The following is a 56,781-nucleotide window of genomic DNA, read 5'->3' on the forward strand; positions in this document are numbered from 1 at the left end:
CTCAACCCGTTGCGCGACCGGCTGTGCGTCGTCCAGCTCTCGGACGGCAAGGGCGACGCCCATGTGGTGCAGATCCTGCGCGACGGCCCGCCGCCAGAGAACCTCATCCGCCTGCTCGCCAACCCGGACGTGCTGAAGATCTTCCACTTCGCCAGATTCGATCTGGCCGTGCTGGAGCGCTATCTCGGCGTGATGACCACGCCGGTCTATTGCACCAAGATCGCCTCGAAGCTGACCCGCACCTACACCGACCGACACGGCCTGAAGGACCTGACGCGCGAACTGCTGGGCGTTGACCTCTCCAAGCAGCAGCAATCGTCGGACTGGGCGGCGGAGACCCTGAGCGACGCCCAGGTCGCCTATGCCGCCTCCGACGTGTTGCACCTGCACGCCCTGAAGGCAAAGCTGGACGCCATGCTGGCCCGGGAAAACCGCACGGAGCTGGCCAAGGCCTGCTTTGAATTTTTGCCGACCCGGGCGCGCCTCGATCTGGCGGGCTGGCCCGAGGCCGATATATTCGCCCACACGTAAGACAACGCGCCGATCGCGCGTCGGCAGCGGATATCGCGCGCCCGGCGGCGGACATATAACGACGCCAGGAAGCGGTTGAAATCCTGCGTATCAACCGGACCGCCAGTCGACGCGGCGGCGCCAGCAGGGTCCGCCGCCTTCGCTCCGGCGCATTTGGTCCATTTTGGGAACCCATTGTCGCCGAAAGCCTGCGGCAGGGTGCGGCTCCCAGAATCCGGAAACCATTTCGGCTTATGGATTGATGCAAACGACCTGAAGCGGGCCAGGATCCCGAGCGGCAAGAGCTGTAGCAGGACGACCTGACCTGAACTGGCGATGCGGCTCGCATTTGCGACGCCTCCCGCCCATATGACGGAATTGGCGCGGCGCGCGTCCAGGGCCATTCAGGTCCGCATGCGTCAGGCCGGAGATACGGGCGCCCGCCGCCAGCCGGCGCGGGCGTGGGAAAATTGAAGATGAGCAATACGATGAGGGCGGGCCACCCCGCCATGGGGCATGGTTTGCTGGATGGCGAACGTCTGGGCGCCTACCGCGCCGCCCTGCGCCATTCCCGCCTCGTCCGCGCCCTGCGCCTGATCATTCCGGCGGGCGCGACGGCGGCTGTCATCGCCCTCATCGCCTGGAGCCTGTTCCGGCCGCTCGGCAATATCGCCGGCCTGGAAATGGGTCCGGTGGCGCTCACCGGCACCAAGGTGACCATGGAAAAGCCAAAGCTGACCGGCTTCCGCAAGGATGGCAAACCTTATGAGGTGACCTCGCTCGCCGCCTCCCAGGACGTGCGCAAGCCTGGCATCGTCGAGCTGGAGCAGATCAACGCCCGCCTCGGCGCCGTCGGCGACAACGCCACGCACATGGTCTCCGCGCGCGGCATCTACGACATGAAATCTGAAAAGCTGGAGCTGTCTGGCGGCATCGACGTGCGCACCGACAATGGCGACAAGGCCAGGCTCCAGGCTGCCCACGTCAATCTGAAGGGCGGCGAGCTTGAAACCAAGCAGCCCGTGCAGATCACCACCGCCAATGGCGGCTCCGTTAACGCAAATTCCATGCGCGTCACCGACAGTGGCAAGGTAATCGTGTTCGAAGGCCGCGTGCAGACTGTGTTATATCCGCAGCAGGACGGCCAGCAGGGCGCGTCCGCTACAACCCCCGGCCAGGCTGCCGCTACGGGCGCCGCCGGGAAACCGGATACAGGTGACCTGCAATGATGCGCCGCTTTGCTCCTGACAATTGTCCGCCAGCCGGGGCTCCCGCCGCGAGCCGCCGCCGCCTGCCGCCGGACATGGTCTGGCGCGGCGCGCTGGCCGCGTGCATCGGGATGGCCGCCGCCCTGCTGCCCGCCGCTCAGGCCGGGGCGCAGCCGAAAAAGCCGCAAGCCGCCGCTCCCGCCCAGAACCAGGGCTTCGCCGGCTTTGGCGGCGCCAACAGCAAGGAGCCGATCAAGATCGATTCCGACCGGCTCGACGTGTTCGACAAGGAAAAGAAAGCGATCTTCGCCGGCAACGTCGTGGCGGTGCAGGGTGAAACCACCATGCGCTGCAAAACCCTGACGGTCTTTTATGAGCAGGGCGTCGGAGCCCAGGGCGGCGCCAAGTCGGCGCCGGCAGCCCAGGCCGGCGGCGACAACAATGGCGTGCGCCGTCTGGAATGCGCCGGCCCGATGACCGTCATCTCCAAGGACCAGATCGCCACCGCCGACAACGCCACCTATGACAAGGGCGAGCAAAAGGTCTACCTGATCGGCAACGCCAAGCTGAGCCAGGGCGAGAACGTCACCACCGGCGACCGGCTGATCTATGACCTGAGCACCAGCCGCGCTTCCGTCGAGCACAAGCCCGGCCAGCGCGTCCGCGCCCTGCTGGTGCCAGGCAATGACGACAAGCAGCAACCCGGCAAACCGGCCAAACCGCAGCCCGGCAAGCAACACTGACCCATTATTGGCGATGATATATTTTTGGCGAAGCGGACGCCTGACGACGCCCGCTTTGTGAACAACAGGTTTGACAGGATGTATGACAGCACGGACGCTCCGACCGCCGGGTCTGGCAAACAGCACTGGACGCACGCCGATCACGCGGCGCGTCTGGCCTCGGCCTCCGGCGGCGTGCTGTCTGTCGACGGCCTGCAGAAGAGCTACGGCGGCCGCACCGTCGTGAAAGGCGCCAGCCTGTACGTGCGCAATGGCGAGGCGGTGGGCCTGCTCGGCCCCAACGGCGCCGGCAAGACCACCATCTTCTACATGATCACCGGCCTGGTGCGGGCGGATCAGGGCGTCATCGGCCTTGACGGCTACGACATCACCCGCCTGCCCATGTACCGCCGCGCCCGCCTCGGCATTGGCTATCTGCCTCAGGAGGCTTCGATTTTCCGCGGCCTGTCGGTGGAGGACAATATCCGCGCCGTGCTGGAAGTCACCCAGCCGGACAAAAAACTGCGTGAGCGCGAGCTGGACCAGCTGCTGGATGAATTCCAGATCGCCCGCCTGCGCAAGGCGCCGTCGATCGCCCTCTCAGGCGGCGAGCGTCGCCGCTGTGAGATCGCCCGCGCCCTCGCCGGCCGGCCATCGTTCATGCTGCTCGACGAGCCCTTCGCCGGCATCGACCCGATCGCCGTCGGCGACATTCAGGAACTGGTCAGCCAGTTGACCCGTCGCGGCATCGGCGTGCTGATCACCGACCATAACGTGCGCGAAACCCTCGGCATGGTCGACCGCGCCTACATCATCCACTCCGGCCAGGTGTTGATGGAAGGCCGCGCCGAAGACGTCATCGCCAATCCGGACGTGCGGCGGCTGTATCTGGGCGAAGACTTCCGGCTCTGAGAGCCATGCCCGCGCGGTGAGCGCCACCCGCGCCAGGGCGCGCGGCGGCAAGATGCGGCGAGACAGCCGGGCGAGACAGCCGGACAAGACAGCCAGGCCCGCAAGCCGGCGCATCGACAGGCGCACCGCGCTAATGTAAGCAAGAACCGCGCCAACTTCCCGGCGCCGGACCGGCGATCCTGCCGGCCAGTCCGGGCAGCGTCCACGCGGTAGACCGGATGTCGATCTCGCACAGGCTCGAAATGCGCCAGGCCCAGAGCCTGGTGATGACGCCGCAGCTCCTGCAGGCGATCAGGCTGCTGCAAATGTCCAGCCTCGAGCTCTCGGCCTGGATCAGCGACGAACTGGAGCGCAACCCCTTTCTCGAAGCGGAAAATCCCGACAGCCCGACGCGCCAGGCGGAGGACAGCCGCCGCGCCGGCATCGACAACGCTCCGGCGGCAGCCACCGACGCGGCCGGCGAACAGGCCGGCGAGCGCCCCTGGGATTCCGCCGAACTGGAAACCAGCAGCGCCGCCCTCGAAAGCAGCCTCGACGCTGACTTTGGCAATACATTCGATCCTGACGGGCCTTCGTTGCCTTCACCGGGCGCCGGCGGCCTCTCCGTCAGCCATGACGGGGCTGACGACATGGACCCGCTGGCCAGGCTCGCCGCCGCCCCGGACCTGCGCGCGCACCTGCGCGACCAGCTTGGCGCGACGCGCGCCAGTGTGGGGTTGCGCCTGGTCGCCGGCGTGCTGATCGACGCCATCACCGACGCCGGCTATCTCGACCCCGACATGGCGGCGGATCTCGACGGCCTCGCCAGCCGCCTCGGCGTCGCCCGGTCACAGGTCGACGCGGCGCTGGCGCTGGTCCAGGGCTTTGACCCGCCCGGCGTCGGGGCCCGCGACCTCGCCGAATGCCTGGCGATCCAGTTGCGCGAGAAGGACCGCTTCGACCCCGCCATGGCCGCGCTGGTGGCGCGGCTCGATCTGGCGGCGAAGCGCGATTTCGCCGCCCTGCGCCGCCTCTGCGGCGTCGATGACGCGGATCTGGCCGACATGCTGCAGGAACTGCGGGCGCTGGAGCCCCGACCCGGCCGGCCATTCGAAACCTCGCCAATGACGCCCCTCGTCGCCGACGCGCTGGTGCGACGCGGCGCCAAAGGCGGCTGGATCGTCGAGCTGAACAGCGACGCCCTGCCGCGCGTGCTGGTCAACCGCGCCTATTACGCCCGCGTGGCGCGCGCCGCCCGGGGCGAGGCGGAAAAGGCCTTCGTCAGCGACGCCTGGCAGAACGCCAGCTGGCTGAACCGCAGCCTCGACCAGCGCGCCCGCACCATCCTTGCCGTCGCCACCGAGATCGTCCGCCAGCAGGAAGGCTTCTTCGCCCAGGGCGTCGCCCATTTGCGGCCCATGACGCTGAAATCCGTCGCCGACGCCATCGGCATGCATGAATCGACGGTGTCGCGCGTCACCGCCAACAAATCGCTGGGCTGCGAGCGCGGCGTCTTCGAAATGAAGTACTTTTTCTCGGCCGCCATCGCCGCGGCCGGCGCCGGGGAGGCGCACGCCGCCGAAGCCGTGCGCCACCGCCTGAAGCAGCTGATCGACGCCGAGAAAGCCGACGCTATCCTTTCGGATGACGCGCTTGTCCGCATGCTGCGCGCCGATGGCGTCGACATTGCCCGGCGCACCGTCGCCAAATACCGCGAATCCCTGCGCATTCCCTCGTCTGTCGAGCGGCGGCGGCGCAAGGGCGCGGCCGGCTGAGGCCGCGGGAAAATCCGCCGCCCGACGCTCCGCCCCCATTTGTATCCGTTGACTTGGCCCGGTCGCGTTCCTACGATTCAGATACCGGAGAGACCATCGCAGCTCGCCGCTTCGGCGGCGCAGGGCGGCCGTGTCGCCCTGCCGCACGGGAGGTTGATATGACGCTACGCGTATCTGGCAAGAACATGGACATCGGCAGCGCGCTTCGCGGGCAGATTGAGGTCCGCGTCAACGCAGCGGTGGAGAAATATTTTGGCGGCAATGCCTCCGGACACGTAACCCTGACCCGCGATGGCGGCGGTTACCGCACGGATTGTGGCCTGCATCTGGATTCAGGCATCACGCTGGAAGCCTCTGGCAACGCCCACGATCCTGTGGTCAGTTTCGATCAGGCGGCCGACCGGATGGAGAAGCGCCTGCGGCGCTATAACGCCCGCCTGAAATCACGCCAGGCCGCCAACGACGCCTGGGCCAGTCCGGTATTGAATGGCGGGGCCGGGGCCGATGACGGCGACTTTGTGTCGGCGACCGTGTTCGCCGAGCCGGGCGATGAGGCCGACCACGAAGATTTTCACCCCGTGGTGGTCGCGGAAATGACCAAGACGCTGCCGTTGCTGCCGGTCAGCTCGGCGGTCTCCCAGCTCGACATTACGGGCGCCCCCATTCTTCTGTTCCGCCACGCTGGCACTTCCAGACTGAACATCGTATATCGGCGCAATGACGGGACGATCGGCTGGATCGATCCTCCCGCGTCTGAAAGGGCGTGAATGCCGGCGCGGCGCGGACCATCAGGTCAGCGCCGCGACTGATTCATTGCCCGGGAAGCAGGGTGGGCGGAAGGGTCCGTCGCCCGGCGCTTCGTTTTTTGATGGATGTCGCCGGACGGCTGCCCCGCAGCCCGCCCGTCGCCGCATGCGAGACAACATGCCCCTGACAGATCTTCTGACACCCGAGGCTGTGATCCCGGCCCTCAAGTGCAACAGCAAGAAGCAGGCGCTTCAGGAACTGGCGGCCCACGCAGCCACCCTGATTCCCGATCTGACCGAACGGGAAATCTATGACACGCTCGTGCAGCGTGAACGCCTTGGCTCCACGGGGATTGGCGATGGCATCGCCATTCCCCATGGCAAACCCGAAAAACTGAACCGCGTGGTCGGCCTGTTCGCCCGCGCCGAGCGTCCTTTTGACTTCGACGCGCTCGACGGCCAGCCGGTCGACCTGATGTTTTTGCTGCTTGCCCCTGAGAACGCCGGCGCCGATCACCTGAAAGCGCTCGCCCGGGTGGCGCGCGTGCTGCGCGAGCCAGCCATGCTGGAGCGCATCCGCGCCACGCGCGATCCGGACGCACTGTACGCGCTGCTGACCGAGGCCAACGCCCAGCCCGCAAAGGCCGCGGAGCCGGCAAAGGCCGCGCTGGCCTGACCAGGGCCGCTGGCCAGCCCGGCCGGTTCGCGTGTCCGCTCCCGCGTGCCCGCGTCAGCAGTCTGGAAATATACTAATTCGCTTTATCAAACGCCGCGCAGCGCTTATGCATGCAGCAGAGGCCCAGGAGCCGGCTCCGCCCGGATGGATTTGGCGTCGCCCTGTCCACCCGGTTGGCAAAACCGTCTCTCGCAAGATCCCCTGCAAGTTCGTTTGCATGATCCTTGCCTGAGTTGCACCGCGCTCGGGGCCGCCTGTTGGCAACCAGGCGTCATGTCCGGCGGCGAAACGGTTTCGCGCCATGGACGGGCGCGTAAACAAAGGGATGGGCGTTGTCGCCGTCCGGCCTCCGGACGCAGGCGCCCTGGCGTTGATTCATGTCTGATGCGTCCGGCCTCGCCGCCACCTCACCCCTGTTTCCCCTCGGCCCCGATAGCACGCCTTACCGCAAGGTCACGGACGCTGGCGTCAGCGTCGAGAAAATCGGCGAGCGTGAATTCCTGAACGTCGCGCCGGAGGCGATCACCGCTCTGGCCGAAGCCGCTTTCATGGACATCAATCACCTGCTGCGTCCGGGCCACCTGCAGCAGCTGGCGAAAATCCTGCAGGATCCGGAAGCCACGGGCAACGACCGTTTTGTCGCTTACGACCTGCTGAAGAACGCCAACATCGCCGCCGGCGGCGTGCTGCCCATGTGCCAGGACACCGGCACCGCCATCGTCATGGGCAAGAAGGGCCGCATGGTCTGGACTGACGGCCAGGACGAGGAAGCCATCGGCCAGGGCATCAAGGGCGCCTATCTGAAGCGCAACCTGCGCTACTCCCAGCTGGCGCCGCTGTCGATGTTCGAGGAGAAGAACACCGGCTCCAATCTGCCGGCGCAGATCGACATCTACGCGGAAGGCGAGGACGCCTACAAATTCCTGTTCGTCGCCAAGGGCGGCGGCTCGGCCAACAAGACCTTCCTGTTCCAGGGCACCCCGGCGCTGCTCACCCATGACCGCATGATCGCTTTCCTCAAGGAAAAGATCCTGACGCTCGGCACCGCCGCCTGCCCGCCCTATCACCTTGCCATCGTCATCGGCGGCATGAGCGCCGAGCAGAACCTGAAGACGGTGAAGCTCGCCTCCACCCGCTACCTCGACGAGCTTCCCACCTCCGGCTCGGCGGATGGCCACGCCTTCCGCGATGTCGCCATGGAAGAGGAAATTCACAAGCTCACCCAGAGCCTTGGCGTCGGCGCCCAGTTCGGCGGCAAATATTTCTGCCACGACGTGCGCGTCATCCGCCTGCCGCGCCACGGCGCCTCGCTGCCAATCGGCCTCGGCGTTTCCTGCTCGGCCGATCGCCAGGCCAAGGGCAAGATCACCCGCGACGGCGTGTTCCTTGAGCAGCTTGAAACCAACCCCGCCCGCTTCATGCCGGAAGTGGACGAGGCGACGCTGGGCGGCGACGTCGTGAAAATCGACCTCAACCAGCCGATGAGCGAGATCCTCGCCACCCTGAGCAAATATCCGATCCGCACGCGCCTCTCGCTCAGCGGCCCGATGATCGTCGCCCGCGACCTGGCCCACGCCAAGATTCGCGAACGTCTGGAGCGCGGCGATCCGATGCCGGAGTATCTGCGCAACCATCCGGTGTATTACGCCGGCCCGGCCAAGACCCCCGCCGGTTACGCCTCCGGCTCGTTCGGCCCCACCACCGCCGGCCGCATGGACGCCTACGTCGACCAGTTCCAGGCCGCTGGCGGCTCCATGGTGATGCTGGCCAAGGGCAATCGCTCCACCCAGGTGCGCGAGGCCTGCCAGAAGCATGGCGGCTTCTACCTGGGCTCCATCGGCGGCCCCGCCGCCCGCCTTGCCCAGGACTGCATTCGCAAGGTCGAGGTGGTGGAATATCCCGAGCTGGGGATGGAGGCGATCTGGCGTATCGAAGTGGAAGACTTCCCGGCCTTCATCGTTGTCGACGACAAGGGCAACGACTTCTTCCGCGAACTGAACCTGAGCTGAGGCATGACGCGCGCATTTTCCGCCCTGACTATCGCCGCCCTGGCCGCCGCCGCTTCGGTGTGCCTGTCTCACGCTGCGTCCGCGGCGCCCGTGAGCCAGACCTGCCAGCGCGACGCCCTGGTCATGTTGTCGGAAGTGCGCGAGGCCCGCGCTGAACTCGCTGAGGCAGCCACCGCTTCCGACAGGGAGCGCTGCGCCGCCTGGCGAAATCAGGCCGCGACGTTGCGCAAGGCCAGCGCTTTCTACAAGCGCTGCCAGAGCGGTGCAGAGCGCGACCGTAACGTCGCCAACGCCAACGCCGGCGTCGCCCAGTACGACGGCGCCGTCCGCACCCAGTGCGGCGGCAAATAACCCGTCGCAGCGCGGCGACGGCGACGGCGACGGCCCTGGCAGGCTGCGCCCGCAAACACGCCAGGCCGACAAGAGCGCCAGGCGGCAAGAGCGCCAGGCGGCAAGACCAGCGGCAGTCAGGTTTGACCACCACGGATATCTCCCGGACATTCTCGCGCCGATATGTCCTCTGCCGATATCTTTCGCGCCCGGATTGGCGAGCCCGGATTTGGCGGGCCCGGCTTTCGCCGAGCGATGCCCGCGAAAGCCGGCTCCCACTTTCCGGCGACTTGCTTTACAAGCCCATAAGCAGTTTCAGCGAAGCGGACGCCGCTTCGCGATGCGCAGCGCCCGCACCGCCGGCGCCGCGCATTTTCGGCGTGCATATTCGGCGTGCATATTCGGTGAGGAGCGGAAGCCGCTTTTCGCGAAAAAATGCGTAACGCCAAAGAGATAAAACATTTTCCGATTCATTTTGACCGGAAAGTGCCCTGGTCCGTCGCCTGAAAGCAGGAAATCCCGTGAGCGCTCATTCAACGCCGGTTCCCTCCGCCTCCCGTCCGTCCGGTCCGCTGCAAGGGGTCGTGCGCGTGCCCGGCGACAAGTCCATGTCGCACCGGGCGCTGATTTTTGGCCTGTTGAGCGTGGGGGAAACCCGCGTCACCGGGCTGCTGGAAGGCGATGACGTGCTGGCGACCGCCGCCGCAGCCCGCGCCCTCGGCGCGGAAGTCGCCCGCACCGGCGAAGGCGCATGGACGGTGCGCGGCGTTGGCGTCGGCGGCCTGGTTTCCCCGGCCGAGACGCTGGATTTCGGCAATGCCGGCACCGGCTCGCGCCTGATGATGGGCGTGGTCGCCGGCCACCCGATCACCGCCACCTTCGACGGCGACGCCTCCCTGCGCAAGCGCCCCATGCGCCGGATCATCGATCCGCTGCTGAAAATGGGCGCCCGCATCGTCTCCGAAGCGGAGGGCGGACGCTGCCCGCTGACCCTGGAAGGCGCCCGCGAAACGGCGCCGGTGGTTTATGAAACGCCGGTGGCCTCGGCCCAGATCAAATCGGCGGTGCTGCTCGCCGGCCTCAATGCGCCAGGCAAGACCACGGTGATCGAACGCGAAGCCTCGCGAGATCACACCGAGCGCATGCTGCGCCACTTCGGCGCCACCGTGGAGGTGGAGCCCTGGGGCGAGCACGGCCGCAAGATCACCCTGACCGGCCAGCCAGAGCTCACCGGCTCAGACATCGCCATTCCCGCTGACCCCTCCTCCGCCGCCTTCCCGCTGGTGGCGGCGCTGATCGTTCCGGGTTCGGACATCACGCTGGAGGGCGTGATGATGAATCCGCTGCGCACCGGCCTGTTCACCACCCTGCGCGAGATGGGCGCCGACATCGAAGTCCTGAGCCAGACCAGCGAGGGCGGCGAAGACGTCGCCACCCTGCGGGTGCGGGCTGGAGCCCTCAAGGGCGTCGACGTGCCGGCCGAACGGGCGCCGTCGATGATCGACGAATATCCGGTGCTCGCCGTGGCGGCGGCCTTCGCTGAAGGCGAAACCCGCATGCGCGGCCTCTCAGAACTGCGCGTCAAGGAATCCGACCGTCTCGCCGCCATCGCCGATGGCCTGAGCGCGGCGGGCGTCGTCAACCGCATCGAGGGCGACGACCTGATCGTCACCGGCGGCGCCGGCCAGGCGCGCGGCGGCGGCGTCGCCGCCACCCACCTCGACCATCGCATCGCCATGTCGTTCCTCGTGCTGGGCCTTGCCGCCCGCGAGGGCATGGAGATCGACGACGCGGCCATGATCGCCACCAGCTTCCCGGCGTTCACGCCGCTGATGCGGTCGCTCGGCGCCGACATCGCCATGGACGGGGGCTGAAATGGGCGCGCCCAGCAGCCGCATCATCGTACCCGAAATGGCCCCAATTATCGCCATTGACGGGCCCGCCGCCTCCGGCAAGGGCACGCTGGCGCGCCGCCTCGCCGCCCACTACGGCCTGCCGTGGATGGACACCGGCCTGCTGTACCGGGCCGTCGCCATGGGCGTGCTGGCCCGGGGCGCGGCGCTCGATGACGAACCGGCGGCGGTGGCCGTCGCCCAGGCGCTGCCGGCGGATTTCGCCGACGATCCGGCGCTGCGCACCGGCGATGCCGGCGCCGCCGCCTCGCGCGTCGCCGCCTTGCCCGGCGTGCGCGCCGCCTTGCTTGACGCGCAGCGCGCCTTCGCCGCCACCCCTGGCGGCGCGGTGCTGGACGGGCGCGATATCGGCACGGTGATCTGCCCGGAAGCTCCCGCCAAGCTGTTCGTCACCGCCTCGGCCGAAGCGCGGGCGGACCGGCGCTATCGCGAACTGGCGGCGCGCGATCCCGCCACATCCTACGACCGGATCCTGGCCGATATCCGCAAACGCGACGCCGACGACGCCGCCCGCACCGTGGCGCCGCTGGTTCCGGCCGAAGACGCGATCCTGCTCGACACCACGCGCCTTGGCGTGGAGGAAGCCTTCGCTGCCGCCCGCGCCATTGTGGAACAGCGGCTGGGCCGGGCGGAATAGAACATCAAGCTTGCGTCTGCCTGACGCGCTACGGGAGCAGCCTGTTTCATCGGCTGCGCCTTCTCGCTTTGGCTTGGAGCATTTTCGCTCAAAACACCGCGAGCCGCCTGCCGCGCGAACGCCCAGGACACGATCCCTCGCCTGGAAAAGCGCCCGGTGGCGAACGCCGCGCGCCAGATGCAGGGCCGGGTCCGGGAAAGCCGGTCTTGTGCGCCGCGCCCGGGCCGCCTGGGCGCCTCGGGGCAGCGGGTTGCCTCCGGCGCCGCGCTGTTTCATCCTGCCGTAACGTCATTCCGCCAAAACATTTCCAGCTGCCGGCCGACAAAGCGTTTCGCCTGCCTCGCATGACGGTTAAATATGGGCTCGTGAACGATTCGCCCGGCCCCCTCATCTGACCAGACCGGAGTCTGCGCCTATGCCAGCGCTATTGCGCTCGTACCTTTTCTGGATTGCCGTGGCCGTTATCCTCGTTCTGGCTTACATGGCGACGCCGTTCATGGCGGCGGCCCATCTTGCCGAGGCTGTGCGCAACCGCGATGCGCCCGCAATCCTGGCGCGGGTCGACAAGGGCGCGCTTGGCCGCTCCCTGACGCGTCAGGTGCTCCGCGCCTATCTGGCCATCCATGGCAAGGAACAGGCGGCGAGCCCGTTCGCCCAGCAGATCGCCACCGGCCTTGCCGCCAATGCGCTGTACCCGGTGCTGCACCAGATGACGACGCCCGACGCCCTGTCCGAATTGCTGGAGCGCGGCTGGCCTGAGGAAGGCGGCAAGCCGAAACCTGTGGCCCGCCTCGGCATCGACGGCGTCAGCGGCGCACTGGCCAAGATCAACGACGCCTCATTCACCGGCCTCACCCATTTCCGCATGAATGTGGACGTCGACGGCGACCCGAAGCGCCGTCTGGGCTGGCGCTTCCGCATCAGCGGTTTTCGCTGGAAGCTTTACGCCATCGACCTGTCGCCGGAGATTCTGCGCGACATCGTCGCCCGGCTTCCCGTCGCCGAGCGTATGAAGATTGAAGACAAGGGCGGGGAGCGGCGCGTCTTCTGACGCGCGCCTCCAGGGTTCATGCGCCCGGCGGACGGCCGGCGCGCCGGGTCGGCGGCGCGTTGGCGGGATCTTCCGGCCAGAAATGTTTGGGATAGCGCCCGCGCATGTCGGCGCGCACGTCAGCCCATGAGCCGCGCCAGAAGCCCGGCAGGTCGCGGGTGATCTGGATCGGCCGCTGCGCCGGCGACAGCAGGTGCAACGCCAGCGGCGCGCCGCCGCCAGCCAGGGCCGGATGCGTTCCCAGCCCGAACAGTTCCTGCACCTTCACCGCCAGCGCCGGGCCGTTTTCGTCGCTATAGTCGATCGGAACGCTGGTCCCCGCAGGCGTCTCGAAATGCGTTGGCGCGCCACTGTCCAGTTCGCGCTGCAAATCCCACGGCAGCAGCGCCCGCAGGGCGTTGCTCACGTCGTCAGCGCCGAGTTGCCCGAGGCTGGTGCGCCCGGCAAGGAACGGCTCCAGCCAGGCGCCGTCCAGCAGGGCGGCGTCCGACAGGTCCGGCCAGCGCGCATCCCGCCCGCCGGCGGCGCGGCGCATGAACAGCACGCGGTCGCGCCATTGCCGCAGCGCCTTCGACCAGGGCAAAACGTCGAGGCCGACTTCCGCCAGCCCACGGGCCAGCACGCCGGCGCAATCATCCTCCGGCCCTGGCGCGGCGGTGGCCTCCGCCAGCACCAGGGCGCCAAGCCGGCGTTGCGTCCGCACCCGCACCGAAGCCGTTTCACGGTCGAACGTCACCAGCCGCCGCTCCCCGATGCGGCCGCCGCCCAGTTGCAGCACCTCTTCCGGCTCCAGCGCCGCCGCCAGCATGACGCGGGCGGAGGCCGCCGCGCCCATGGCGTCAGCCACGCACAGCCAGCCGGCGCGGGTCAGGGCGCCGCCGCCCTCCAGCCGCACGCCGCGTCCGTTGACCATATGGAAGAGTCCATCACGGCCGCGCGCCCTGGCGATGCGGTCTGGCCAGGCCAGCGCCAGCAACGCGCCGACGGAAGGCTCCGCCCCGTCCGGCATGCTGAGCAGCGCCTTCAGGGCGGCGTGGGCCGCCGGATCGCGCAGCGCCCGCCCGGCCTGCTTCACCCAGCCATCGGCCATGCGGCGCAAGGCCGATGCCCGGGGGGCGCGATCACGGCTGAAGCGCTCCAGCCGCTCGGCCAGATCAATGCTGTCGCCACCGGCGCCGCGTTCGCCGATCAGCGCGGCCAGGACGGCGGCTGCTTGGCCATGGCCCGTTGCCGTCGCCGCCAGCACCATGCGGGCCAGCCGCGGCGACAGAGGCAGTTCCGCCAGCGCCCGGCCCAGCGGCGTGGCGCGGCCATCAACGTCGAGGGCTCCCATGTCCTTGAGGAACGCGGCCGCCTCGTTCAGCGCCGGGCGCGGCGGCGGGTCCGAAAACGCCAGGGTCGCCGGATCAGCCACCCCCCACATGGCGCAGTCGAGCAGCAGCGGCGCCAGATCGGCATTGAGGATTTCCGGCCTGGCGAACGGCTCCAGCGCCGCATCGGCCGCTTCCGCCCACAGGCGATAGCACGCGCCTGGCGCCGTGCGGCCGGCGCGGCCGCGGCGCTGGTCGGCCTCGGCCCGGGAGGCGCGCACGGTTTCCAGCCGGGTCATGCCCACCGCAGGCTCGTAACGCGGAACCCGCGACAGGCCGCTGTCGATAACAACGCGCACGCCGTCGATGGTGATCGAGGTTTCAGCGACGGAGGTGGCCAGCACCACCTTGCGACGTCCCTGCGGCGCCGGGGCCACCGCCCGGTCCTGCGCCGCAGGCGGCAGCGCGCCATAGAGCGGCGTGACATCCACCAGATCGCCGCCGGCAAACCCGGCCAGCCGCTCCGCCAGCACGCGCTGGGCGCGCATGATCTCGCCCTGCCCGGGCAGAAACACCAGGATCGAGCCAGCATGCGCGCGCAGCGCCCGCATCACCGCATCAGCAATGTCCTGCTCCAGCGGCGCGTCGCCGCGCCGGCCCAGCCAGTGCGTTTCAACCGGATAGCTGCGACCCGGACTTTCCAGAACCGGCGCCGGCGCGCCGGCGCCGCCGAGCAGGCGCGCGACCTTGCCGCCATCGAGCGTCGCCGACATCACCACGAGACGCAGATCATCGCGCAGGGCGCCCTGCACGTCGAGCGCCAGGGCCAGGCCGAAATCGGCGTCGAGCGAGCGTTCGTGAAACTCGTCGAACAGCACGCAGCCGACGCCAGCCAGTTCCGGATCGTCGAGCACCATGCGCGCGAACACGCCTTCGGTCACCACCTCAATGCGGGTGCGCGGCCCGACGCGCGATTCCATCCGCACCCGCAAACCAACCGTCTCGCCCACCTGCTCGCCCAGGGTGGCGGCCATGCGCGCCGCGGCGGCGCGGGCCGCGAGGCGGCGCGGCTCCAGCACGATGAGCTTGCGGCCCCCCAGCCACGGCGCATCGCGCAGCGCCAGCGGCAACCGCGTGGTTTTGCCGGCGCCGGGCGGCGCGATCACCACGGCGGACGGGCCGGCGGCCAGCGCGGCCCGCAACGGCGCGACGATCTCTTCAACGGGCAGGACGTCGGGGGGCGGGACCTCGGGCGCAAGGGACAAGTTCAGCATCCTGAATGGGTTAATGGCCACGCGAACAACGGCTTCTCAAATATCCATTTAAATGGCGTCGTTTTTGGAACAATCGGGTCAAGCAGTCGTTCTACATCCAGAGAATGGCGTCGACGCCCTCCTCACAGGTCAGGCAAGCTGATCTGACGATCAGCTGACTGGCGGCGCCTTGGCGCGCGCGGCTCCGCCAGACGCAACAACTCAAAACATCCTTACAAGCAAATTTCATGCTGCGGTTCGCCAGTGCGGGCAAGGCCCGCGCGTGGCTCCAGCCGGGGAAAACACGATGACAGAAAACACCGGAAAATCCCGCCGGGGTTTCGCCTCCATGGATCGCGAACGGCAACGGGAAATCGCCAGCAAGGGCGGGCGCAGCGTGCCCGAGGAGAAGCGCAGCTTCTCACGGGATCGCGGCCTCGCCGCCGCCGCCGGGCGCAAGGGCGGACAGAACGTCAGCCCCGAAGACCGCAGCTTCTCCCAGAACCGGGAGCTGGCGTCCCATGCCGGACGCAAGGGCGGGCAATCCTCACAACCCTTGCGCAACGCCAGCAGGAGCGCCGCGCCAGATGACACTGTGAAGAGCCCTGTCATCCCTGGACAGCCGAGCATGTCGCCAGGGGCATAATACCTGAAACGTCCGAGCAGAAATGCCCCATGTCCGCCGGACATGGGTCTTTTCATGTCTCCCGGCCATTCTCACCATTCCGCAGCCATCGCACAACCGGCCGGGGCGGGACCGCCCTGACCGGATGTGATGGCGTCCAGGCTTTACCGCGCGGCTGATTTTGGCCGCGCCGCCGCGCCGCCGCGCATGCTCGCCGGCTCCGCCTGCCCCGGTCGCGGCGCAACGCCGATGATCGGGCCAACCGGGTACAGCCAGTCGCGGCGTCCCACATCCGGCGCGTAGATGCTGGAAATCGAGCCATCGAGGTACAGGGCGTCGGGCGTCTTCAGGGCATCGCGGAACAGGCGGGCAAACGAGCCAAAGCTCACTGGCTGGTCCGAGATGGCGAACACCACCGTCTTGCCGCCCCGCACGCCGACGCCATTGCGGATCTTCAGCGATTGCCCCTCATCGGCGAAACGCGGATGCAGCTTGCCGTCGATCACCAGCATCGGCCCTGACTGGGTGGCGTAGAGCGCCTGCGGCTTCTGGCGAAGATAGCGCTCGGTGGTCAGCACGCCGGCGCCGGTCCTGGTCACGTAAAACACGCCATTCGGCTTCATGTGGAAATTGCCGGAGCCGCGCCTGGTATTGGCGGCGCGCACCTGCTTGCCGCCCTCAACGAACAGGCCGACCGGCCCGCGATCATCGCCATACATGCCGCCATTGATCGCCATCACCAGCTCCTTGCCGGCGGGGCTGTCGACGAGGCGGCTCAGGCGACCATAAGGCTGTCCATCCGCGCCGCGCAGATACATCCGGACCTGATGGTCGCGCAGGGGAACCTCGCAGACCACATGACCAACGCCCTCAAAAACCAGCTTGCGGCACAAGCCCTCGGCCTGGGCGACGCCCGTGGCGGCAAGCCCCCCCGCGGCCGCAACGGCCACCGCCAGGCCTGCGCGAACAAAACTGCCGGATGCAACGCCGCCTGGCGCGCCGCCGTTGGGAAGCCGGCGCCGGAACGCCGCGCGCATCCGGCGAAAAACACTGATCTCACAAAGCATGGAACATCCGTCGCCGGGAAGGTGGGGCACAAGGCGGGAAAACGGGGCAAGAACCGTCGCATCCGCGCCGGCCCCGCTCCCGGCCGCTTGTGTCGCAACTTGTCGGCAGCATGATGGCGCGATGGGCGTCAGGTTTTCATCTGGTCCAGCATGCGGCACAAATCGGCGCGAATGGTGCGGCGCGCCAGCGCCTGCATCGGCCGGGTTGCGGCGGGATCGGCGAAACGCGCCGCCATGGATCGCCCTGGCGTCACCGTCACGCCGTCTTCGCCGCCGCGCGGCTCCACCCGCGAGGCCGGATCCTGAAGAGCGCGGGCGATGTGCTCCGCGCCGCCAAGACAGATGAAATCGTCATCCCGGCGCAAGGGGGCCGTCGTCTGCTCCAGCGCCAGCGCTTCGTCGACAATCCGGTCGCGACGGCCTTCCGGCAGCGCCGCCGCCCAGGAGAAAGCTTCCGCCGCCAGCTCGAACAATTGCTCGCTGCGCGCTGACGGAGCCGAGGCGTCAGCGCAACGCGGCCCGTCAATGGTCAGGACAGCCATGGTGTAAATGGCGACGAGCGACGCCTGCTCGCGCAGTCGCGCCCGGTCGCGCGGCGCGCTCCGGGTGGCCGAGCGCATCAGCTCGCGACTGTAGACAAAACCAAGATAGGCGCTGCCGCCATCGCGCAGGCGCCGGTCCTGCCAGCCCCGCGCCAGCCGGCCCCGTCCCGCGTCGTGTTCACGCTCCAGGGCGTCGCCCAACGCCGCATATTGCTTGTGATCGAGCAGATCGTCGAACCGGTCAACGACCTTCTGGCTGGCGGGCGTTGCGCCGCGCGGAACCGTCTGCGCCGTCGCGCCGCCGCTGGCGCAGCCCAGCATCATGGCCATCGCCAGGGCCACCCGGACCGCCAGCCCTCCGCCGCGGTCACCAGCGAAACTCATCGCGCGCCAGCTCATTCACGGCTCTCCTGGGTTCATGACGCAGAGTCTGGCGCAAGGTCCGCCGGCGCCGGCATGCGCGAAAGCCTGCCTGCAAATCGCATATATGTGGGATGCGCGGACAAATTTCAGCGTCACCATGATCACATTGCACCCTGGCCCCAGCTGGCCGCCCAGCCGCATCCCGCCCCGTCGCGCGCCCTGGCGACAGCCAGGCCATGAAACGCAGAACATATGGCGCTCCGAATGATTCCCGCGGCAACGGGTTCAGTGCGCCTCTTCCCAATTGCCGGCGGCGCGCGCGTCCACGCGCAGCGGCACGGCCAGCGACAGCAGCGGCAACGGCGCCTCCTCCATCACCTTGCGCGCCAGGGCGATGGTCTGGTCTGCCTCCGCTTCCGGAACCTCGAAAATCAGTTCGTCATGCACCTGCAACAGCATGCGGCCGGTCAGACCCGCATCAACCAGCGCCGCGTCCATGCGCGTCATGGCGCGGCGGATGATGTCGGCGGCGCTGCCCTGGATCGGCGCATTGATGGCCTGGCGCTCCACCGCCGCGCGTTGCGACGGATTGGACGAGGCAATATCCGGATAGTGGCAGACGCGCCCGAACAGGGTGGTGACGTAGCCCTGCTCCCGGCAGGCTTTTTTGGTCTCATCCATATAATCGCGGATACCAGGGAAGCGCTCGAAATAGCGCTTGATATAGGCCCCTGCCTCCTCGCGCGGAATGCCGAGCTGCGCCGCGAGGCCAAAGGCGGAAATGCCATAGATGATGCCGAAATTGATCGCCTTGGCGCGGCGGCGGATCATCGGGTCCATGCCTTCGACAGGTACGCCGAACATCTCCGAGGCGGTCATGGCGTGAATATCGACGCCCTCGGCGAAGGCCCGCCGCAACTGGGGAATGTCGGCGATGTGCGCAAGAATGCGCAATTCGATCTGCGAATAGTCGGCCGAAATCAGCTTGCAGCCCGGCTCGGCAACGAAAGCCTGGCGGATTTTCCGGCCTTCCTCGGTGCGCACCGGAATATTCTGCAAATTGGGCTCGGACGACGACAGCCGCCCGGTCGTGGTGGCCGCCAGCGAATAGGATGTGTGCACCCGGCCCGTCTGCGCATTGACGTAGCCCGGCAACGCATCGGCGTAGGTGGACTTCAGCTTGGCCAGCTGGCGCCATTCAAGAATGCGGCGCGGCAGCTCGTGGCCCTCGTCGGCCAGCTCCTCAAGGAAACGGGCGCCGGTGGCCCATTGCCCGGTCGGCGTCTTGCGGGCGCCGGGCAACTGCATGCGGCCGAACAGGATGTCGCCGAGCTGTTTGGGCGAGCCAAGATTGAACTTCTCGCCGGCCAGTTCGTGGACCTCATCCTCAAGCCGCGCCAGCGACTGGGCGAACTCGCCGGAGAGGCGCGACAGCATCTGCCGGTCAATGGCGACGCCACGCTCCTCCATGGCCGCAAGCACGGCGACCAGCGGGCGCTCCAGGGTTTCGTAGACCTGGGTCTTGCTTTCGGCGACGAGGCGCGGCTTCAGCACCCGCCACAGGCGCAGGGTGACGTCCGCGTCCTCGGCGGCGTATTCCGACGCCCGGTCGATGGGCACCAGATCGAAGGTCACCGCGTTGCGGCCGGAGCCGGCGACATCCTTGTAAGCGATGCAGGTGTGCCCGAGCAGGCTCTGGGCCAGCGCGTCCATGCCGTGGCCGCCGGGTCCAACGCGGCCAGCGTCGAGCACATAGGACATCAGCATGGTGTCGTCGTAGCCGCTGACGCGGATGCCGTAACGGGCGAACACCAGCATGTCGAATTTGAAATTCTGCCCGACCTTGAGGACGTTGGCGTCCTCCAGCAGCGGCTTCAGCAGGGCGATGGCCTCGGCCTGCGCGATCTGCTGCGGCAGCAGGCCCTCGCTGAACAGATCGGCGCCGCCGCGATGCAGCAGCGGGATGTAGCAGGCCCTGCCGGGCGCCGTCGCCATGGACACGCCAACCAGATCGGCGGCCATGGCGTCGAGGCTGTTGGTTTCGGTGTCGACAGCGACAATCCCGACCTCGCGGGCGGCGGCGATCCAGCGTTGCAGGGCCGCAACGTCCGTCACGGTCTCATAGCCGCTGCGGTCCACCGGGGCGCCAGCGCCTTCCAGCCGCCGCGCGGCGGCAAGCGCCGCGGGCATTGAACCGGCCGCAGGCATTGAACTGGCCGCAGGCGCTGAGCCCGCCACGGCCATGGAAGCAGCCGCGGACATTGCCGGAGCGGCCGCAGGGGTGGCGCCGGCCGCAGGCCCGGACGCCGCCGGCGCGCCGGCATCTGATGGCGGATCGCCCGCCACGCCGGCCGGCCCGTACACGCCCGCCACCAGCTCCGGGTCAGGATCAATGGCCGCCGCGTCCACATCGAACAGCTCGGAGGCGCGCTTCACCAGCTGGGTGAACTCCATGGCCTTGAGGAAGGCGACCAGCCGTTTCGGATCGAAATCGACAATACGGTGCGCGTCCAGCGGCGTCGGCACCGGCGTGTGCGTATCCAGCGTCACCAGCTTCAGCGACAGCCGCGCCACGTCGGCGTTGTCGAGCAGCGACTGGCGGCGCTTGGGCTGCTTGATATCCGGCGCCGCCGCCAGCAGCGTTTCCAGATCGCCATATTCGTTGATGAGCTGGGCGGCCGTCTTGACGCCGATGCCGGGCACGCCTGGCACATTGTCGGAGGCGTCGCCCACCAGGGCCTGCACGTCCGGCACCTGCTCCGGCGCGACGCCAAATTTCTCGATGACCCCTTCGCGATCCAGCCGCCGCTCCGGCCGGTAGCCTGGCTTGCCGCGCACGCCCGATTCGAAATCGTAGAAGGTGACGCCGTCGCCAACGAGCTGCATCAGGTCCTTGTCGGCGGAAACGATCAGCGTCTGGGCGCCGGCTTCGGAGGCCTGGCGGGCGTAAGTGGCGATAATGTCGTCGGCTTCCCAGCGCGGCATTTCCACCGGCGTCATGCCAAAGGCCCGCACCGCCTCACGCATCAACGGGAACTGCGGAATCAGCTCAGCCGGCGGGTCGGGCCGGTGCGCCTTGTACGCGGGGTAAAGCTCGCGCCGGAACGAATCCTCCGACTGGTCGAAGACGATGGCCAATACCGTCGGCTTCACGCCCAGGGCGCCGTCGCGCACGAACTGCAGCAGCTTGGCGCAGAACAGCCGCACCGCCCCCGTCGGCAAACCGTCGGATGGGCGGGCGTTGTAACGCCGGTCCTGGTTCATCGACTGGAAATAGGCGCGGAACACAAAGGACGAGCCATCGACCAGCAGAACCTGGTCGTCCGGCGTCAGGGCGGGGGCCGACCCCTCGGGAGCGGAAGCGTTCATGGCGGCAGTGATAGCAATTTAATTGCCGGGCAGCCATGCCCACAGGCAGTCGATTTTTAACCGACGCCAGCGCGACATGACGGCAATAACCGCCATATATCAAAGCGCTATTGGCAAACCTGCGGCCTGGCGCGCCGCCCCTGGCCGCAAGTTCGTCCCCTGCTAACCGCCCTGTTCGCTGGCGCGGGCCGCGTCCAGCAGCAGCGCGATCTCGGTCGCCGCATCAATGAACGGCTGCCGGCTGCGGAAGACATGGGACTGGACAATCGCCCCCTCCAGCGCCGCAATCGCCAGCATGGCGAGGCGCCGGCTGCGCGCCGGATCAATGCCGCCAGCGACCATGACCTCCTCGAGAACCGCGCTCCAGCCATGGAATGCGTCAGCGCCCGCCTCACGAATGCTGGGGTTGCTGGCCGCCGTTTCCAGCAGCGTGGCGGCGATGGGCGAGCCATCGTGAAAATCCGACTCCGCGATCCAGGCGCCGACCATGCCGAAATAGGTCGTCAGCAGCCGGGCGGGGTCCGGGTCGCGGGCGGCCAGATCGCGCAGGGTGGCGGCGACGCGCGATCCGGCGCGCCGGACGGCTTCCGCGCCGATGCCAACCTTGCCGTCCGGAAAATAATGATAGAGCGAGCCCTTCGGCGCGCCGCTATGGGCAAGGATCTGGTTGAGGCCAGTGCCTGCATAGCCCTGCTTGCGAAAAAGCGTGACGGCGCTGTCCAGAAGCGCTTCCCGATGTTTGCGAGGCCCTGCCATGCATCCTCTATAAGCCAGCCGGCGCGCCGCGAGAATGGGGCCGCGACGCCGGTTTCAGGCGGCTGTCAAAATGCGGTGGCGCCGTACGTCGTAATTATATAGACTGGTCTACATATAAATTGAGGAAAACGCCATGCACTCCAGCAACCCGCCAGATGGCTTTGTTCCGCATTTTCGCGATAGCGGCCTCACGGATCCATGGAAGCCGCTTTTCAGTCGCTTTGACGGCGACGCCGTGATCATCGGCCTGCGCGCGGGGCCGGCCCACGCCAATTCGCGCGGCCTGGTGCACGGCGGGCTCATCATGGCGCTCGCCGACAACGCCATGGGGTTGAGTTGTGGCCGCGCCGGCGGCGCATCCGGCCTCGTGACCGTAGCGCTCACCACGGAATTTCTCGGCATCGCCCGCCTCGGCCAGTGGGTCGAGATCCGGCCGCGCGTGCTGAAAGCTGGTCGCTCGCTGTGCTTTGCCGCCGCCGACATCGTGGCCGACGGCGTTGCCTGCGCCCATGCCAGCGCCACATTCAAAACCGCCACCTGCAAAACCGCCGTCTGACCGGCGCCCCCTCCACACGAGACGCCCCTCACCACTTATGTAGCGCCGGCACGCGCAGGCGCTCCGTTCAGGCCCGTGCGTCACCCTTGCGCCGGCGCGTCGCCACGAACACCACGAGCGCGGCGCCGACGCCGTACAGCCCCCATTTGAATGGCAGGACATCCGCCGTCTCGGACCGGATCGGTCGCACAGCGACCGCGCCGGGGCGTGACTGAACGCCGGCCTGGCCGCTGGCCTTCGCGGCCGCGATCTGCTGCGGCGACACCACCCATTCGGCGCCGCGATACTTGTCCCAGGCCATGAAGCCTCCGCCGACCACGACGCCAGCAACAAGCGCCAGAATGATGCGCGGAACGAAATTCATGCCTCTGCCCTCCTGAATATGACGCAACGGAAACGGGATACGCCACGTTTCCCCGCCCTGTCACGCCTTCGGGAGCCAGCCGCGTCTCACTTGAAATCAGGGGTTGCAGCATGCAAATCGACAGGTGGGCGGAAGCACCGCCGCGATGCGCCGCCACGCCGTCAGGAGTCGCGGACCATTCGGGAGCCTGACGATGACCATGCTGTTCCAGAATCCGCGCCCGAAACATCAGCCCCCCGAGGCCGCGACCGTTATGGCGGCGACCATCATGGCGGCGTCTGGAGCCCTCACGCGCCCAGCGGCGGGGAGCCGGCTGGCGCGCCGCTGGGGTCGCGCCACGCTCGCGGCCTGCTCCGCCCTGACCGCCGCCGTATTCGCGTTCGAGGCTGCCGAAGCAGCGTCCCGGAGCAATGCGCCACAGGCCCGCCAGGCGGCGCCGCGCGGTCAGGCCGCGCCACGCGGAGAAGTCTTCCTGAACGGCCGCTGGGTCAGTTCGTCCTGGTGTGACGCCACGGTGCCGGGGCCCGATGGCGGCCCGGGCGGCCCGGGTCGCAGCCTGTGCAACGCAAGTACGCCGCGCCGCTGAAACCCCGGCTTCCGGCGGACGGCGCTTCGACGCTCTGGCCGACGCGGCCTCCTGGCCCACCCGCCTGCCGCCGCGATGGCCCCGGCCTCTGCCCCTGACCCTCACCCTGTTTGGCGCTGGTCACGCCGGAACTGCCGTTGCGCCGCGCCTTGCAAGCCGGCGCGACGCATGGAACTGTGCGGCCATGCTGCGGGCAAGGTCCCCCGAAGACATGCGCAAGGTCATGTTTCAGGACATGTTCCAGGTCATGCGCCATGACTGTCATGTCCGCCCCCAGGGGACGCCCCGGTAAAAAGGGAGAGAAACGATGCCAGTCAATCGCCAGGTCACCATGGCCGTGCGCCCGGTCGGCGAACCCAAGCTGACCGATTTCGGAATAGTCGACACGGAAGCGCCCCAGCCCGGCCCCGGTCAGGTTCTGGTGAAAACCCTGTGGCTGTCCCTGGACCCCTACATGCGCGGTCGCATGAGCGAGGCCAAATCCTACGCCCGCTCCCTGCAACCGGGCGACGTCATTGTCGGCGGCACCGTGGGCCAGGTGGAAGCGTCCAGCAATAACGCCTTCAAGGCCGGCGACATCGTCCTCGGCTACGCCGGCTGGCAGGGCTATTACGTCACCGATGGCTCGGATCTGCGCAAGATCGACCCGGCCGCAGCGCCCATCCAGAGCCACCTCGGCGCGCTCGGCATGCCGGGCATGACCGCCTACACCGGCCTGCTCAACATCGGCCAGCCGAAGGCCGGCGAAACCGTCGTCGTCGCCGCCGCGACCGGCGCTGTCGGCGCGCTGGTCGGGCAGATCGCCAAACTCAGGGGCGCCCGTGCGGTCGGCATCGCCGGCGGCCCGGAGAAGTGCAAGCTGCTGACTGAGGAGCTTGGCTTCGACGCCGCCGTTGATCACCGCGACCCGGATATGAAAGCGAAGCTGAAGGCCGCCTGCCCGGACGGCATCGACGTCTATTTCGAGAATGTCGGCGGCGCGGTGTGGGACGCGGTGTTTCCGCTGCTCAACGACTTCGCCCGCATTCCCCTGTGCGGCCTCATCGCCCATTACAATGACACCGCCGCGCCCGAGGGGCCGGATCGCCTGCCTGGGCTGATGCGCCAGGCGCTGACAAAGCGGCTTACCATCCGCGGCTTCATTGTCTCGGATTTCGTCGCTGACGCTCCGGCGTTCCAGCGCGACATGACCCAGTGGCTCCGCGACGGCAAGATCCGCTACCGGGAAGACATTGTCGAAGGCCTCGACAAGGCGCCCGAGGCGTTCATCGGCCTGCTGCGCGGCAAGAACGTCGGCAAGTTGCTGGTCAAGGTGGCCTGAAGAGCGGGCCATTGGGGGGGCGCACGAAACGCCCCCCTGAAAACGCCCCCCAGAAACGCCCAGGCGGGGCTTGCGCATTTTTCCGGCGGGGCGCGCCGCCAGCGGCGGAAAAACGCGCCCGCCGGGCCTTGAAGCGTTGCGTCCCCGTACGGTCACGCCATGGAGTGCACGAACTCCCGCACGCCCGAGGCAATGAACTGCACGGCGATGCAGGCCAGCAGAAAACCCATGATCTTGGTGACGGCCTGGATGCCATGCTCGCCAAGAAAGCGCGCCAGCCAGTCGGAGCCAGCCAGCACGATCCAGGATATGACGCCGGTGATGACGATGCCGACCAGAACCACGGCGTAACCCAGAAGCTGGTGATCCGCCGGGATTTGCGAGCCATAGCCCATGACGATGGCGATGCAGCCCGGCCCCGACAGGCCCGGCATGGCGATCGGCGAAAATGAAATATCCACTTCCGCCCGCTTGATGGCGTCCGGCCCGCCCTTCACCGTGTCCGCCTCCGCATCGCCAGAGAACAGCATGCGGAACGCCAGCACCAGCACGATGAGGCCGCCGGCGATGCGGATGCCGGCGAGCGAGATGCCGAACAGGGCGATAATGCCGTTGCCGAGCAGGAAAAACGCCACGAGGATGGCGATGGCGTACAGCGCGGATTTGCGGGCCTGCTGCTGCCTGAACTGCGCCGTGTCCTGACGGGTCAGGCTCAGGAACAGCGGCGCCATGCTGAGGGGGTTCATGATCGGCAGCAGGCCGATCACCACCAGCAACACGTGCTTGGCGGCCGTTACGACGAGATCCATGGCTCTCCCATTCTGGCGAAGCGCTATCGGCTGCGCCTGTCCTGATTACGAAAGATGCGGGGCGCCATGCGCACTGGCCCGAAATCACCACGCGCTGGCCCGCAGGGCAAGAACAGAACCGTATCGGGCGCTGCCTTTTCCATTCATTGCGCCGTCGGCGCTTTCCGGCGGTCAGCCAGCGACCTCCCGCGCCGCGACCTCCGGCCCCGGCAACTGGCGCGCCCGCGCTTCGGCCTTGCGCTCCATGCGCCACACCGCGAGCGACAGGAGCGCCACGGGCACGCCCACCAACGCCGTGCAGATGAAAAACCAGGGATAGCCGAACTTGTCCACCAGCAGTCCGGAGGCGCCGCCAACAAATTTGCCCGGCAGCGCATAAAGCGAACTGAGCAACGCATATTGCGTGGCGGCCATGGCGGGCGAGGTCAGGCCGGACATATAGGCGATCAACACCGAACCGGCGAAGCCGCTGGCGAAATTGTCGAGGCTGATCGACAGCGTGAGCAGCGACAGGTCATGCCCCCGCACCGCCAGCCACGCGAACATCAGATTTGAGGCCGCTGCAGCCACGCCGCCGAACACCAGGCAGGGCATGACGCTGAAACGGGCCGCCGCCACGCCGCCGGCAAATGCGCCGGCGAGGCCGACCCAGACGCCGAACACCTTCGACACGCTGGCGATCTCGGATTTGGAGAACCCCATGTCGATATAGAGCGGATTGGCCATGACCCCGGCGACGAAATCCGGCAGCCGGTACAAAGCGATCAGCGCCAGGATCAGCGCCAGGGCCGCCCCCTTGCGCCGCACCAGATCGCTGAACGGCTCGACGACCGCCCCGGCCACCGTCGCCCGCCAGCCGCGGGCGCGGGCTGGGGCCGCCTCCTCCCCAAGGCGCGGCGCCGCCAGCACGCCGGCCATGCCCACCAGCATCAGCACCGCCATGGCGAGATAGGCGCTGCGCCAGTTGACGAAATCGGCGATATACAGCGCCCCGGCGCCGGCGCAGAGCAGCGCCAGCCGGTAGCCAAGCTGGTAGATGGCCGCCAGCATGGCCTGCCCGTCCTGCGGCGCGGCGTTGATGCGCCAGCCGTCCACGGCCACATCCTGGGTGGCGCTGGCGAAAGCAATCAGCAGGGCGAAGCCGATCAGCCCTGGCAGGAACCCCCCCGGATCCGACATGGCGACGCCAACCAGACCGGCCGCCACGCCGCATTGCGCCAGCATCATCCAGGCGCGCCGCCGCCCCAGCCAGCGGGCGAGCAGCGGCGGATCAAGCCGGTCCACCGCCGGAGCCCAGACGAATTTGAAAGAATAGGCCAGCGCCACCCAGCTGAGCAGACCGATTTCCGTGCGCGACACGCCAGCCTCGCGCAGCCATGCCGACAGCGTGCCAAACACGAGCAGGAACGGCAGCCCGGAGCTGAAACCAAACACCAGCATCAGGGCGTGGCGCCGGTCGGTCAGGGAGCGGAAAATGGCGGCGTAGCGTTCACGAATCGCAGGCATGCCGGAGTATGGCGCCACAGGGGGGCTGATGACGATGCGGCGCCATGCAGACAGTTCCGGGCATCGCGCGCCAGCAATGCCGGCTTGCACAATGCGCCAGCTTCCATAAGGAAAGGTCCGGCCAGTTCGCCTGGCCCCGCCGACACCGGGCCCTGTGACCCGCGCCTGGCGTTTCTGAAGCGCCGTTCGTGAATTTTGCCGTGAGTTTTGCCGGGAGCCTCGTGATGAATACCCCCGCCTCCCCGTCCGCAATCACCGGCGTCGCCGCCGTTATTGGCGCCGGCCCCGCTGGCCTGATGGCGGCGGAGCGTCTGGCTGGCGCCGGCCTCGCCGTCACCATCTATGAGCGCATGCCCAGCCCGGCGCGCAAATTTCTGATGGCCGGGCGCGGCGGGCTCAACCTCACCCATTCGGAGCCGCGCGACGCCTTCCTGCGTCGCTACGGCGCCGCGGCCCCATGGCTGACCGGGATTATCGACGCCTTCCCGCCCGACGCCCTGCGCGCTTTCTCGGCTGAACTGGGCGAACCGACCTTCACCGGCTCCAGCGGCCGGGTGTTTCCGGAAAGCTTCAAGGCCTCGCCGCTGTTGCGCGCCTGGCTGCGCCGCCTTGACCAGGCCGGCGTCGCCCTGCGCACCCGCTGCGTCTGGCGCGGCTGGAACGACGACGGCGCCCTGGCGTTCGACGGCCCGGACGGCGCGTTTTCCATCACGCCAGATGTCGTGGTTCTGGCCACCGGCGGCGCCAGCTGGCCGCGCCTTGGCGCCGACGGCGGCTGGACCGGGCCGCTGGCTGACGCCGGCGTCGCCGTCACGCCGCTGACGCCCTCGAATAGCGGCGCGCTGATCGCCTGGTCCGGCTATCTCCGGGACAAGTTCGCCGGCCAGCCGCTGAAACGCATCGCCCTCACCTGCGACGGCGTGACGGCGCGCGGCGAGGCCGTCATCACCCGCGGCGGCATGGAGGGCGGCGTGGTCTACGCCCTCTCCGGCGCCATCCGCGCCGCCCTGGCTCGCGACGGCGTGGCGCGGCTGACCCTGAACCTGCGCCCCGACCTTGAGCAGAAGGAACTGGCGGCGCGCCTCGCCGGTCCGCGCGGCCGCAAATCCGGCGCCACCTGGCTGCGCAAGGCGGCGGGCCTCGCCCCGGCGGCGGTGGCGCTGCTGCGCGAAATTGACCTCGCCGAGGGCGTCGATAGCCTGGCCAATGACGCCGGAGGCCTTGCCCGCCGCATTCGCGCCCTGCCGCTCAACGTCGCCGGCGTGGCGCCGCTGGAACGGGCCATCTCCACCAGCGGCGGCGTGGCTCTGGCGGAAGTCGACGCCCGCATGATGCTGGTGAAAAAGCCTGGCGTGTTCGTCGCCGGCGAGATGCTCGATTGGGACGCCCCCACCGGCGGCTATTTGCTGCAAGCCTGCTTCGCCCTCGGCGCGGCGGCGGCGGAAGGCGCCAAAAGCTATCTCCAGACCAGAGACTGACGCCAGATCATCTGACTTCCAGGCGGCGCGGCCCTGGCATCGCCTGCAAAGCGGCGGGATGCGTCTCAATTGCCGTTTGCCCGGGGGCGTCCGGATCTGACGCCAGGCTGCTCAGGAATATCTTTCGCCCCAGCCGCCCGGCCGGGCAAGATTTTGCAATTATTGCAGCGGCGGCGCCAGCAACCTGCGGCGCCCTTTGGTCCGGCATCGGTTTCGCCCATATAGCCGGCGCCGGCCATCCACATCCCCGCATTGCCAGACGCGCCGGACACGGCTAACAATTACCCCGCCCGCTGTTTGTGGCGGGCGATGATCTCAGGGCGGGGTGCAATTCCCCACCGGCGGTAAGCGGTTTGTCCGGGCAGCTCCTCTGGAAGCGGGCCAGGTCGCCGCAAGCCCGCGAGCGCCCTGCCTGGATCGCCGGCTACCGCCGCGCGCCGCCATGCAGGGGTCAGCAGACCCGGTGCGATTCCGGGGCCGACGGTTACAGTCCGGATGGAAGAGATCGGTTGCAGGGGCGGCCAGCCAGGCGAAGCCAAATTCGCGCAAGGCCAACGCCCGTCATGCGTCCGTATGCCCTGATTCATGCCATGGCAAACAACAGGGACGCCAATCATGAATCAACACGTGTCTTCGGCCAATATCTCCGGCGCCGCCAGCGCCCAGCGCCCCACCCGCATCGCTTTCATCCAGGCCTCCTGGCACCGCGAGATCGTCGACCAGAGCCGCGACGCTTTCCGCGCGGCGATTGCCGAAAGCGGCCGCGACGTCAGCGTCGATTTCTACGAACTGCCCGGCGCCTATGAAATTCCGCTGCTGGCCAAAAAGCTGGCGGAACAGGGCGGCCATGACGCCATCGTCGCCGCCGGCCTGGTGGTCAATGGCGGCATCTACCGCCACGAATTCGTCGCCGACGCGGTCATCTCTGGCCTGATGCGCGTGCAGCTCGACACCGGCGTGCCGGTGCTCTCGGCGGTGCTGACGCCGCTCAACTTCCATGAGCACTCTGAGCACGTCACCTATTTCTACAACCATTTCAAGGTGAAGGGCCGCGAGGCAGCCGCCGCCGCCCTCGCCGTCACCGCCGCAACCTACGGCGTCCCGGTGTCGACCGCGAGCGCCAACGCCGGCTGATCGCCGCTCCCAACTGAAGGACGCCGCCCAGGAGGCGGCCCAAAAAGACGGGCGGCTCCGAAATCCGGGGCCGCCCGTGGTGTTTGCAGAGGTTCAACCGGGCAGATGCGCCGCCAGGTCGTCAAAGGCGCGGGACGGCTGAAGCGCAAAAGTCGGGCCCGTCGCCGTAACCGCAACGCGTCATGGCCGCACGTGCTGCGGCCATGACGGGCGGGAGGACGGGCCAGTGGGGCAGACGCCCGCCGGGCAAAACGGCGCCACGTCTGGCGTTCAGGTCGGGGCGCCCGTTATCCCGCCTTCGCCCCGGCATCGGCGTCCGCCCAGGCGCAGACATGATAATGGCCATCGCCATAGGCCGTGTCGAATACCTTGAGGCGGCGGAAATAATGGCCGATGACGCACTCCTCGGTCATGCCCATGCCGCCATGCAGCTGGATGCCCTGGGCGCCCACATGGAAGCCGGCGCGGCCGATGCGGGCCTTGCTGGCTGAAACCAGCGCCCGCCGCTCATCCGCATTGGCCAGGTCAAGCGCGCCGAGGCCGCGCGCCAGGCTGGCCCGGGCCAGCTCAAGCTCGACGAACATGTCGGCGAGGCGGTGTTGCAACGCCTGGAAATCGGCCAGAGCGGCGCCAAACTGGCGGCGCGTGCGCAGGTAGTCGCGCGTCGTCCACAGCGCCTGTTCCATGGCGCCAACCGCATCGGCGCAACTGGCCATGATCGCCCGCGCCGTCATGGCGTCGAGGGCTGCGAACGCCCCGCCTTCCACGCCGATCAGCGCGTCGGCGCCAAGGCGCACGCCGTCCAGCGCGACATCGCCGACCTGCTGGTTGTCGATGGTGCGGAACGGTTTGACCGCGACGCCCGCCGTCGTGGCCGGGACACGGAACAGGCTGATCCCCTCCGCATCGTCATCGCCGCCCCCGGTGCGGGCGCTGACCAGCAACACATCAGCCGCCGTCGCGCCAGCGACCACGCATTTCAGGCCATCCAGCACCCAGCCGCCACCGTCCCGGCGGGCGCACGTCGTCACCCATTGGGTTTTGCCGCGCGCCTCCGGCTCATCATGGGCGACGGCGAAAACCGTTTCGCCCGAAACCAGCGCCGCCAGATCCGCGTTGGCGCCGCAGGCCGCCAGCAGCACCCCCGGCGCGACAATGCAGCCAATGAATGGTTCGGCAACCAGGCCCCGGCCCAGTTCTTCGGCGATGACAGCGATATCGGCGGCCCCGCCGCCATATCCGCCGGCGTCCTCCGGCAGGCCAAGCCCCGTCCAGCCCATCTCCGCGAAACTGGCCAGCACGGCGCGGATGTTGTCGCGCGTCGCCGGGCGCTTGCGCAGATTGCCGAAAGCGTCGTGCTTGCGGGCAAAGCCGGCGGCGCTGTCGGCCAGCATGCGCTGGTCATCTGTCAGTTCGCGATGGCTCGCGGTTTCCCCGCGCAGCAGCAGCCGCGCCAGAATGTTGCGCTGCACCTCGCTGGAGCCGCCATAGATGGTGGCGGCGCGCATGAACAGGAAATCCGCGACCATGTCGACCGCATGCGGCTGTCCTGGCAGATAGACGCCGGCGCGATCCTTCGGCTCGGGATAGAAGGCGGCGCCATACGGGCCCAGCACCTCCACCATCATGCGCAGGATTTCCTGCTGCAGGCGGGTGCCCTCCAGCTTCAGCACGGACGGCAAGCCGGCGTCGCCGCTGTCGTCGCCCAGGGCGAGCATCACCGCCTCTTCCAGCGCCAGCATGTCAATTTCGAGCTGGCCGAGGCGATGGCGCAGGTCGGCGCTTTCGATCAGCGGCCGGCCCCAGCGCTTTTCCACCTTCGCCATATCGCGGATCAACGCCAGGTTGCGCTTGTTGCGGGGCACGTTGGCGGTGGCCACCCGCTCATTGCCAAGCAGCCATTTGGCGTAGTCCCAGCCCCGGTTCTCCTCGCCCACCAGCTGGTCGGCCGGGACGATGACATTGTCGAAGAACACCTCGCACAGGCTTTCGCCGCCATCGATCGACTGGATCGGCCGCACGGTGATGCCCGGCGATTTCAGATCGACCAGCAGGAAGGAAATGCCCTTCTGCGGTTTGGCGTCCGGATCGGTGCGCACCAGGCAGAAGATCCAGTCGGAAAAATGCGAGTGCGAGTTCCAGATTTTCTGGCCGTTGACCACATAATGGTCGCCCTCGCGCACGGCGCGGGTGCGCAGGGAGGCGAGATCCGATCCGGCGCCTGGCTCGGAGAAGCCCTGGGACCAGTATACCCGGCCCTCGCGGATATCCGGCAGGAAGCGCGCCTTCTGCTCCGGCGTGCCAAAGCGGGCGATCACGGGGCCAACCAGGCCAACGCCCTGGACATTGTTGGTGGGCGCGCCGGCCGCCACCAGCTCGGCGTCGAAAATGTAGCGCTGCATGGCGCTCCAGCCGGTTCCGCCCTCCTCCACTGGCCAGCCGGGAACCGACCAGCCGTTGCTGTGCAGGATGGCGGAAATCTCCAGCATGTCGGCCCGGCTGGGGTGCACCGCCGTGCGGTTACGGCGCGTCAGCTCTTCCGGCAGATTGTCGCGCAGCCAGGCGCGCACGCGGGCGCGGAAGGCGTCGTTATCCAGATGTGAATCCGCATGCGCCGGAATGGCGGGGAAAATCGCGTTCATGCCCTGCTCCTGCTCCCGTCAGGCGCGCCGCTTCGTTATGTCCCGCTGGCCGGGCGCGGCGTCTGCTCGCGTCATATTGCAATGCCATCATGACAAGGGATGCGGCCGGCGTCATGGCTCATGACGCCGGCCAACCCTGCAATCAGCTCATGGCGGGGAGCAGATTACTCCGCCGCCTTCTTCGCCTCGCCGGGCCGGCGGGTCGCGCCGGCCGCCGCCAGGGCGCGCTGGCGGGCCTGCTCCATGGGATACAGGCGGTTCATCATCAGGCGCTGCGCCGGCAGGCCGCCGCCGGCCTGCAGGGCGACCACGAACTGCCAGCCGCCGTAAGCATCGGCGGTGAGGTCGCGGATCATGTTGTAGACGCGCATGCGCGTCTCCACGTCCACGGTCTTTCTGGTCGCCAGATACTTCAGGATGTACTTGCCGGATTCCGGATTGCGCAGGTCCGATTCCAGCGGCAGCGTCAGCACCAGACCGCCAGAGAGATCGTGCAGATACTTCACCGTCTGGTGGAAGTTGGCCGCATAGTAATATTTGGCGGCGTTGATGCCGAGGGTGTTCGGATGCACCATGCCCGAAGGCGTGGTCTCGTAGTGGCGCAGCGAATAGTCGAGCGACATGCGCAGCATCTCGGCATAGGTGATCAGCTCGGCGATCGAGTTCTGGGCGATGGCGTCGCTTTCCTTGCCCTGCATCTCGGTGACGAGCTGGGCGAGGCCGACGAACAGCTCCGACATGCGCACCGCCTCAATGACGCCTCCGGTGCGCTCCCACAGGCCCAGCGACTGGGCTAGCTTGCTGGCCAGTTGCACCTCGCCGGCGAGGAACACGCGCTCCCACGGCACGAAGACGTCGTCGAAGATCACCATGCCTTCCGGCATCGAATGGTGCGACGAGGCGGGATAGTCGAAGGCGTTCAGTTCAGCCGGCGCGAACGAGCGGTTGATGATCTTGACGCCGGGGGTGTTGACCGGGATCGAGAACGACACCGCATAATCGGTTTCATCCTGGCGCATGCCCTTGGTCGGCATCACCACCAGTTCGTGGATGCACGAGGCGGCGGTGATGTGCAGCTTGGCGCCGCGCACCACGATGCCGTCCTTGCGGCGCTCGACGATGCGGACATACATGTCCGGGTCGTCCTGCTCATGGGCCCGGCGCTTGCGGTCGCCCTTGGGGTCGGTGATCACCTCGGCGCCGCGCAGATCGTTGTCGCGGCAATATCTGTAAATGCGCTCGATATTGTCGGCGTACATCGGATTGACGGCGCGGATGTCGTCAACGCACTGCAACAGCGCCATGAACACGCCGGACACCGCCGTGCCGATGGAGGTGTGCATCAGCATCTCGACGCGGGTCTGCAAATCCTCCGCCGTGCGCGGGACCTGGAAGATGCGGTGCGCCTCGGAGCCGTCCTCCGTGGTGTAGCGGCGCAGATGGCCAAGATCCGGATCGTCATATTCATAGTCGTGGGCGATCAGCGCCAGCGGCACGCGGAAGCGGTCGCTCTTCGTGATGTCCGGGATATTCTTGCCATCCCAGAAGGTGACGCGGCCGTCACGCAGGGATTCGTAGTATTGTTCCGGGGTTTTCAGGGCCATTTTGACTCTCCGTAAGCGTTTCCAGGTTATCGCGCCGCGCCTGAACCAGGCGCTGGTCAATGGCGCCGGTCAGGCCGGCGTCTGCAACTGTTTGCGCAGCAGGGGTTTGTTGATCTTGTTGGCCCCGCTCAGCGGCAGTGGTTCTGTGCGCAGATCGACCGAGCGCGGGCATTTGTAACGGGCGATGCGGGCGCGGCAGTGGGCGATCACCGCCTCCTCCGTCAGGTCGGCGCCAGGCGCCATGGCGATGACGGCGTGCACCTGCTCGCCCCAGCGCTCGTGCGGCATGCCGATCACCGCGCATTGGGACACGCCGGGGATGGCGTAGATCACGTCCTCCACCTCGGACGAATAGACGTTCTCGCCGCCGGTGATGATCATGTCCTTCAGGCGGTCGACCAGATAGACGAAGCCCGCGTCGTCCATGTAGCCAAGGTCGCCGGTGTGCAGCCAACCATTGCGCACCGTGCGCGCCGTCAGCTCCGGCTCTTGCCAGTAGCCCTTCATGATGGTCGGCCCGCGCACGACGATCTCGCCCATCTCACCTGGCGGCAGGGGCGCGCCATGGGGATCGAACACGGCGACATCGAGCCCGGTCAGCGCCCGGCCGCAGGACTTCACCCGCCCCTCGTGGCGGTGTGTCGAGACATAGCGCGACGGCAGCGCGGTGCAGGAGGCCGTCGCCTCTGTCATGCCATAGCAATGGATGAAGCGGGCCGATGGCATCAGCGCCAGCGCCTCGTTCAGCAGCGCCTCCGGCATGGGCGATGCGCCATAAAGCAGGGTGTTGAGGCTGGTCAGATCGTGGCGGCGGCTGGCCGGATCGTCCAGCAACATCCGCAGCATGGTCGGCACCAGCGAGGTGACGGTCACGCCATGGGCGCCGATGGCCTCAGCCACGGCGGCTGGCTCGAATTTCGGCAGCAGCACGATGCGCCCGCCAGCAACCATCGCCGGAATGCAGATGCCAGCGGCGCCGACGTGGAACAGCGGACCGGAGATCAGCGCCGTCGATTCCTCATCAAGACGGATTGCCGCCGCATAGGTCACGGCGCTGAACAGGATATTGGCGTGGGTGTGCATCACCCCCTTGGGCGCGCCGGTGCTGCCGCTGGTGTAGAACAGCGCCGCCACATCGTCGCCGCCGCGCCCGCGATCCTCCGCCGGCTCCGCCGCCGCCAGCAACGCCTCATAGGCGCGCATGCCGGGCGGCGTTGGCCCATCGCCGGCGTGGATGACACAGCGCACGCCGGCAGCGGCGGCCAGCTCCGCGCCGGCGCCCGCCCAGACATCGTCCACCAGCAGGATATCGGCGCCGGCGTGCGCGATAATGGCGGTCAGCTCCGGCAGGGCGAGACGAAAGTTCAGAGGGGTGAATACGCCGCCGCCCCAGGGAACGCCGAAGTAAAACTCCAGATAACGGTGGCTGTTGTTGGCCAGCATGCAGACCCGGTCGCCATCCTGCATGCCGAGGGCCCGCAAGGCCCCGGCAAGACGGGTCGCCCGTTCGGCGAAAGCGCGCCACGTCAGGCTGACGTCGCCATCGACCACGGCAATCTCGCGGCCACGCAGGCGCACGCAGCGCTGCAACGCCTGCGACAGCCGCAGGCCCGCCGCCACGCCGCCATGGGGCGCTGCGGGCGCGAGCCAGCCAGCCAGATCTGCCTCCGACAGATTTGCCTGCGACAGATTTGCCTGCGGAAAATCTGCCTGGGCGAGCCCGGCGGCATCCGCCTGCCGCGCATCGATGGTCGCCGGCGCCTCCGCCCTCATGCCTCTTCCCCGTTCATGGCTTTCCTCCACTCCCCCGGTTTTCTCCATTCCCCGGCGCCTGACCTCCGCCCGGGGGAAACAGCAGGCCGGCGGACGGTTGGCCGTCCTTGTCCGGCGTCATGGCGCGGATCGCGCTCAGCCGCAGGCGACCCGCAACGTCGCCGGCGCGGCCAGATCGCGCGCGTCGGGGTGATGACTGGCCCGATGGCTGGCGCGCATGTGGGCAAACTCCACCACCTGCTCGCCGATCATGCGGAACTGCCGGTCAGCGGCCGGGTCAACGCACTGCCCGTCGGCGTCGAACACCGGGGTCACGGCGCTGAAGGCGGCGGCCATGGGCGTCGGCCAGCCGCGCAGGGCGTGGACGATGCTGCGCATGGCGGAAAGCGTCGTGCCCATGGCCTGGGCGCCGTAGGCGCTGACGATGCAGCCGACGGCCCGTCCGTCGAGATAAGGCGCCGCGTCTTCGCGCAAATCCTCAATGTAATCGAGGGCGTTCTTGAGCAGGCCGGAGATCGAGCCGTGATAACCGGGCGAAGCGAGAATGACGCCGTCGGCGCGCCGCAGCGCCTCGATGTAGCGGGTGACGGCCCCGGTGCGGCTGTCATCTTCGGCGCCATACATGGGCAGGTTCAGATCGGCGCCGGTGAAGATCGCCGTTTCGGCGCCGGCGGCGCGCGCATGACGCAGCGCGGCGCGCAGGGCCAGCTCCGATGACGAATTCTGGCGGGTTGTTCCGCCGACGCCGACAATCAGTGGACGGCTCATGTGTTTCCTCCGTTTGCCGGCGGAGCAAAACCCGTGGTTTCGCCCCTGCTGTTCCATCGCGCCCGAGCCTGGAAGCGGCGAGCGCCCCGCCGGATAGCGCCCGGCGCGAACGACAGCCGCGCCAGCTGGCGCACGCCCTGGGTCCGGCGGGCATTCCCCCTGCCCGGAACCTGATGTACATCAGAATAAGATAAGTTATGTTATTGTCAATTGCGTCGCGTCGCCAATCCCGTGCATGGATGTTATGAGGCGGACGCAGAACGGAAAGGATCCCAGACCGATGACCGACGCCTTGCCGCCGAAAGCCAGACCATCCCGGTCCCGGGCTGCCGACGAACAGGACGCGCGCGACGCCGGCGGACGCGGGAGGTCCGACAGGCGCCTGACCCGGGAGGACTGGATCAGCGCCGGCCAGGACATTCTGCGCGAAGGCGGCATCTCATCCGTGAAGCTGGCGCCCCTCACCCGCAAGCTCGGCGTTTCGACCGGCAGTTTCTATCATCACTTCGGCGACTTCGAAGAATATCTGGGCGAGCTGGCCGCCAGTTACAGCATGGGCCGGGTGCGCGGCGTGCTCGACCGGACCTCGTTCGACGACCCCGACCCGGAAACGCGGGTGCGCGAGCTGGCGCGGCGCAGCGTCGTCGAGGGCACCTTCGACCTCGACCACGCCATGCGCATCTGGGCCACCATGGACCCGCGCGCCGCCACCACCGTGCGCGAGGCAGAGGCCCAGGTGCTGGCCTTTCTGACTGACGCCTTCCGCGATCTGGGCTTCGACGCGGCGCAGGCCGAACTGCGCTCCCGCATCCTGATGGCGGTGAACGTCGCCCATTTGCAGCTGTTCGACAACGGCGGCCGCCGCCGCTTCTTCAAGGACGCCTTCGACCTGCTCTCGCGGCCTGACGGCGCCGGCAAGGGCTGACCTCCGGGGCGCCTCCGCCCAGCCCTGCGTCATGGCCGGACCTCTGCCATGGCCGGACCTGCGCCGGCCCATCATGCACGCCTGCGCAAAAAGTCGATGCCCGCGACGGGCGCGGGCATGACGCGGTGGGGATGAGTGGGGATGCGCCCACGCGCAAAACGGCGGCTCCGGCCCACGGCAACCGGAGCACCCGCCGCCGGGACGTCCGGAGACAGCGGTGCGCGAGGTCCGGCCCGGCCCTATTCCACCGCGTCCCAACTGGCGCCGTTGAACCGTTGCAGGCGCATGTGCGTGACCACCGCGTAATCGTCCGGCGTGGTGTTGATCAGGCTGCCTGGCAACAGCACCGGGATGCGCACATTCTTCAGGTTGGCGGCCTGCTTCAGGATATTCTCCCGGCTCAGATCGTCGCCGGCCTGGCGCAGCACCTGCTCCAGGGTCTGGGCGTAGGCGTAGCCGACAATATTGAGCGTGTCGGTCGGGTCGGCCCCTGGCAGGTATTTGTCGAACCAGGCCCGCCATTCCTTCACCGCCGCGTCGTCTTTCCACGCCGGATCGGTGGCTTCCTTGATGAAGCCGGCGGTCATCACGCCCGTCGAGGCTTCAATGCCGGCCGGCTTGAAGGTGGAGCCGATATAGGCAGAACCGAGCGTCAGATAGATCTGCGGCTTCCAGCCCATTTCATGGATTTTGCGGATGGCCTGGGCCGCCTGGCGCGAATAGGCGAACAGGAACACCGCATCGACGCCCGCCTCTTTCAGATTGATGATCTGCGAGTCGATGGTGGGGTCCGTCGCCTGGAAGCTCTGGGCTGTCGCGATCTGGCCGGCCTTCCCGCCAAGTCCGGAACGCAGCCCGGCCAGCAGTTCCTTGCCGAAATCATCATTCTGGTAAAGCACGCCGATTTTGGCCTGCGGCGTGCGCCTGGCCGTTTGCTGGCCAAAGAAAACGCCCTCGCGATACAGGGCCGGCTGCCAGGCCATGGTCCAGGGGAAATGCTTCGGGTCGTTGAACGCCTGCGAACCGCCGGCAACAAACAATTGCGGGACTTTCTTGCCGTTGAGATACGCGCGGATCGCCAGATTGTTGGCGGTGCCCAGCGTGCCAAAAATCAGGGCGACGTCGTCGCCTTCCACCAGCTTGCGGACCCCCTCCAGCGCCTTGGGCGCGCTGTAGCCATCGTCCTGCGACAGGAAGCGGATCTTGCGGCCATTGATGCCGCCGCGATCGTTGAGATAGCGGAAATAGGCCGCCTCGGCCTTGCCCAACTGGCCATAGGCGGAGGCCGGCCCGCTATAGGGCATGGTCTGACCGATGCGGATTTCGTCCGCGCTGACGCCTGGCCCGGCGTAACGGTCGGCCGCATGGGCGCAGGACAGCGCGCCCGCAAGGCCCGCCGCCAGCGCCGCCGCCATCAGGCCAGCGGCGGGGCGGGAAGCGGCGACCCGGCGCAGGGTTGTTCGCACGATTTTCTGGAGCATGACGCGCTCTCCAAATTGGCGAGGCTGCAATTGAGAAGATTGCAATTGAAAGAATGCCCCGGGCGTGGCCCCCGCCTGCGCGTGGCTACCCAGGCATGGCCAGGCAGGGCGGCGGGCATCAAGGCGCCGCCGCCTGCCGCTCGCCACCGTCGTTCAACCGGCCTGCTTGCAGGCGCCTTCGGACAGGGGCCGGAAAGCTTTTTCCGGCGGCACCACGCCGGCGATGGTGACGTAGTCCCACGGCCCCTTCGATTCCGACGGCTTGCGCACGTGGCACAGGTACATGCGGTTCATCAGCCGGCCGTTCGGGGCGATGCGCGCCGGCCCGAACAGCGGTTCGGCGACGGGCGTCTCCTTCATCTTCGCCACGACGGCGGCGCCATTCTTGCGCGCCACCTCAGGCCCCACGGCGGCGGCGGCGCGCAGGTAATGCAAGGACGCCGAATAGGCCCCGGCGATATTCTGGGACGGGCGCAGATCCTTGACGAAGGGCAGCAGGCGCTGGGTGAAGGCGCGGGTGGCGTCGTCGCGGTCCCAATAGAAGCCGTTGGCGTAATAGATGCCCTGCGCATCCTTCAGGCCCATGGAGTGCACCTGCGGCACATCCATCAGCATGGCGGTGAGGATGGAGCCGTTGCTGGTGACGTTGAATTCATTGGCCTGCTTGATGCAGTTCACCAGGTCGTCGCCGGCGTTGGCGAAACAGATCACTTTCGCCCCACTCTGCTGCGCCTGCAGCAGATAGCTGGAGAAATCGCCGGAGCCGGGGAACGGATGGCGCACCACGCCGAGCACCTTGCCGCCGCGCTTCTCGATGATCTGCGAGGCGTCGCGCACCACCGAGGCGCCCATGGCGTAGTCTGCGGCGATGAAGAACCAGGTATCCAGCTTCTTGTCCATGATGGCGTTGGCCACGGTGCTGGCCATGCCATAGCTGTCATAGGTCCAGTGCACGTGGTTCGGGCCGCAGAACTTGCCGGTGAGGTCTTCGGTGGCGGTGCCGGTGAACAGGCCGACCCGGTTGCGGTCGCGGGCCAGTTCGGTGATGCCGAGCGCCAGGGCCGACATGGGAATGTCGGCGATGGCGTGCACGTCGCCGGTGTCGAACCAGTTGCGGGCGACGGCGAGGCCAATGTCCGGCTTGAGCTGGAAATCCGCCTGCACCACCTCCACCGGGATATCCGGCTTCTCCTTGTGAAAGTCCTCCACGGCGAGGCGGACGGCGGTGACGGCGCTGATGCCGGAGAGATTGGAATAAGGACCGTTCATGTCGGCGAGCACGCCGATGCGCAACGGGCTGTCTCCAGCGGCGCGAACAATGGCGGGCGCCGCCAGCGACATGGCGGCGCCCATGGTGAAGGCGCGACGCGATAGGCGAGTCATGTTTCCCCCTCCCTGCGGATGCAGCAGGCGTTTCCATCCCTGAGTGTCGCCCGGTTCCAGGCTAACAATAACATAACTTATCTTATTTCATTTTTTCTAGCAGGCCCTTCACGGGGACCGCAAGCGGAATCAGGCGACCGGCAAAAAAATCGCCTGACCGGACATGACCTGATCGAAAACCACCGGCGTAAATCCGCCGGCGGGGCCTGCAATGCCAGAGCCCGATGCGCATGACGCACGGGCCTCAGGCCAGCGCCGTGCGGCGGCCAGGCATTACTGGGCGGGATGCGCAGACAGCCGGAAACAGCGCCGGCTGGAGCCGGTTCCCCTGCTTTGGGGCAAGCCGGATCGGCCGGATGACCCGCCGGTCGCCAAACGCCGCTTGCCCCATGCTCGCGCCCCTTGTCCTATGCCCGTTGCCCTACGCCCTGCGGCGGCTGGCGCCGGGGACTGGCGTGGCGCAGGCGGCGGCGATGCGGGCGTCGATTTGCTCCAGCGCCCGGGTCAGGCCCTCCAGGGCGTCCTCATCCATGTCGGCCAGCATCTCGTCTTCAACGGAAGCCAGGATGGTTTCGATACGCCGCAGGACAGCGCGGCCGGCCGGCGTCAGATACAGCCGGTTGGCGCGACGGTCGCCCCGGTCCTGCCGGCGCTCCACCAGATCCTGGGCCACCAGAATATCCAGCAGCCGCACCAGCGTCGAACCGCCGACGCCGACAGCCGCCGCCAGTTCCTTCTGCGCGACGCCCTCGCCACAGCGGGCGATCTGCGCCAGCGGCGCGAGGGTGGCGTCAGTCAGCCCAAGCTCCTTCAGGCTGGCGTCGATGGCGGCGCGCCAGCGCCGGGCGAGGCCAACGAACAGGGCCCCGAAGCGGGCCCGGGCATGTGGTCGCGCATCAGCGCGCTGCATGTTGGAGACCGTCACAGCGAGCGCGTCAGCAATGACCAGGTGGCGTCCAGCGCCACCACGGCGCCGCCGATCACCCTGGACCTCAGCGACGGCTGCTCCAGCTTCGCCGCAGCCGCCACGACGCTGTCCGGCGCCGGCTGCCGCTCCACCGGCCGCTGCGGCGGCAACGGCGCCATCGCCAGCCTGCGGGTATGGGGCGCAACCGCTTTCGCCGTGCGGACCGCGCGCCGGCTGGTCGGCTGGGCCGGCGCCGGTCCAGCGTCGGCAACCATGGCGCGCGCCGGAACCAGTTGCGGTCCATCCACCGCCAGCATCACCGGCACGGCGGCGAACTGGTCGCCCGCCGCCGGCGCCAGCGTCGCCCGCTGGATGAAGTTGACGTCGGCGACGCTGGTTTCCACCAGCCGGTCGATGACCTTGCCGCTGGCCGCCAGGCGCGGCGGCTCCACCGGATGCTGTCCGGTTCTGGACGGCCCGGACAGGGAGGCCAGGGCGATGCTCATCACCGACACCGTCCCGTTGATGACGGCGCGGCGGCAGAGCCGGGTAAGAATGGGCGTTGGCATGACCATGGCGTTCCAGCAAATTCCGCCGGAACATTGGCCCGGCGCCTGGACCAAAACCCGGCGCCAATGTTGCTGAATGTTTCCGCAACATGGAAAATTGTAACCAGCGCCGCCGCCGCGCCTGGTCAGGCGGCGGCTCCCGCCGCCGGCAAAGTGATCCGCGCCAGCAACCCTTTTGGCTGATTGTCATGCAGGGTGAGTTCGCCGCCATGGGCGGCGACGATCGACTGGGCGATCGACAGGCCAAGCCCAAATCCTTCAGCGTCGCCCTGCCCCCTGGCCGCGTCGCCGCGCGTAAAAGGCTTCAGCAGCCGCTGCCGGTCCCCGGGGGCGATGCCGGGGCCATCATCGGCCACGTCAATCACCAGCTTCGCCCCGTCCTGGCGCAGGCGGATGGCGACGGCTTCGCCATAGCGGACAGCGTTCTCGACCAGATTGACGACCGCCCGCTCCAGTTGCCGGGCATGCCCCTGAACCACCCCCTGGCGCGGACCTTCATAACCCACGTCCCGGCCCATATCGTCAAAGGCATCGGCAATGGTTTGCAGCAGGCTGGACAGGTCAACCGGCGTCGCCGGCTCCTTCTGGTCGCCGTCGCGCAGGAAAAACAGCGCCCCCTGCACCATCGCATCCATCTGCGACAGATCGCGGGCGAACTGCGCCTTCACCCCCGGCTCCTCGATGAACTCCGCCCGCAGGCGCAGGCGGGTGATCGGCGTGCGCAGGTCGTGGCTGACGGCGGCCAGCATCTGCGTGCGGTCGGCGAACATGGAATGGATGCGGTCGCGCATGCGGTTGAGCGCCCGCACCGCGGCGCGGATCTCCGCCGGCCCTTCCTCGGGCAGCGGGGCCGGATCACGGTCGACGGAGAACTCCTCCGCCACCTTCGCGAACCTGGCCAGCGGCGCGGTGATGCCGCGCGACGCCCAGATGGTCAGCACGCCAATGTTGACCGTGACCAGCGCCAGCGTCCCCACCACGAAAAGCGGCACTGGCGTTGGCGGGGGCCCGCCAGGCAACCCATTCGCCAGCACGACCTGGAGAACCTGCCCATCTGGCAAGGCGACCATCAGCGCTCCCGGAAGACCGCCTGAAGCTTTGCCCGCATCGTCGCCAGGTTTTTGACCAGGATTATTGCCCGAACCTGCGCCAGCGCCGGCGGGGGTCCATATGCGAAACCCCGGCCCAAGCCGCTGCCCCAGACCCTGTACAACCGGATGCGCCTCCTTCTCCATGGCCTTATTCTCTGCGGCATTCTCTGCGGCCGCCGGCGCCTTGCCCGACGCGAGCATGAAGCGGAAGGAAGGCTCCGCGACATTGGCCGCATCCAGAATTTGCGGCCGGAGCCCGGCGGGCGCGGCGGCGGACAACCGGAGGACGGCGGCGACCGGAGCCAGCTCCGGGGGGCCGCGATGCGGGCGCGGCGCCAGGAGGAACAGCGCCCCGGCCATCAGCACTTGCAGCAACACCACCGCGCCAATCACCAGAATGGCGATCTGGCTGGCGATGCGTGAGGGCAGCCAGAGACGCGGCGTCATCGGCGTTCAACGGCCGGCGTGAACAGATAACCGCTGGAGCGAATGGTGCGGATGATGTCCGGGTCGCGCGGATCGCGCTCGATCTTCTGTCGCAGCCGGCTGACCAGCACGTCGATGCTGCGCCCGAAGGGCGCCGCAACGCGCCCCTGGGTCAGATCGAGCAGCGTATCGCGGGACAGCACCCGCCCGGCGTGCTCGCACAACGCCCGCAGCAGTTCAAATTCGGCGCCGGTGACGGCGATGCGCACGCCCTCCGGGTTGCTGAGCTTGCGCGCCGCCGCATCGAGCGTCCAGCCCAGGAACGAGAAGGCGCTCACCTCCTCCACGATGGCCTGGGGGTTGTCGCGGCGGCGCAGCACGGCGCGGACGCGGGCCAGCAACTCGCGCGGATTGAACGGTTTGGCCAGGTAGTCGTCGGCGCCCATTTCCAGCCCGATGATCCGGTCCACATCCTCGCCCCGCGCGGTCAGCATGATGATCGGCACGCTTGATGACTGGCGCAGCCGGCGGCAGATGGCGAGGCCATCCTCGCCCGGCAGGTTGAGGTCGAGAATGACCAGATCGACCCGATCGGCGCGCAGCAGACGGTCCATCTGCCGGCCGTCCGCCGCCGTGGCGCAACGCATGTCGTTCTGCGTCAGATAGCGGGCGACGAGCGCGCTGATCTCGCGATCGTCCTCGACAATCAGGATAAGGGGGGAAACTTGCATCAGACGCCCCAGAGAACCGGCTATCGCCGGGTATACCAGCCAATGTGGCCACAAACCGCCGCAACCCGCGCGGACGGGGGTTCACGACAGCCGTCCCGGAAGGCTATCAGGCAATGCAACCCAGGCAACAATCAATCGAGTGAGATGCCCAGCCCATGAAACCGCCCGTCTGGCGTCAAAACAGCGCCGCCTATCCGCACGTTTTTATCCTGCAGACCCGTTATCGCGATGAGGACCGCCTCGGCCATGTGAACAACATCGCCGTCGCCGCTTATTATGACGAAGCCCGCTCGCGCTTCACCGGCGACGTGGTGCGCGCCGCTTCAGCGGAACGGGTGCGCATCGTCACCGCCGACAGCCGGGTCACTTATCTGGCTGAAGTCTTTCACGGCGCGGACGTGGAAATTCGCAGCGGCGTCCTGCGCATCGGCTCGGCCTCCTGGGACATCGGCCAGGCCATGTTCCAGAAGGGCAAATGCGTCGGCGTATGCCAGACCACCCTGGTCCAGGCCACGGCCGAAGGCGCGCAGCCGCTGGGTGACGCCATCCGCGCCGCCCTGACGCGCATGCTGGTGACGGAACCGGCTGACGCCTGAGGCGCGCGGGCGCCGGATCCGGCGCCCACCGCTACGTCCCACCGTTACCTGTGGCAACCCACCAGGGCGTGCTTTCGCGGCTGGCTGAAACGGGTCCGGCCGTGACGGAGGGAAATGAAGACGGGCGGTGATACACCGCCCGGGGGCCACACCGCCCGGGGGCCACACCGCCCGGGGGCCGGCGCGCGCACGGGCGGACCGGCTTTCCGGGCAGGGAATGCGGGCAAGAGCTGCGAACAGGGTCTACGGGCCATGTCCATGGGCCTCGCCCGCGACAGCAGGCGCAAACCGGTCAGTCCTTCGGTTCGAGCCGGCTGCTTTTCTTGCTGAGGAAAGCGTCGAGGCCCGCGGCGACTTCCGGGCCGCTCTGGACGATGCCAGCCATCAGGCTTTCAGCGAACAGGCCGTCGGTGGTCGACATGTCGTTGATGCGGCCGATGGCCGTGACCATGGCGTAATTCGACAGCGGCGCGTGTTTCGCCGCGGCTTCGGCGATGGCGATGGCCCGCTCGAGGCCGGCGCCCGGCGCGACGATTTCGTGGCACAGGCCGAGGTCGAGCCCGCGCGCCGCGTCATAGGTCCGCGCCGCCAGCATCATGTCGACCATCCGGCCAGGGCCAATGATGCGCCCCACCCGCACGGTGGCGCCGCCGCCGGTGAAGATGGCGCGCTGCCCTTCCGGCAGGGCGAAGAAGGTCGACGGCTCCGCGACCCGGGTATGACAGGCGGCGGCGAGTTCCAGGCCGCCGCCCACCACCGCGCCGCGCAGCGCCGCGATGACCGGCAGACCGCCGTACTGGATCTGGTCGAAGGCCCAGTGCCATTTCTGGCACATGCGCATGAACTGGGCCGGAGTGCGGCGCAGGCGGGCGTGCTCGTCCAGGTCCAGGCCGGCGCAGAAATGATCGCCCTCGGAATTGAGCACGACAACGCGCGCCTCTGGCGGCGGATCGGCGAAGAAGCGGCCGATCTCCATGACGGTGTCCTCGTCAATGGCATTGCGGCGCTCTGGCCGCGCCAGGGTCAGGATCGCCACGGCGTCCCGCATCTCCAGTTTCAATGAGCGGAAGGTTGTCATGTCCGGGTCCCGTCTGGCTGACGCCGCATGAGAGCGCTGTCTGATCAGGCGGAGCCGCTTGATCGGAAAGAATTCGCTCAAAGCAAAGGCTCTGGCGGCGCGTTATTGCATCTGCGGCCACATTGATGCTGAATGAACCGCAGGAAAATAACGGGAACAGCCAAAAACATGACAGATATGGCCAACCCGTCCGGCGATCCGGTCTCGCTGTCCCATGAGCTGGTTCAGGACTGGTTCGCGGCGCTGGAGCGGATCGCCGGCAGGGAGCAGCTGGCGCATTTCCTGGAGGCGGCGGGCGTGGCGCCGGCCATGCTGGCGCGGCCTGGCGCGCGGATTGCCGGCGAGCAGATCATTGCCTTCTACCAGATCGCCGCCGTCGCGACTGGCGACGAGATGATGGGGCTGTGGTCACGACCGATCCGCTCAGGCTCGCTCAAGCTGATCTGCCGCTCGCTCATCGGCGCGCCATCCATGGCCACGGCGCTGAACCGGCTTGCCCAGGTGTGGAGCCTGCTACTCGATGACTACCAGCTGGTTTTCACCGATGACGGCGGCGAGGGCGTCATGACCGTGGCGCCGCGCGCCGCGGATGCGCCGCTCAACCGCTTCGGCCAGGCGCTGATGCTCAAGCTGGCGCACGGCGTCGCTTCCTGGCTCGCTGGCCAGGAGGTTCCCCTCGCCGGGCTGCGGCTCGCCTTCCCGCGCCCGTCCTTCGCCGCCGATTACGCCATGATGTTTCCGCGCCAGCCGGAGTTCGGCGGTGGGCCAAGCGCCATCGCCTTCACGGCGCGGACGCTGGCGCAGCCGATCCTGCGCAAGGAGGCGGAGGTTCAGGCATTCCTGGAGCGGGCGCCGCGCGACTGGCTGTTCACCACCTCCATGACCCATCTGCTGGCGTTGCGGGTGCGCCATTTCCTTTACGCCGGCCCGCACGGCTTTCAGGCCGGTCTGGCGGAAACGGCGGCGCATCTGGCCCTGTCCCGCCGCAGCCTCGCCCGGCGGCTGGCGGCCGAGGGCGCCTCGTTCCAGCAGATCAAGGACCGGCTGCGGCGGGATACGGCCATGCGCCGGCTGGCCCAGGGGCGCGAGAAGATCGACGCCCTGGCGCTGGAGCTTGGCTTCACGGCCGCGCCGGTGTTCCATCGCTCCTTCCGGAGCTGGACTGGGATGACGCCAGCGCAATACCGCCGCATGGCGCAAGCATCGCGCGGAGCGCGAGCATCTGTTGGAGAGATGTCGCGCGGAGCGCGAGCTTCTGGTGGGGAGGCATCGCGCGAAGCGCGAGCACCTGTCGGGGAAGCATCGCGCGGAGCGCGGGTTTCTGGTGGGAAGATGTCGCGCGGAGCGCGGGCGCCTGCCGGGGAGATATCGCGCGAAGCGGGCGGATCGGCCGGAGAAGCGCCTGGCGACGCGTAGCCCCCTTCGCCGCAAACAGCCCGGCGCCTTACTTAATCCGGCCGGCGCGCCTATATTGACGGGTGACATTATCGGGCCACCGCAGGCGCGCGACAGCGCCGGCATCGCTGGCGAGCGGATATGCCTGTGCTGCCGCCGCATGCGGGCCCTCATGACGATTTGGCGCGACCCACCCCATGGAACTGCGCATCTGCGGCGTGCTAGTCTGGAATGATGTCAAAGCGACCGGCGGCGGGTCACGCGGCGGCTTGATGCGGGCGACAGCCTGGCCTCATGCGATCCAAAGGGTTTACTCAGCCGCGATGACCGTGCTCTGGTTCAGAGCGACATGGAAGTGAAAGACAACCGCCCAATGCCAGCCTATCGTTCGAGAACAACCACACATGGCCGCAACATGGCCGGGGCCCGCGGCCTCTGGCGCGCCACCGGCGTGAAGGACGGCGACTTCGGCAAACCGATCATCGCCGTGGTCAATTCCTTCACCCAGTTCGTCCCCGGTCACGTGCACCTGAAGGACCTCGGCCAGCTCGTGGCGCGCGAGATCGAGGCGGCGGGCGGCATCGCCAAGGAATTCAACACCATCGCCGTGGATGACGGCATCGCCATGGGCCACGATGGCATGCTTTATTCGCTGCCGTCGCGCGAGATCATCGCCGACAGCGTCGAGTACATGGTCAACGCCCATTGCGCCGACGCCATGGTCTGCATCTCCAATTGCGACAAGATCACCCCCGGCATGCTCAACGCCGCCATGCGGCTGAATATCCCGGCGGTGTTCGTTTCCGGCGGCCCGATGGAGGCCGGCAAGGTGGTGTTGCACGGCAAGACGCAGGCGCTCGACCTGGTCGACGCCATGGTCGCCGCCGCTGACGAAAACGTCTCCGATGAGGATGTGCAGGTCATCGAGCGTTCGGCCTGCCCGACCTGCGGCTCGTGCTCCGGCATGTTCACCGCCAACTCGATGAACTGCCTGACGGAGGCGCTCGGCCTGTCGCTGCCTGGCAACGGCTCGGTGCTCGCCACCCACGCCGACCGCAAGCGCCTGTTCATCGAAGCCGGCCACCTGATCGTTGACCTCGCCCGCCGCTATTACGAGCAGGACGACGCCTCGGTGCTGCCCCGCAACATCGCCAACAAGCGGGCGTTTGAAAACGCCATGACGCTGGACATCGCCATGGGCGGCTCCACCAACACGGTGTTGCACATCCTGGCGGCGGCGCATGAAGGCGACGTCGACTTCACCATGGACGACATCGACGCCTTGTCGCGCAAGGCGCCGTGCCTGTCGAAGGTCGCTCCCGCCAAACAAGACGTGCATATGGAAGACGTGCACCGCGCTGGCGGCATCATGGCCATTCTGGGCCAGCTCGAAGCGGGCGGCCTGATCCATCGCGACACGCCCACCGTGCATACGGCGACCCTGGGCGAGGCCATCGACCGCTGGGCGATTGATCGCACCGACAGCGAGAGCGTGCGCGAATTCTTCCGCGCGGCGCCGGGCGGCATCCCGACCCAGACAGCCTTCAGCCAGGCGGCGCGCTGGGACGAGCTCGATCTGGACCGCGAGAACGGCGTTATCCGCTCGGTCGCGCACCCGTTCTCGAAGGATGGCGGCCTGGCCGTGCTGAAGGGCAACATTGCGCTGGATGGTTGCATCGTCAAAACCGCCGGCGTGGACGAGTCGATCCTGAAATTCTCTGGCCCTGCAGTGGTCTATGAGAGCCAGGACGACGCGGTGAAGGCCATTCTCGCCAAGCAGGTGAAGGCCGGCGACGTGGTGGTGATCCGCTATGAAGGCCCCAAGGGCGGTCCGGGCATGCAGGAAATGCTGTACCCGACCAGCTATCTGAAGTCGCGCGGCCTCGGCAAAGCCTGCGCGCTGATTACCGATGGGCGCTTTTCGGGCGGCACCTCGGGCCTGTCCATCGGCCACGCCTCGCCGGAAGCCGCCCAGGGCGGCGCCATCGGCCTGGTGCGCGACGGCGACATCATCGAGATCGATATCCCGAACCGCACCATCAATCTCGCCGTGCCCGAAGCCGAACTGGCCGCGCGCCGCGCCGAACAGGACCGGCTGGGCTGGAAGCCGGCCGCGCCGCGCCCGCGCAACGTCACCACGGCGCTGAAGGCGTACGCCGCCTTCGCATCGTCAGCCGACAGGGGCGCCGTCCGCGTCCTGCCGGAATAAGACGCGCCGCCGCGACCTCCACCGGACGTCGCGGCGGCTCCTATCGCTCCCCATGCGCCGATGGACCCATTCGGCGCTGCCCAGACCAGCGCATTGGCCGGCCAATCCGGGTCAGGGAATGCGCCAGCCTTCCGTGATTTGAGCGAACTCCGCCCGGTCAGATGATTCCGTCTGATCGCAAAACGCTCTAACCGGCGGCGCACTGCCCAAGCGCAAATAGACCGGCATCATTTTCTGGAGCCATTCCAGCATTGGTGGGCCATCGCACGGCGGCGACAACGTCTCCCATTAACATTATTGTGTGACCTGCCCCGACAGCGGTCGCAGGCCCATATACAGGCGCGCGAAAGCCGACCTATACTTGCAGAACCAATGTATCCTGCGAGGAAAACGGCCATGGAGTTCGCGTCCAGGTTTTCACCCTTCCTGCTCTCCATATTGCGCATCATGTCGGGCCTGCTGGTGTTGCAGCACGGAACCAGCAAGATCCTGGGCTTTCCCACCGGCCCGATGAACAGCACGTCCATTGCCAGCCTGAGCGGCGTCGGCGGACTGTTCGAGCTGGTCTGCGGCGCCCTGCTGGTCATCGGCTTCCAGTCGCGCATCTCGGCCTTTCTCCTCAGCGGCGTGTGCGCGGTGGCCTATTTTCTCGTGCATGCGCCCAAGGGCTTCTTTCCGCTGCTGAACGGCGGCGAACTTGCCGCGCTCTACTGCTTCACGTTCCTGTATCTCGCCGCCGCCGGTCCTGGCCCGCTGTCGATCGACGCGTTGACCGGACGCAAGGCCGGATAAGCCGCGCCGGTTGTGTGGCCATGCCGTCGCGCCTGTTTATGGAGCGGCGCCCTGGACGGGTCCGATGTCGGCATCCGGCGCCTGCCGCCGCTCTGGCGCGATCGGCGCATCGCCCTGTCTGGAGTATTTCCAAAGAAACCGGCCGGATAGCCGACCGGAGAAGCCTGCCCGATCAGTATGCAAACCCATTCGCGGGCTGATTTTGCTGAATGGGCCAGCCAGATACAGATGAAAAAGCAGGCGCCGCGAAAAATTGCGCGGTTCCTGCTTGCGGTCCGTGAATATTTTCCTTCATTCTGGCGCCGCGCATGGGGGAAATCGCATTGTGTGAAGAACCCGGGGCGAGTGGAGGCGCGCCAGCCGTCTGGCTGCATTCCCGGCCCCAGGCGCAGGATCCGGCGCTTCCGGGCCCGCAACCACCGCGCGTCGCGAAACGGAGCGCGGGCATAGTATGGAGTTCTCCATGACGATCACCCATGAGGCCTGCCGGCTTTCGCCGCCTGCCCGCCGCGTCGGCTTCGCGGTGGCTGGCGCCCTGCTCGCCGCCATTACGGCCGCTGGCTGCCAGACGACGAAATCGACAACCGACATGCTGTCCGCCTCCGGCTTCAGCATCAAGGTGGCGAGCACGCCGCAGCAGCAGGCGGCCCTCGCCAGCCTGCCTGCCGGCGCCTTCACCATGCGCCATGTGAGGGGCAAGCCCGTCTTCATCTATGCTGATCCGAAGGGCTGCAACTGCATCTACGTTGGCAGCGAGGCGAGCTACCAGCAGTTCAAGGCCCTGTCCGTACAACGCTCCATCGCCAGTCAGGAACTGATGGCGGCGCAGCTGAGCCAGCAGGCCGCCTGGGATTACCAGACCTGGGGCGGCTGGGGCGGCCCTGGCTGGTGGTGGTGGTAACCACCTCCCGGCCCGGCGCGTAGCGGGCAACCGCCGCCTCTGGCCAGCCGACGCGGGACCGTGAAGGCGCGGAATCGCGAAGGCTGGTTCGGGCAGCGATGCGAATGGGCGGTCCGTCCTGGCGTGAGCCAGGCGGCCTGCCCATGACAGAGGACCAATCGGCGAAACCAGCAGATGCGCTGGCGCTGCCCTTGACCGCGACAGCGCCCGCCATCATTACCCGTCCTGCAGCCGGCAGGGGACAGGATGAAAATGATAGGGCGAAACCTTCGCCCGCCGCCGCCCCCTCCCGCATGGGCCGCCCTGCTTTCAGCGCGCCAACACAAGGTCACCCACCATGCGCGACGTCATCGTTTTGCTGCTGTCGAATTTTACCCTGACGCTGCTGGTCGTGGGCCTGGCCGCCTCGGCAATCTCGCTGTTGCTGGCGCCGAAGCCGCTGACCGGCGGACGCATTTGCGAGGCGTTGCTGTTTTACTTCATCTTCTTTTCAATTGGCGTCAGCAATCTCTACAATTTCGTCATGCACACCGCATTTTCGGAAATGACGGCGCGGTTTATTGGCTGGGCGGACAGCCCGTTCCAGCTGGAGGTCGGCTTCGCCAGCCTGGGCTTTTCCCTGGTGGGCTTCCTCGCCTGCTGGCGCAGCTTTGACATGCGTCTGGCCGCCATTCTTGGACCCGCGTGCTTCCTCTGGGGCGCCGCCGGCGTGCATGTCCACCAGATGATCGCGGCGCACAATTTCGCGCCAGGCAACGCCGGCGTGGTCTTCTGGACCGACATTTTCACGCCGGTGATTGGCTTTGTATTGCTCTGGCTCCACTGCCGCAGCCATGCCGGGGCCCGCCCATAGCCATGCCGTCATAACATTGCCCGCCGCTCCATCCCTCCCTAGTATGGAATAAAATCATATGGGAGGTTTACGATGTCGCGGAACGATCTGGTGCATATTGGGGTCATGCTGTCCGCCCTGTTTGGCTCTGGCCTGGTCGCGGCGCTCCTCGTTGGCAGGATGATGGCCGGATAACAGTTCGTTTCGGCACCTGAAAAACTGAAAATGCCTCATCGCCAGTGACCGCCCTCCAGCTTTCGGGCCGGGCGCGCCCATGCGGTCGCGGCAACTGGCGGCGTCGTTCCGCTGCGGCCCGCCATGGTGACGTGCGGATTGCGCGCCAGAATCCAATAAACCAGACTGGCCTGACCTGAACATGATGTCCAGACAAGCCTGGCGCAGGAAAACATACCGCCGCTTTCATTGGCAGATGCCCAAACAGTATTTCAGGACCTCAAAACAGATGTTCGCGTGACGCCATATCTGCGCGCCGCGCCGCATCGTCTGCATGACGAATACGTCATGGCGCGCGCCAATTCCCGTCCTTGCAAAAAACACAATCAGCAGATACCTTGACCATATCGAACTTGCTGATGAACTTTCCTGCTGCGCGCACGCGCATTTGTGACTTCCTCTCTCAAATTCGTGTTCATGGCGTCTGGCGTTGCCAGGCGTTATTTTTCCATGTCGTTTCGAAAGGAAGTCGTCATGAATACCGGCGTCGTAAAATTCTTTAACACCACCAAGGGCTTTGGTTTCATTCAGCCCGACGATGGCAAGGCAGACGTGTTTGTGCACATCTCCGCCGTCGAGCGCTCCGGCATGCAGACCCTGCACGAAGGCCAGAAGGTGTCGTTCGACATCGTGATGGATCAGCGCAAGGGCAAGTCGGCCGCTGAGAACCTCAAGGCTATCTGATCATCAGATAGCAATAACGGGAAGGCCGGCTACCGGCCCTCCCTCTTCAAACAGGAGTATTTTTGTTTACAGGCGCTATTACGCTCTACAATCCACTTAAAAATTGTGGTTACATCCAGCCGGACGATGGTTCATCGTGGATCTTCATCAGCTCTGAAGACATTGAGCGATCCGGAATTGCCCCGATATTTTCTGGAAAAAGGGTCAGATTTGCCCTCAATGATCCAGAATTTTCATCTCCAGCCGACCGGAACGCCCTCCACGCCGCCGGCAAACGCCGCGCCTGCTGAATCATAGCGCAGACGCTGGCTGTCTCTGGCCCGCCAGGCAGCATCGCTTGCCGGTTCAGGCGTCAGGATCCCATCCCTTGCAATGTCAGGTAACGGCGCCCGCATCAGGCCGCGCCATGTAGCCACGGCCAGGGCTTGCCTCCAGGGGGTGCCTCCAGGGGTTGTTTGCGCGCGCTCCAGCCTTCGCATCATGCAACAGCCCCGGAAATCGGTGGCTGTTCCTGATGGTGCGACCCGCTTTGACGCGCGGTCCTCCGGCCCAATGACGCCTGCAGCGCTTCCCGATCAGCCCGAAACGGCTGATCGATCAGATGTCGGTCACAGCACAGAAAATCTGGGCGCCATGCAATCCGGATGGCCCGAAGCGGCGCCTGGCAGACAACCTGTCCGGTCAGGTCTTTCCAGGGTCATCCTGGCCGGCCGCGCCATCCCTGGCCGGTCCCGTCCTGTCGTTGACATGTGAACCACCCTTGCGCCCGGCTTCCGCCGCGAGGCCCAGGTTGATCGCGAAGGCGCGCTTTTCCTTTGGCACGCTGCGCCCACCCATGCTGGCGATTGCCCGAACCCTTGCCGGATCCATTGAAGCAAACCCGCGCCGGGACTTTGGCGTTACATCATTCATGGTGTGGCTCTCCCTTCTTCCGCCAGGTGACGCGGCGGCTTCGACCTCCCCAGATTCACGGATACGTGAAGACCCTGTCAATCATCGGCCGGCTGGCCAGGGCGCCAGACCTACCTCTTCCGGATAGGGTTACGCGTCGTAATGCGCGACCGCAGGAAGGCGGCCAGATCCGCAAAGCCAGGCAGATTTGGCGTAACCTCGCCGGATATCGCGTCACATGCGGCATTTTCTGGCGCGTCCGGGCGTGTTTCCTCTCCAGAATTGAGCGCCGGATGAGGACACCCCATATTTATGGCGCTCCGAATTGATTATCGGTTTAACCAAATTGCTGACGCCAGCACCCGACCGGCCGCGCCAGCAATAACGGCTGGCGGCCTTGCGGCGGCAATGCGTCAGCCAGTCGTCGCGCCGGCGGTCATGTTGACCACCGTCGCCGTCATCGCGCCGGCATGGTCCGAGGCGAGAAATGCGACCATCCCGGCCACCTGGGAGAGCGTTGGCAAGCGGTTCAGCATGGTGCCTCGCGCGGCGGCGCCCACCCATTGCTCCACCGTCAGCCCCACAGCCTGGGCCTTTGGTCCAAACAGCTCACGGGTGTGGGAACCAGCCTGAACCGCGTCGGCAATCGCATGGGAGCGCACGCCAACAACGCGGATATTCTGCGGACCCAGTTCACTTGCGAGCGCCTTGACGAAAGCTTCCACGCCGGCGCACCCGACGATATGGCCGAGGTGGCCCGGAACCGCCATCGTGGCGGCGGGAGCAATGACCGAGATGATGACGCCGGGGCGCTCGCCGCCCATGTGTGGCGCGACAGCCTTTGCAATATTGAACTGGGCCTCAAGCAGCGGGTCCACGCCCTGCATGAACTCCGCCAGCGACAGCGCCGCGAGGCCCTTGCCCTGGTCGTGCATGAAACCCGTGGCGTTGACCGCCACGTCGATGCCCCCGGCCCGCTCGACCAGGCTGGCCATCCGCGCGCGCAAGGCCTCTCCATCGCGCACGTCAATGCTGAACGTATCGGCGTCTCCCCCCGCCGCGCGGATTTCACTGGCAATGAGGTCCAGCCGGCCCGGGTTGCGGGCGCCGAGCCAAACCCGCGCGCCCTCCCGCGCCAGACTGTGCGCGACCGTCCGGCCGACGGCGCCGCTTCCGCCAAAAATGACCGCGACCTTGCCCTTGACCAGCATGGCGTACTCCCGGATTTGCAGCATGCGCCTGGCATTGCTGTTCCGGCGCCCTGCCCCGCGACGATGCCTGCTTTCCCAGGCCCCGGAAAGCCCGCTTCGTCCATGTCAATAACAACGGCCCGCCTGCAATAAACAGTGCGATGCGGGCGGCGTAAAATCGCACGCGGGAGCGTCAACCGGCCTTCCCGACCAAGCCGCCCGCAGGAACCGTTCGCGGCGCATTGTTGAGACTGTCCCTGGCGAAGCCTGCGGCCTGCTGGTAGGCCAGCATGAACGCAGCGCGCTCCGCCGCAGGAATGACGTCGTCAATATCCTCGAACTGACCGCCGCAGCGCTCCTCAACCAGCCCGAGCAGTCCGAAAGGCCCGGCGCCGCGATTGCGCAGGGCCACCGCGCCAACCGGCTTGCACAACGCATCATCATAGGCGCGCAGCGCCGCCGGCGTGACGCCATGAACCAGCATGGACTGGCCGATGACGCGGGCGTCGATGATCGCCTGAGAAGCGCCGTTTGAACCGGTCGGATACATCGGATGGGCCGCATCGCCCATCAGCCCCACCGGCCCGTCAACCCATGTGGCGACCGGATCGCGGTCGATCATCGGGTTTTCGTAGGCCACGGGGGATGTCGCCAGAAGTTCGGGCAGGTTCAGCCAGTCGTAGACGAAACCGTCGAACTCATGCGCGAACCCGGACAGGTCGACCGGGCGAAACCAGCCGGAACGGGTCCAGTCATGGTCGCTGTCGAAGGTCTTTTCCGCGATCCAGTTGACCGTGACCAGGCCCTGCCCATCCGGATGCGAGATCGGATACAGCACGACGCGATGGCGGCTTGTGCCCAGACCAACGAAAGAGGAGCCGGTGCGGATTGGCAAAGCCCGCGCGGTGCCCCGCCACATGATGGTCCCGCCCCAATGGATCGGCGGCTGCTCCGGATGCATTTGCGCCCGGACCTGGGAGTGGATGCCGTCCGCGCCAATCAGCAGCTTTCCGGTGTATTCCACCGCTCCGCCATCGGCCAGCTCAACCAGGGCTGTCACCGCGCCGTCATCGCGCCGGCGATAGCCGCTCACCTTGCGCCCGGACTGGACGGCATCGGGGCCGAGGCGCTCAACCACCTTGCGATAGAGCATCATATGGAACGCGCCGCGATGCACCGCGTACTGGTGCCAGCGATAGCCCGCGAACCTGCCGCGCGGCTCCGAATAAATCTCCCTGCCGTTGAGGCCAACCAGCGCCCACTCGCGCGCCGGTACGCCAATGGCGTCGAGGTCATCTTCCCCAATCCCCAGATCTTCCAGCTCCCGCACGGCGTTGGGCTGCAGGTTGATGCCAACGCCCAGCGGCCTGAGTTCGCGAACACTCTCAAGCACCGTGCAGGACACGCCGATCTGGTGGAGGGTCAGGGCAAGCGTGAGGCCGCCAATGCCGCCTCCAGCGATAAGAACATGGTCTTGCAGCATCGGATAGCAGTCCTGCATGGCGGCCCCGTCCGGCGTGCTCCGGGAAAAATGGCGTCCACCACTCCCGAAACATGCGTCAGATGAAAAAGGCGGAGCATTCCCGGCCGCATGAGCCCCCGCCGCAGGAGACACTACACTGGGCGCCAGCGCATCGCGAAGGCCGGAGCGCTCAAGTGTCCAGCCACTTCGCCATCACGACGCGCGGCGTAACCTCAAACCCGAGGCGCCCATAAAACCCCGCCACCTGGGCGCTGGTTTCCCGGACCATGAGCTGGCCCCTGGCAACGCTCCGCGCCCGCAGCCATGCTTCGGCGGCGCTGACCATGGCGCGGCCAATGCCGACGCGGCGCCCGCCAGGCGCCGCGGAGACATAATAGAGCCAGCCGCGATGGCCATCGCATCCAACCATGACGGCGCCGGCAATATGGCCAGCCCCGTTCTCGCCAACCAGCACATCCGATGCAGGCCCGTTCAGGGCAAACCGGAAACCGCCATTCGGATCAGTGTAGCTGGTCACAAGGCCAGAGGCCCGCCACAGCCCCACCACGGCGTCTTCATCTTCGATGCGGGCGCTGCGGGCGGTGAGCAATATTGACAGATCCCGTCTCCACGGAATGCCCGCCGCGCCGGTTGGCATGGCAAGCCGGATCAGGGCCGCCCCAGGCTGTTTTTGTAAATGTTGCCATCCT

51 protein-coding genes and 1 riboswitch (2 of these 52 only partly in view) are annotated in these 56,781 nt (G+C 67.3%); of the genes, 27 read left to right on the forward strand and 24 right to left on the reverse strand.

Features of this window, described 5'->3' with window-relative positions; all coding sequences use genetic code 11:
• The 12 genes from ACERNI_RS10965 to ACERNI_RS11020 all read left to right on the forward strand — a co-directional run.
• Positions 1-531 carry the 3' portion of a ribonuclease D gene (locus ACERNI_RS10965; RefSeq protein WP_448833333.1) on the forward strand. The gene continues 84 nt to the left of window position 1, outside the view, so 531 of the gene's 615 nt are visible here — the last part of the coding sequence; its start codon lies off the left edge, out of view; its stop codon occupies positions 529-531.
• A 455-nt stretch (positions 532-986) separates the two neighbouring features.
• Positions 987-1,739 carry an LPS export ABC transporter periplasmic protein LptC gene (gene lptC, locus ACERNI_RS10970; RefSeq protein WP_448833334.1) on the forward strand — a complete coding sequence of 251 codons (753 nt, stop codon included), beginning with the start codon at positions 987-989 and terminating at the stop codon, positions 1,737-1,739.
• On the forward strand, positions 1,736-2,461 hold the full coding sequence (gene lptA / locus ACERNI_RS10975; RefSeq protein WP_448833335.1) for a lipopolysaccharide transport periplasmic protein LptA: 726 nt from the start codon (positions 1,736-1,738) through the stop codon (positions 2,459-2,461). Before lptC ends, lptA begins: the two co-directional genes overlap by 4 nt.
• Before the next feature lie 78 nt (positions 2,462-2,539).
• Positions 2,540-3,352: an LPS export ABC transporter ATP-binding protein gene (gene lptB, locus ACERNI_RS10980; protein WP_448833336.1), complete on the forward strand. Its 813-nt coding sequence runs from the start codon at positions 2,540-2,542 to the stop codon at positions 3,350-3,352.
• 218 nt (positions 3,353-3,570) lie between these two features.
• Positions 3,571-5,106, forward strand: coding sequence for an RNA polymerase factor sigma-54 (gene rpoN / locus ACERNI_RS10985; RefSeq protein ID WP_448833337.1), 1,536 nt, complete (start codon positions 3,571-3,573; stop codon positions 5,104-5,106).
• 158 nt (positions 5,107-5,264) lie between these two features.
• Complete coding sequence (hpf, locus tag ACERNI_RS10990) at positions 5,265-5,873, forward strand: ribosome hibernation-promoting factor, HPF/YfiA family (RefSeq protein ID WP_448833338.1); 609 nt, start codon at positions 5,265-5,267, stop codon at positions 5,871-5,873.
• Positions 5,874-6,030: 157 nt separating this feature from the next.
• Positions 6,031-6,528: a PTS IIA-like nitrogen regulatory protein PtsN gene (gene ptsN, locus ACERNI_RS10995; RefSeq protein WP_448833339.1), complete on the forward strand. Its 498-nt coding sequence runs from the start codon at positions 6,031-6,033 to the stop codon at positions 6,526-6,528.
• A 377-nt stretch (positions 6,529-6,905) separates the two neighbouring features.
• A complete protein-coding gene (locus ACERNI_RS11000) occupies positions 6,906-8,537 on the forward strand; it encodes a fumarate hydratase (protein WP_448833340.1) in 1,632 nt (543 codons plus the stop codon).
• A gap of 3 nt (positions 8,538-8,540) precedes the next feature.
• Positions 8,541-8,888: a hypothetical protein gene (locus ACERNI_RS11005; protein WP_448833341.1), complete on the forward strand. Its 348-nt coding sequence runs from the start codon at positions 8,541-8,543 to the stop codon at positions 8,886-8,888.
• A gap of 500 nt (positions 8,889-9,388) precedes the next feature.
• The gene (gene aroA / locus ACERNI_RS11010; RefSeq protein WP_448833342.1) at positions 9,389-10,741 is read left to right on the forward strand and encodes a 3-phosphoshikimate 1-carboxyvinyltransferase; all 1,353 of its coding nucleotides are present in this window, start codon (positions 9,389-9,391) and stop codon (positions 10,739-10,741) included.
• A 1-nt stretch (position 10,742) separates the two neighbouring features.
• Entirely contained in the window at positions 10,743-11,417 is a 675-nt protein-coding gene (gene cmk / locus ACERNI_RS11015) for a (d)CMP kinase (RefSeq protein WP_448833343.1), read from the forward strand.
• 454 nt (positions 11,418-11,871) lie between these two features.
• Positions 11,872-12,468, forward strand: coding sequence for a DUF2939 domain-containing protein (locus ACERNI_RS11020; RefSeq protein WP_448833344.1), 597 nt, complete (start codon positions 11,872-11,874; stop codon positions 12,466-12,468).
• Between the two features lie 16 nt (positions 12,469-12,484).
• Here the strand turns inward: ACERNI_RS11020 and hrpB are convergent, their stop codons facing one another.
• The gene (hrpB, locus tag ACERNI_RS11025; protein WP_448833345.1) at positions 12,485-15,052 is read right to left on the reverse strand and encodes an ATP-dependent helicase HrpB; all 2,568 of its coding nucleotides are present in this window, start codon (positions 15,050-15,052) and stop codon (positions 12,485-12,487) included.
• A gap of 286 nt (positions 15,053-15,338) precedes the next feature.
• Between hrpB and ACERNI_RS11030 the strand changes: the two genes are divergently transcribed.
• Positions 15,339-15,677, forward strand: a complete 339-nt coding sequence (locus tag ACERNI_RS11030) for a general stress protein (RefSeq protein ID WP_448833346.1) — start codon at positions 15,339-15,341, stop codon at positions 15,675-15,677.
• A 143-nt stretch (positions 15,678-15,820) separates the two neighbouring features.
• Here ACERNI_RS11030 and ACERNI_RS11035 read toward each other — a convergent pair whose 3' ends face one another.
• The 4 genes from ACERNI_RS11035 to ACERNI_RS11050 form a co-directional block, all read right to left on the reverse strand.
• On the reverse strand, positions 15,821-16,606 hold the full coding sequence (locus ACERNI_RS11035; protein WP_448833347.1) for a phosphodiester glycosidase family protein: 786 nt from the start codon (positions 16,604-16,606) through the stop codon (positions 15,821-15,823).
• 245 nt (positions 16,607-16,851) lie between these two features.
• Positions 16,852-17,664: a hypothetical protein gene (locus ACERNI_RS11040; RefSeq protein ID WP_448833348.1), complete on the reverse strand. Its 813-nt coding sequence runs from the start codon at positions 17,662-17,664 to the stop codon at positions 16,852-16,854.
• A 249-nt stretch (positions 17,665-17,913) separates the two neighbouring features.
• Positions 17,914-20,997 carry a DNA polymerase I gene (polA, locus tag ACERNI_RS11045; protein ID WP_448833349.1) on the reverse strand — a complete coding sequence of 1,028 codons (3,084 nt, stop codon included), beginning with the start codon at positions 20,995-20,997 and terminating at the stop codon, positions 17,914-17,916.
• Positions 20,998-21,159: 162 nt separating this feature from the next.
• On the reverse strand, positions 21,160-21,753 hold the full coding sequence (locus ACERNI_RS11050; protein WP_448833350.1) for a TetR/AcrR family transcriptional regulator: 594 nt from the start codon (positions 21,751-21,753) through the stop codon (positions 21,160-21,162).
• Positions 21,754-21,886: 133 nt separating this feature from the next.
• Here ACERNI_RS11050 and ACERNI_RS11055 point away from each other — a divergent pair, with 133 nt between their 5' ends.
• Positions 21,887-22,309: a PaaI family thioesterase gene (locus ACERNI_RS11055; protein WP_448833351.1), complete on the forward strand. Its 423-nt coding sequence runs from the start codon at positions 21,887-21,889 to the stop codon at positions 22,307-22,309.
• Between the two features lie 67 nt (positions 22,310-22,376).
• On the opposite strand, the gene ACERNI_RS11060 is transcribed toward ACERNI_RS11055, so the two are convergent.
• The gene (locus tag ACERNI_RS11060; RefSeq protein ID WP_448833352.1) at positions 22,377-22,673 is read right to left on the reverse strand and encodes a hypothetical protein; all 297 of its coding nucleotides are present in this window, start codon (positions 22,671-22,673) and stop codon (positions 22,377-22,379) included.
• A gap of 193 nt (positions 22,674-22,866) precedes the next feature.
• Between ACERNI_RS11060 and ACERNI_RS11065 the strand changes: the two genes are divergently transcribed.
• Both ACERNI_RS11065 and ACERNI_RS11070 read left to right on the forward strand, forming a co-directional pair.
• On the forward strand, positions 22,867-23,259 hold the full coding sequence (locus ACERNI_RS11065; RefSeq protein ID WP_448833353.1) for a hypothetical protein: 393 nt from the start codon (positions 22,867-22,869) through the stop codon (positions 23,257-23,259).
• Between the two features lie 307 nt (positions 23,260-23,566).
• The gene (locus tag ACERNI_RS11070) at positions 23,567-24,580 is read left to right on the forward strand and encodes an NADP-dependent oxidoreductase (protein ID WP_448833354.1); all 1,014 of its coding nucleotides are present in this window, start codon (positions 23,567-23,569) and stop codon (positions 24,578-24,580) included.
• A 152-nt stretch (positions 24,581-24,732) separates the two neighbouring features.
• Here ACERNI_RS11070 and ACERNI_RS11075 read toward each other — a convergent pair whose 3' ends face one another.
• Both ACERNI_RS11075 and ACERNI_RS11080 read right to left on the reverse strand, forming a co-directional pair.
• The gene (locus tag ACERNI_RS11075) at positions 24,733-25,389 is read right to left on the reverse strand and encodes a MarC family NAAT transporter (protein WP_448833355.1); all 657 of its coding nucleotides are present in this window, start codon (positions 25,387-25,389) and stop codon (positions 24,733-24,735) included.
• 171 nt (positions 25,390-25,560) lie between these two features.
• The gene (locus ACERNI_RS11080) at positions 25,561-26,895 is read right to left on the reverse strand and encodes an AmpG family muropeptide MFS transporter (protein WP_448833356.1); all 1,335 of its coding nucleotides are present in this window, start codon (positions 26,893-26,895) and stop codon (positions 25,561-25,563) included.
• 224 nt (positions 26,896-27,119) lie between these two features.
• Here ACERNI_RS11080 and ACERNI_RS11085 point away from each other — a divergent pair, with 224 nt between their 5' ends.
• Together ACERNI_RS11085 and ACERNI_RS11090 are read left to right on the forward strand one after the other, a co-directional pair.
• Positions 27,120-28,373 (forward strand): NAD(P)/FAD-dependent oxidoreductase, encoded by a 1,254-nt coding sequence (locus tag ACERNI_RS11085; protein ID WP_448833357.1) that lies wholly within the window; start codon positions 27,120-27,122, stop codon positions 28,371-28,373.
• Between the two features lie 307 nt (positions 28,374-28,680).
• Positions 28,681-28,884, forward strand: a riboswitch (FMN riboswitch).
• A gap of 104 nt (positions 28,885-28,988) precedes the next feature.
• Positions 28,989-29,507, forward strand: a complete 519-nt coding sequence (locus ACERNI_RS11090) for a 6,7-dimethyl-8-ribityllumazine synthase (RefSeq protein ID WP_448833358.1) — start codon at positions 28,989-28,991, stop codon at positions 29,505-29,507.
• A 287-nt stretch (positions 29,508-29,794) separates the two neighbouring features.
• Here ACERNI_RS11090 and ACERNI_RS11095 read toward each other — a convergent pair whose 3' ends face one another.
• From ACERNI_RS11095 to ACERNI_RS11110, 4 genes are all read right to left on the reverse strand, one after another.
• Positions 29,795-32,149 (reverse strand): acyl-CoA dehydrogenase family protein, encoded by a 2,355-nt coding sequence (locus ACERNI_RS11095; RefSeq protein WP_448833359.1) that lies wholly within the window; start codon positions 32,147-32,149, stop codon positions 29,795-29,797.
• 164 nt (positions 32,150-32,313) lie between these two features.
• On the reverse strand, positions 32,314-33,753 hold the full coding sequence (locus tag ACERNI_RS11100) for a 4-hydroxyphenylacetate 3-hydroxylase N-terminal domain-containing protein (RefSeq protein ID WP_448833360.1): 1,440 nt from the start codon (positions 33,751-33,753) through the stop codon (positions 32,314-32,316).
• 69 nt (positions 33,754-33,822) lie between these two features.
• Positions 33,823-35,526 (reverse strand): long-chain-fatty-acid--CoA ligase, encoded by a 1,704-nt coding sequence (locus ACERNI_RS11105; RefSeq protein ID WP_448833361.1) that lies wholly within the window; start codon positions 35,524-35,526, stop codon positions 33,823-33,825.
• Positions 35,527-35,661: 135 nt separating this feature from the next.
• The gene (locus ACERNI_RS11110; RefSeq protein WP_448833362.1) at positions 35,662-36,294 is read right to left on the reverse strand and encodes an NADPH-dependent FMN reductase; all 633 of its coding nucleotides are present in this window, start codon (positions 36,292-36,294) and stop codon (positions 35,662-35,664) included.
• Positions 36,295-36,574: 280 nt separating this feature from the next.
• On the opposite strand from ACERNI_RS11110, the gene ACERNI_RS11115 reads away from it, so the two are divergent.
• The gene (locus ACERNI_RS11115; protein WP_448833363.1) at positions 36,575-37,219 is read left to right on the forward strand and encodes a TetR/AcrR family transcriptional regulator; all 645 of its coding nucleotides are present in this window, start codon (positions 36,575-36,577) and stop codon (positions 37,217-37,219) included.
• 239 nt (positions 37,220-37,458) lie between these two features.
• On the opposite strand, the gene ACERNI_RS11120 is transcribed toward ACERNI_RS11115, so the two are convergent.
• The 6 genes from ACERNI_RS11120 to ACERNI_RS11145 form a co-directional block, all read right to left on the reverse strand.
• Positions 37,459-38,700, reverse strand: coding sequence for an ABC transporter substrate-binding protein (locus tag ACERNI_RS11120; protein ID WP_448833364.1), 1,242 nt, complete (start codon positions 38,698-38,700; stop codon positions 37,459-37,461).
• A gap of 153 nt (positions 38,701-38,853) precedes the next feature.
• Complete coding sequence (locus ACERNI_RS11125) at positions 38,854-40,083, reverse strand: ABC transporter substrate-binding protein (protein WP_448833365.1); 1,230 nt, start codon at positions 40,081-40,083, stop codon at positions 38,854-38,856.
• Positions 40,084-40,504: 421 nt separating this feature from the next.
• The gene (locus ACERNI_RS11130; RefSeq protein ID WP_448833366.1) at positions 40,505-40,993 is read right to left on the reverse strand and encodes a MarR family winged helix-turn-helix transcriptional regulator; all 489 of its coding nucleotides are present in this window, start codon (positions 40,991-40,993) and stop codon (positions 40,505-40,507) included.
• An 11-nt stretch (positions 40,994-41,004) separates the two neighbouring features.
• Entirely contained in the window at positions 41,005-41,559 is a 555-nt protein-coding gene (locus ACERNI_RS11135; RefSeq protein WP_448833367.1) for a hypothetical protein, read from the reverse strand.
• A 125-nt stretch (positions 41,560-41,684) separates the two neighbouring features.
• Positions 41,685-43,097 (reverse strand): ATP-binding protein, encoded by a 1,413-nt coding sequence (locus tag ACERNI_RS11140; protein WP_448833368.1) that lies wholly within the window; start codon positions 43,095-43,097, stop codon positions 41,685-41,687.
• Positions 43,094-43,807: a response regulator gene (locus ACERNI_RS11145; RefSeq protein WP_448833369.1), complete on the reverse strand. Its 714-nt coding sequence runs from the start codon at positions 43,805-43,807 to the stop codon at positions 43,094-43,096. The genes ACERNI_RS11140 and ACERNI_RS11145 overlap by 4 nt, the downstream gene beginning before the upstream one ends.
• Before the next feature lie 155 nt (positions 43,808-43,962).
• Here ACERNI_RS11145 and ACERNI_RS11150 point away from each other — a divergent pair, with 155 nt between their 5' ends.
• Positions 43,963-44,403, forward strand: a complete 441-nt coding sequence (locus tag ACERNI_RS11150; protein WP_448833370.1) for an acyl-CoA thioesterase — start codon at positions 43,963-43,965, stop codon at positions 44,401-44,403.
• 292 nt (positions 44,404-44,695) lie between these two features.
• Here ACERNI_RS11150 and ACERNI_RS11155 read toward each other — a convergent pair whose 3' ends face one another.
• Positions 44,696-45,481 carry a crotonase/enoyl-CoA hydratase family protein gene (locus ACERNI_RS11155; protein ID WP_448833371.1) on the reverse strand — a complete coding sequence of 262 codons (786 nt, stop codon included), beginning with the start codon at positions 45,479-45,481 and terminating at the stop codon, positions 44,696-44,698.
• A gap of 168 nt (positions 45,482-45,649) precedes the next feature.
• Here ACERNI_RS11155 and ACERNI_RS11160 point away from each other — a divergent pair, with 168 nt between their 5' ends.
• The 7 genes from ACERNI_RS11160 (at position 45,650) to ACERNI_RS11190 (ending at position 52,818) form a co-directional block, all read left to right on the forward strand.
• Complete coding sequence (locus tag ACERNI_RS11160) at positions 45,650-46,897, forward strand: AraC family transcriptional regulator ligand-binding domain-containing protein (RefSeq protein ID WP_448833372.1); 1,248 nt, start codon at positions 45,650-45,652, stop codon at positions 46,895-46,897.
• A 352-nt stretch (positions 46,898-47,249) separates the two neighbouring features.
• Positions 47,250-49,085, forward strand: coding sequence for a dihydroxy-acid dehydratase (gene ilvD / locus ACERNI_RS11165; protein WP_448833373.1), 1,836 nt, complete (start codon positions 47,250-47,252; stop codon positions 49,083-49,085).
• Positions 49,086-49,481: 396 nt separating this feature from the next.
• Entirely contained in the window at positions 49,482-49,877 is a 396-nt protein-coding gene (locus ACERNI_RS11170; RefSeq protein WP_448833374.1) for a DoxX family protein, read from the forward strand.
• Positions 49,878-50,340: 463 nt separating this feature from the next.
• Entirely contained in the window at positions 50,341-50,778 is a 438-nt protein-coding gene (locus ACERNI_RS11175; RefSeq protein WP_448833375.1) for a hypothetical protein, read from the forward strand.
• 337 nt (positions 50,779-51,115) lie between these two features.
• Positions 51,116-51,631: a DUF6790 family protein gene (locus tag ACERNI_RS11180; protein ID WP_448833376.1), complete on the forward strand. Its 516-nt coding sequence runs from the start codon at positions 51,116-51,118 to the stop codon at positions 51,629-51,631.
• A gap of 687 nt (positions 51,632-52,318) precedes the next feature.
• Complete coding sequence (locus ACERNI_RS11185; RefSeq protein ID WP_191319898.1) at positions 52,319-52,528, forward strand: cold-shock protein; 210 nt, start codon at positions 52,319-52,321, stop codon at positions 52,526-52,528.
• A gap of 62 nt (positions 52,529-52,590) precedes the next feature.
• Complete coding sequence (locus tag ACERNI_RS11190) at positions 52,591-52,818, forward strand: cold-shock protein (protein WP_448833377.1); 228 nt, start codon at positions 52,591-52,593, stop codon at positions 52,816-52,818.
• 391 nt (positions 52,819-53,209) lie between these two features.
• Here the strand turns inward: ACERNI_RS11190 and ACERNI_RS11195 are convergent, their stop codons facing one another.
• The 5 genes from ACERNI_RS11195 to ACERNI_RS11215 form a co-directional block, all read right to left on the reverse strand.
• Positions 53,210-53,440, reverse strand: a complete 231-nt coding sequence (locus ACERNI_RS11195; protein WP_448833378.1) for a KGG domain-containing protein — start codon at positions 53,438-53,440, stop codon at positions 53,210-53,212.
• 392 nt (positions 53,441-53,832) lie between these two features.
• Positions 53,833-54,654: an SDR family NAD(P)-dependent oxidoreductase gene (locus ACERNI_RS11200; RefSeq protein WP_448833379.1), complete on the reverse strand. Its 822-nt coding sequence runs from the start codon at positions 54,652-54,654 to the stop codon at positions 53,833-53,835.
• Positions 54,655-54,802: 148 nt separating this feature from the next.
• Entirely contained in the window at positions 54,803-56,110 is a 1,308-nt protein-coding gene (locus tag ACERNI_RS11205) for a flavin-dependent oxidoreductase (protein ID WP_448833380.1), read from the reverse strand.
• A 151-nt stretch (positions 56,111-56,261) separates the two neighbouring features.
• Entirely contained in the window at positions 56,262-56,681 is a 420-nt protein-coding gene (locus tag ACERNI_RS11210; RefSeq protein WP_448833381.1) for a GNAT family acetyltransferase, read from the reverse strand.
• 59 nt (positions 56,682-56,740) lie between these two features.
• Positions 56,741-56,781: the 3' end of an amidohydrolase family protein gene (locus ACERNI_RS11215; RefSeq protein WP_448833382.1), read on the reverse strand. 1,333 nt of this gene lie beyond the right edge of the window; the window shows 41 of its 1,374 coding nt (coding positions 1,334-1,374); its start codon lies off the right edge, out of view; its stop codon occupies positions 56,741-56,743.

The organism is Camelimonas sp. ID_303_24 (assembly GCF_053543495.1).

Bases quoted from the DNA above. Each gene is read 5' to 3' on its own strand.
- hrpB (WP_448833345.1), bottom strand. From the start codon at position 15,052: ATGCTGAACTTGTCCCTTGCGCCCGAGGTCCCGCCCCCCGACGTCCTG.
- ACERNI_RS11140 (WP_448833368.1), bottom strand. From the start codon at position 43,097: ATGACGCCGCGTCTCTGGCTGCCCTCACGCATCGCCAGCCAGATCGCC.
- ACERNI_RS11090 (WP_448833358.1), top strand. From the start codon at position 28,989: ATGAATCAACACGTGTCTTCGGCCAATATCTCCGGCGCCGCCAGCGCC.
- ACERNI_RS11200 (WP_448833379.1), bottom strand. From the start codon at position 54,654: ATGCTGCAAATCCGGGAGTACGCCATGCTGGTCAAGGGCAAGGTCGCG.
- ACERNI_RS11185 (WP_191319898.1), top strand. From the start codon at position 52,319: ATGAATACCGGCGTCGTAAAATTCTTTAACACCACCAAGGGCTTTGGT.
- lptA (WP_448833335.1), top strand. From the start codon at position 1,736: ATGATGCGCCGCTTTGCTCCTGACAATTGTCCGCCAGCCGGGGCTCCC.
- ACERNI_RS11180 (WP_448833376.1), top strand. From the start codon at position 51,116: ATGCGCGACGTCATCGTTTTGCTGCTGTCGAATTTTACCCTGACGCTG.
- ACERNI_RS11060 (WP_448833352.1), bottom strand. From the start codon at position 22,673: ATGAATTTCGTTCCGCGCATCATTCTGGCGCTTGTTGCTGGCGTCGTG.
- ACERNI_RS11050 (WP_448833350.1), bottom strand. From the start codon at position 21,753: ATGGCAGGGCCTCGCAAACATCGGGAAGCGCTTCTGGACAGCGCCGTC.
- rpoN (WP_448833337.1), top strand. From the start codon at position 3,571: ATGTCGATCTCGCACAGGCTCGAAATGCGCCAGGCCCAGAGCCTGGTG.
- ACERNI_RS11120 (WP_448833364.1), bottom strand. From the start codon at position 38,700: ATGCTCCAGAAAATCGTGCGAACAACCCTGCGCCGGGTCGCCGCTTCC.
- ACERNI_RS11175 (WP_448833375.1), top strand. From the start codon at position 50,341: ATGACGATCACCCATGAGGCCTGCCGGCTTTCGCCGCCTGCCCGCCGC.
- ACERNI_RS11155 (WP_448833371.1), bottom strand. From the start codon at position 45,481: ATGACAACCTTCCGCTCATTGAAACTGGAGATGCGGGACGCCGTGGCG.
- ptsN (WP_448833339.1), top strand. From the start codon at position 6,031: ATGCCCCTGACAGATCTTCTGACACCCGAGGCTGTGATCCCGGCCCTC.
- ACERNI_RS11110 (WP_448833362.1), bottom strand. From the start codon at position 36,294: ATGAGCCGTCCACTGATTGTCGGCGTCGGCGGAACAACCCGCCAGAAT.
- cmk (WP_448833343.1), top strand. From the start codon at position 10,743: ATGGGCGCGCCCAGCAGCCGCATCATCGTACCCGAAATGGCCCCAATT.
- ACERNI_RS11115 (WP_448833363.1), top strand. From the start codon at position 36,575: ATGACCGACGCCTTGCCGCCGAAAGCCAGACCATCCCGGTCCCGGGCT.
- ACERNI_RS11065 (WP_448833353.1), top strand. From the start codon at position 22,867: ATGACCATGCTGTTCCAGAATCCGCGCCCGAAACATCAGCCCCCCGAG.
- ACERNI_RS11125 (WP_448833365.1), bottom strand. From the start codon at position 40,083: ATGACTCGCCTATCGCGTCGCGCCTTCACCATGGGCGCCGCCATGTCG.
- ACERNI_RS11150 (WP_448833370.1), top strand. From the start codon at position 43,963: ATGAAACCGCCCGTCTGGCGTCAAAACAGCGCCGCCTATCCGCACGTT.
- ACERNI_RS11040 (WP_448833348.1), bottom strand. From the start codon at position 17,664: ATGAGCTGGCGCGCGATGAGTTTCGCTGGTGACCGCGGCGGAGGGCTG.
- ACERNI_RS11105 (WP_448833361.1), bottom strand. From the start codon at position 35,526: ATGAGGGCGGAGGCGCCGGCGACCATCGATGCGCGGCAGGCGGATGCC.
- ACERNI_RS11195 (WP_448833378.1), bottom strand. From the start codon at position 53,440: ATGAATGATGTAACGCCAAAGTCCCGGCGCGGGTTTGCTTCAATGGAT.
- ACERNI_RS11030 (WP_448833346.1), top strand. From the start codon at position 15,339: ATGACAGAAAACACCGGAAAATCCCGCCGGGGTTTCGCCTCCATGGAT.
- ACERNI_RS11100 (WP_448833360.1), bottom strand. From the start codon at position 33,753: ATGGCCCTGAAAACCCCGGAACAATACTACGAATCCCTGCGTGACGGC.
- ACERNI_RS11000 (WP_448833340.1), top strand. From the start codon at position 6,906: ATGTCTGATGCGTCCGGCCTCGCCGCCACCTCACCCCTGTTTCCCCTC.
- ACERNI_RS11170 (WP_448833374.1), top strand. From the start codon at position 49,482: ATGGAGTTCGCGTCCAGGTTTTCACCCTTCCTGCTCTCCATATTGCGC.
- ACERNI_RS11005 (WP_448833341.1), top strand. From the start codon at position 8,541: ATGACGCGCGCATTTTCCGCCCTGACTATCGCCGCCCTGGCCGCCGCC.
- ACERNI_RS11135 (WP_448833367.1), bottom strand. From the start codon at position 41,559: ATGCCAACGCCCATTCTTACCCGGCTCTGCCGCCGCGCCGTCATCAAC.
- ACERNI_RS11080 (WP_448833356.1), bottom strand. From the start codon at position 26,895: ATGCCTGCGATTCGTGAACGCTACGCCGCCATTTTCCGCTCCCTGACC.
- ACERNI_RS11130 (WP_448833366.1), bottom strand. From the start codon at position 40,993: ATGCAGCGCGCTGATGCGCGACCACATGCCCGGGCCCGCTTCGGGGCC.
- ACERNI_RS11205 (WP_448833380.1), bottom strand. From the start codon at position 56,110: ATGCAGGACTGCTATCCGATGCTGCAAGACCATGTTCTTATCGCTGGA.
- hpf (WP_448833338.1), top strand. From the start codon at position 5,265: ATGACGCTACGCGTATCTGGCAAGAACATGGACATCGGCAGCGCGCTT.
- ACERNI_RS11055 (WP_448833351.1), top strand. From the start codon at position 21,887: ATGCACTCCAGCAACCCGCCAGATGGCTTTGTTCCGCATTTTCGCGAT.
- ACERNI_RS11095 (WP_448833359.1), bottom strand. From the start codon at position 32,149: ATGAACGCGATTTTCCCCGCCATTCCGGCGCATGCGGATTCACATCTG.
- ACERNI_RS11160 (WP_448833372.1), top strand. From the start codon at position 45,650: ATGACAGATATGGCCAACCCGTCCGGCGATCCGGTCTCGCTGTCCCAT.
- ACERNI_RS11145 (WP_448833369.1), bottom strand. From the start codon at position 43,807: ATGCAAGTTTCCCCCCTTATCCTGATTGTCGAGGACGATCGCGAGATC.
- ACERNI_RS11085 (WP_448833357.1), top strand. From the start codon at position 27,120: ATGAATACCCCCGCCTCCCCGTCCGCAATCACCGGCGTCGCCGCCGTT.
- lptB (WP_448833336.1), top strand. From the start codon at position 2,540: ATGTATGACAGCACGGACGCTCCGACCGCCGGGTCTGGCAAACAGCAC.
- lptC (WP_448833334.1), top strand. From the start codon at position 987: ATGAGCAATACGATGAGGGCGGGCCACCCCGCCATGGGGCATGGTTTG.
- ACERNI_RS11070 (WP_448833354.1), top strand. From the start codon at position 23,567: ATGCCAGTCAATCGCCAGGTCACCATGGCCGTGCGCCCGGTCGGCGAA.
- ACERNI_RS11075 (WP_448833355.1), bottom strand. From the start codon at position 25,389: ATGGATCTCGTCGTAACGGCCGCCAAGCACGTGTTGCTGGTGGTGATC.
- polA (WP_448833349.1), bottom strand. From the start codon at position 20,997: ATGAACGCTTCCGCTCCCGAGGGGTCGGCCCCCGCCCTGACGCCGGAC.
- ilvD (WP_448833373.1), top strand. From the start codon at position 47,250: ATGCCAGCCTATCGTTCGAGAACAACCACACATGGCCGCAACATGGCC.